Origin of the sequence: Streptomyces cyaneofuscatus (genome assembly GCF_000718135.1) — a bacterium.
Taxonomy (GTDB): domain Bacteria; phylum Actinomycetota; class Actinomycetes; order Streptomycetales; family Streptomycetaceae; genus Streptomyces; species Streptomyces cyaneofuscatus.
In genome coordinates this window covers 110574-165627 of record NZ_JOEM01000004.1, presented here as the reverse complement: position 1 = coordinate 165627, position 55054 = coordinate 110574, and the positions used below count along the sequence as shown (strand labels likewise).

At 69.9% G+C, this 55054-nt stretch carries 61 protein-coding genes and 2 tRNA genes (2 of these 63 only partly in view); 31 read left to right on the top strand and 32 right to left on the bottom strand.

The features are described 5' to 3' along the window. The 7 genes from IF17_RS0108065 to IF17_RS0108035 all read left to right on the top strand — a co-directional run. Nucleotides 1–757, top strand: partial view of a glycosyltransferase family 2 protein gene (locus IF17_RS0108065; RefSeq protein ID WP_030563617.1) — the 3' portion only. 485 nt of this gene lie to the left of the window's left edge; the window shows 757 of its 1242 coding nt (coding positions 486–1242); its start codon lies beyond the left edge, outside the window; it ends in the stop codon at nucleotides 755–757. 176 nt (nucleotides 758–933) lie between these two features. Further along, nucleotides 934–3699, top strand: coding sequence for a CDP-glycerol glycerophosphotransferase family protein (locus IF17_RS0108060; RefSeq protein ID WP_030563615.1), 2766 nt, complete (start codon nucleotides 934–936; stop codon nucleotides 3697–3699). A 230-nt stretch (nucleotides 3700–3929) separates the two neighbouring features. Next, entirely contained in the window at nucleotides 3930–5048 is a 1119-nt protein-coding gene (proB, locus tag IF17_RS0108055; RefSeq protein ID WP_030563613.1) for a glutamate 5-kinase, read from the top strand. 127 nt (nucleotides 5049–5175) lie between these two features. Then, entirely contained in the window at nucleotides 5176–5667 is a 492-nt protein-coding gene (locus tag IF17_RS0108050; RefSeq protein ID WP_030563611.1) for a hypothetical protein, read from the top strand. A 130-nt stretch (nucleotides 5668–5797) separates the two neighbouring features. Beyond that, nucleotides 5798–7081 (top strand): glutamate-5-semialdehyde dehydrogenase, encoded by a 1284-nt coding sequence (locus tag IF17_RS0108045; protein WP_030563610.1) that lies wholly within the window; start codon nucleotides 5798–5800, stop codon nucleotides 7079–7081. A gap of 146 nt (nucleotides 7082–7227) precedes the next feature. Next, nucleotides 7228–7791 carry an SCO2584 family spore wall biosynthesis protein gene (locus IF17_RS0108040; protein ID WP_030563609.1) on the top strand — a complete coding sequence of 188 codons (564 nt, stop codon included), beginning with the start codon at nucleotides 7228–7230 and terminating at the stop codon, nucleotides 7789–7791. A gap of 233 nt (nucleotides 7792–8024) precedes the next feature. Next, nucleotides 8025–9212, top strand: a complete 1188-nt coding sequence (locus IF17_RS0108035; RefSeq protein ID WP_032771797.1) for an SCO2583 family membrane protein — start codon at nucleotides 8025–8027, stop codon at nucleotides 9210–9212. Here the strand turns inward: IF17_RS0108035 and IF17_RS0108030 are convergent. Continuing rightward, nucleotides 9112–10266: a M48 family metallopeptidase gene (locus IF17_RS0108030; RefSeq protein ID WP_030563607.1), complete on the bottom strand. Its 1155-nt coding sequence runs from the start codon at nucleotides 10264–10266 to the stop codon at nucleotides 9112–9114. The two genes, IF17_RS0108035 and IF17_RS0108030, sit on opposite strands and share 101 nt — an antisense overlap. Nucleotides 10267–10378: 112 nt before the next feature. On the opposite strand from IF17_RS0108030, the gene IF17_RS1000000139220 reads away from it, so the two are divergent. The 7 genes from IF17_RS1000000139220 (at nucleotide 10379) to IF17_RS0107995 (ending at nucleotide 14628) form a co-directional block, all read left to right on the top strand. Then, a complete protein-coding gene (locus tag IF17_RS1000000139220; protein WP_032771796.1) occupies nucleotides 10379–10531 on the top strand; it encodes a hypothetical protein in 153 nt (50 codons plus the stop codon). Between the two features lie 84 nt (nucleotides 10532–10615). Further along, nucleotides 10616–10777, top strand: coding sequence for a hypothetical protein (locus IF17_RS1000000139215; RefSeq protein WP_018511513.1), 162 nt, complete (start codon nucleotides 10616–10618; stop codon nucleotides 10775–10777). A gap of 38 nt (nucleotides 10778–10815) precedes the next feature. Further along, nucleotides 10816–11433 carry a nicotinate-nucleotide adenylyltransferase gene (nadD, locus tag IF17_RS0108015; protein ID WP_030563606.1) on the top strand — a complete coding sequence of 206 codons (618 nt, stop codon included), beginning with the start codon at nucleotides 10816–10818 and terminating at the stop codon, nucleotides 11431–11433. 19 nt (nucleotides 11434–11452) lie between these two features. Continuing rightward, nucleotides 11453–13261 carry an LCP family protein gene (locus IF17_RS0108010; protein WP_030563605.1) on the top strand — a complete coding sequence of 603 codons (1809 nt, stop codon included), beginning with the start codon at nucleotides 11453–11455 and terminating at the stop codon, nucleotides 13259–13261. A 74-nt stretch (nucleotides 13262–13335) separates the two neighbouring features. After that, nucleotides 13336–13767 carry a ribosome silencing factor gene (gene rsfS, locus IF17_RS0108005; protein WP_030563602.1) on the top strand — a complete coding sequence of 144 codons (432 nt, stop codon included), beginning with the start codon at nucleotides 13336–13338 and terminating at the stop codon, nucleotides 13765–13767. After that, nucleotides 13764–14417, top strand: coding sequence for a histidine phosphatase family protein (locus tag IF17_RS0108000; RefSeq protein WP_030563600.1), 654 nt, complete (start codon nucleotides 13764–13766; stop codon nucleotides 14415–14417). Before rsfS ends, IF17_RS0108000 begins: the two co-directional genes overlap by 4 nt. A gap of 138 nt (nucleotides 14418–14555) precedes the next feature. Continuing rightward, a tRNA-Ala gene (locus IF17_RS0107995) sits at nucleotides 14556–14628 on the top strand. A gap of 47 nt (nucleotides 14629–14675) precedes the next feature. Here the strand turns inward: IF17_RS0107995 and IF17_RS0107990 are convergent. After that, nucleotides 14676–15179, bottom strand: coding sequence for a winged helix-turn-helix transcriptional regulator (locus IF17_RS0107990; protein WP_030563598.1), 504 nt, complete (start codon nucleotides 15177–15179; stop codon nucleotides 14676–14678). A 73-nt stretch (nucleotides 15180–15252) separates the two neighbouring features. Here IF17_RS0107990 and IF17_RS0107985 point away from each other — a divergent pair, with 73 nt between their 5' ends. After that, a complete protein-coding gene (locus tag IF17_RS0107985) occupies nucleotides 15253–16035 on the top strand; it encodes an oxidoreductase (RefSeq protein WP_244890440.1) in 783 nt (260 codons plus the stop codon). A gap of 55 nt (nucleotides 16036–16090) precedes the next feature. Next, complete coding sequence (locus tag IF17_RS0107980) at nucleotides 16091–16447, top strand: nuclear transport factor 2 family protein (protein WP_030563593.1); 357 nt, start codon at nucleotides 16091–16093, stop codon at nucleotides 16445–16447. A 34-nt stretch (nucleotides 16448–16481) separates the two neighbouring features. On the opposite strand, the gene IF17_RS0107975 is transcribed toward IF17_RS0107980, so the two are convergent. Next, entirely contained in the window at nucleotides 16482–16868 is a 387-nt protein-coding gene (locus tag IF17_RS0107975) for a nuclear transport factor 2 family protein (protein WP_018511521.1), read from the bottom strand. 102 nt (nucleotides 16869–16970) lie between these two features. Here IF17_RS0107975 and IF17_RS0107970 point away from each other — a divergent pair, with 102 nt between their 5' ends. The 4 genes from IF17_RS0107970 (at nucleotide 16971) to IF17_RS0107960 (ending at nucleotide 18112) form a co-directional block, all read left to right on the top strand. Next, entirely contained in the window at nucleotides 16971–17348 is a 378-nt protein-coding gene (locus IF17_RS0107970) for a winged helix-turn-helix transcriptional regulator (protein WP_030563591.1), read from the top strand. A 106-nt stretch (nucleotides 17349–17454) separates the two neighbouring features. Next, nucleotides 17455–17643 (top strand): hypothetical protein, encoded by a 189-nt coding sequence (locus IF17_RS1000000139635; RefSeq protein WP_078615826.1) that lies wholly within the window; start codon nucleotides 17455–17457, stop codon nucleotides 17641–17643. Between the two features lie 3 nt (nucleotides 17644–17646). Further along, a complete protein-coding gene (locus IF17_RS0107965) occupies nucleotides 17647–17880 on the top strand; it encodes a hypothetical protein (RefSeq protein ID WP_015608461.1) in 234 nt (77 codons plus the stop codon). 159 nt (nucleotides 17881–18039) lie between these two features. Further along, nucleotides 18040–18112 (top strand) — tRNA-Ala (locus IF17_RS0107960). 66 nt (nucleotides 18113–18178) lie between these two features. Here IF17_RS0107960 and IF17_RS0107955 read toward each other — a convergent pair. Both IF17_RS0107955 and IF17_RS0107950 read right to left on the bottom strand, forming a co-directional pair. Continuing rightward, nucleotides 18179–19756 carry an NADH-quinone oxidoreductase subunit NuoF family protein gene (locus IF17_RS0107955; RefSeq protein WP_030563588.1) on the bottom strand — a complete coding sequence of 526 codons (1578 nt, stop codon included), beginning with the start codon at nucleotides 19754–19756 and terminating at the stop codon, nucleotides 18179–18181. Beyond that, entirely contained in the window at nucleotides 19753–21369 is a 1617-nt protein-coding gene (locus IF17_RS0107950; protein WP_030563587.1) for a ferric reductase-like transmembrane domain-containing protein, read from the bottom strand. Before IF17_RS0107950 ends, IF17_RS0107955 begins: the two co-directional genes overlap by 4 nt. A gap of 411 nt (nucleotides 21370–21780) precedes the next feature. Between IF17_RS0107950 and leuS the strand changes: the two genes are divergently transcribed. The 6 genes from leuS (at nucleotide 21781) to IF17_RS0107920 (ending at nucleotide 30880) form a co-directional block, all read left to right on the top strand. Further along, a complete protein-coding gene (gene leuS / locus IF17_RS0107945) occupies nucleotides 21781–24648 on the top strand; it encodes a leucine--tRNA ligase (protein ID WP_030563584.1) in 2868 nt (955 codons plus the stop codon). Between the two features lie 150 nt (nucleotides 24649–24798). Further along, nucleotides 24799–25572: a hypothetical protein gene (locus IF17_RS0107940; RefSeq protein WP_030563582.1), complete on the top strand. Its 774-nt coding sequence runs from the start codon at nucleotides 24799–24801 to the stop codon at nucleotides 25570–25572. A gap of 100 nt (nucleotides 25573–25672) precedes the next feature. Beyond that, nucleotides 25673–26518 carry a DegV family protein gene (locus tag IF17_RS0107935; RefSeq protein ID WP_030563580.1) on the top strand — a complete coding sequence of 282 codons (846 nt, stop codon included), beginning with the start codon at nucleotides 25673–25675 and terminating at the stop codon, nucleotides 26516–26518. A gap of 590 nt (nucleotides 26519–27108) precedes the next feature. Further along, on the top strand, nucleotides 27109–27789 hold the full coding sequence (locus tag IF17_RS1000000139630) for a ComEA family DNA-binding protein (protein WP_425315159.1): 681 nt from the start codon (nucleotides 27109–27111) through the stop codon (nucleotides 27787–27789). Beyond that, nucleotides 27786–30221: a ComEC/Rec2 family competence protein gene (locus tag IF17_RS0107925; RefSeq protein ID WP_244890438.1), complete on the top strand. Its 2436-nt coding sequence runs from the start codon at nucleotides 27786–27788 to the stop codon at nucleotides 30219–30221. Before IF17_RS1000000139630 ends, IF17_RS0107925 begins: the two co-directional genes overlap by 4 nt. A 206-nt stretch (nucleotides 30222–30427) precedes the next feature. Then, entirely contained in the window at nucleotides 30428–30880 is a 453-nt protein-coding gene (locus tag IF17_RS0107920; RefSeq protein WP_030563574.1) for a hypothetical protein, read from the top strand. A gap of 68 nt (nucleotides 30881–30948) precedes the next feature. Here IF17_RS0107920 and IF17_RS0107915 read toward each other — a convergent pair whose 3' ends face one another. The 3 genes from IF17_RS0107915 to IF17_RS0107905 are packed head-to-tail and all read right to left on the bottom strand — an operon-like array spanning nucleotide 30949 to nucleotide 31825. Then, entirely contained in the window at nucleotides 30949–31224 is a 276-nt protein-coding gene (locus tag IF17_RS0107915) for a hypothetical protein (RefSeq protein ID WP_030563572.1), read from the bottom strand. Next, the gene (locus IF17_RS0107910; RefSeq protein WP_030563570.1) at nucleotides 31221–31406 is read right to left on the bottom strand and encodes a hypothetical protein; all 186 of its coding nucleotides are present in this window, start codon (nucleotides 31404–31406) and stop codon (nucleotides 31221–31223) included. Before IF17_RS0107910 ends, IF17_RS0107915 begins: the two co-directional genes overlap by 4 nt. Beyond that, a complete protein-coding gene (locus IF17_RS0107905) occupies nucleotides 31403–31825 on the bottom strand; it encodes an ATP-binding protein (protein ID WP_030563568.1) in 423 nt (140 codons plus the stop codon). The genes IF17_RS0107910 and IF17_RS0107905 overlap by 4 nt, the downstream gene beginning before the upstream one ends. 180 nt (nucleotides 31826–32005) lie before the next feature. Here IF17_RS0107905 and IF17_RS0107900 point away from each other — a divergent pair, with 180 nt between their 5' ends. Genes IF17_RS0107900 through IF17_RS0107890 form a run of 3 tightly spaced genes read left to right on the top strand, consistent with a single transcriptional unit; the run spans nucleotide 32006 to nucleotide 34106 of the window. Next, complete coding sequence (locus IF17_RS0107900; protein ID WP_030563567.1) at nucleotides 32006–33268, top strand: helix-turn-helix domain-containing protein; 1263 nt, start codon at nucleotides 32006–32008, stop codon at nucleotides 33266–33268. Further along, complete coding sequence (locus tag IF17_RS0107895) at nucleotides 33265–33792, top strand: GNAT family N-acetyltransferase (protein WP_244890437.1); 528 nt, start codon at nucleotides 33265–33267, stop codon at nucleotides 33790–33792. The genes IF17_RS0107900 and IF17_RS0107895 overlap by 4 nt, the downstream gene beginning before the upstream one ends. Before the next feature lie 56 nt (nucleotides 33793–33848). After that, nucleotides 33849–34106 (top strand): hypothetical protein, encoded by a 258-nt coding sequence (locus IF17_RS0107890; protein ID WP_030563563.1) that lies wholly within the window; start codon nucleotides 33849–33851, stop codon nucleotides 34104–34106. Between the two features lie 57 nt (nucleotides 34107–34163). On the opposite strand, the gene IF17_RS0107885 is transcribed toward IF17_RS0107890, so the two are convergent. From IF17_RS0107885 to IF17_RS0107850, 8 genes are all read right to left on the bottom strand, one after another. Continuing rightward, nucleotides 34164–35045: a peptidoglycan-binding protein gene (locus IF17_RS0107885; RefSeq protein WP_209437750.1), complete on the bottom strand. Its 882-nt coding sequence runs from the start codon at nucleotides 35043–35045 to the stop codon at nucleotides 34164–34166. Nucleotides 35046–35107: 62 nt separating this feature from the next. Then, nucleotides 35108–35428, bottom strand: coding sequence for a hypothetical protein (locus IF17_RS0107880; RefSeq protein WP_030563559.1), 321 nt, complete (start codon nucleotides 35426–35428; stop codon nucleotides 35108–35110). Between the two features lie 9 nt (nucleotides 35429–35437). Next, a complete protein-coding gene (locus tag IF17_RS0107875) occupies nucleotides 35438–35665 on the bottom strand; it encodes a DUF7620 family protein (protein WP_030563557.1) in 228 nt (75 codons plus the stop codon). Further along, nucleotides 35665–36012: a hypothetical protein gene (locus tag IF17_RS0107870; RefSeq protein WP_030563556.1), complete on the bottom strand. Its 348-nt coding sequence runs from the start codon at nucleotides 36010–36012 to the stop codon at nucleotides 35665–35667. Before IF17_RS0107870 ends, IF17_RS0107875 begins: the two co-directional genes overlap by 1 nt. A gap of 95 nt (nucleotides 36013–36107) precedes the next feature. Next, nucleotides 36108–37043 (bottom strand): hypothetical protein, encoded by a 936-nt coding sequence (locus IF17_RS0107865; protein ID WP_030563554.1) that lies wholly within the window; start codon nucleotides 37041–37043, stop codon nucleotides 36108–36110. A gap of 46 nt (nucleotides 37044–37089) precedes the next feature. Beyond that, nucleotides 37090–37833 carry a hypothetical protein gene (locus IF17_RS0107860; RefSeq protein ID WP_030563552.1) on the bottom strand — a complete coding sequence of 248 codons (744 nt, stop codon included), beginning with the start codon at nucleotides 37831–37833 and terminating at the stop codon, nucleotides 37090–37092. 76 nt (nucleotides 37834–37909) lie between these two features. Beyond that, nucleotides 37910–39952 (bottom strand): hypothetical protein, encoded by a 2043-nt coding sequence (locus IF17_RS1000000137080; protein WP_030563550.1) that lies wholly within the window; start codon nucleotides 39950–39952, stop codon nucleotides 37910–37912. 17 nt (nucleotides 39953–39969) lie between these two features. Beyond that, the gene (locus IF17_RS0107850; protein WP_209437749.1) at nucleotides 39970–40644 is read right to left on the bottom strand and encodes a hypothetical protein; all 675 of its coding nucleotides are present in this window, start codon (nucleotides 40642–40644) and stop codon (nucleotides 39970–39972) included. Here IF17_RS0107850 and IF17_RS0107845 point away from each other — a divergent pair. Further along, a complete protein-coding gene (locus tag IF17_RS0107845) occupies nucleotides 40643–41302 on the top strand; it encodes a hypothetical protein (RefSeq protein WP_209437748.1) in 660 nt (219 codons plus the stop codon). The two genes, IF17_RS0107850 and IF17_RS0107845, sit on opposite strands and share 2 nt — an antisense overlap. Nucleotides 41303–41349: 47 nt before the next feature. Here IF17_RS0107845 and IF17_RS0107840 read toward each other — a convergent pair whose 3' ends face one another. From IF17_RS0107840 to IF17_RS1000000137075, 15 genes are read right to left on the bottom strand one after another with little or no spacing between them, the layout of a single operon-like run. Next, nucleotides 41350–42351, bottom strand: coding sequence for a hypothetical protein (locus IF17_RS0107840; protein ID WP_030563545.1), 1002 nt, complete (start codon nucleotides 42349–42351; stop codon nucleotides 41350–41352). A 7-nt stretch (nucleotides 42352–42358) separates the two neighbouring features. After that, on the bottom strand, nucleotides 42359–43603 hold the full coding sequence (locus IF17_RS0107835; protein ID WP_030563543.1) for a Gp37-like protein: 1245 nt from the start codon (nucleotides 43601–43603) through the stop codon (nucleotides 42359–42361). A gap of 10 nt (nucleotides 43604–43613) precedes the next feature. Next, nucleotides 43614–44552, bottom strand: coding sequence for a phage distal tail protein (locus IF17_RS0107830; RefSeq protein WP_051883922.1), 939 nt, complete (start codon nucleotides 44550–44552; stop codon nucleotides 43614–43616). 3 nt (nucleotides 44553–44555) lie between these two features. Next, nucleotides 44556–48590, bottom strand: coding sequence for a peptidoglycan DD-metalloendopeptidase family protein (locus IF17_RS0107825; RefSeq protein ID WP_051883921.1), 4035 nt, complete (start codon nucleotides 48588–48590; stop codon nucleotides 44556–44558). A gap of 9 nt (nucleotides 48591–48599) precedes the next feature. Continuing rightward, on the bottom strand, nucleotides 48600–49019 hold the full coding sequence (locus IF17_RS0107820; RefSeq protein WP_030563537.1) for a hypothetical protein: 420 nt from the start codon (nucleotides 49017–49019) through the stop codon (nucleotides 48600–48602). A 50-nt stretch (nucleotides 49020–49069) separates the two neighbouring features. Further along, nucleotides 49070–49492: a hypothetical protein gene (locus IF17_RS0107815; RefSeq protein ID WP_030563535.1), complete on the bottom strand. Its 423-nt coding sequence runs from the start codon at nucleotides 49490–49492 to the stop codon at nucleotides 49070–49072. A gap of 50 nt (nucleotides 49493–49542) precedes the next feature. Further along, nucleotides 49543–50121, bottom strand: a complete 579-nt coding sequence (locus tag IF17_RS0107810; protein ID WP_030563533.1) for a phage tail tube protein — start codon at nucleotides 50119–50121, stop codon at nucleotides 49543–49545. Nucleotides 50122–50175: 54 nt separating this feature from the next. After that, nucleotides 50176–50583 carry a phage tail termination protein gene (locus IF17_RS0107805; RefSeq protein WP_030563531.1) on the bottom strand — a complete coding sequence of 136 codons (408 nt, stop codon included), beginning with the start codon at nucleotides 50581–50583 and terminating at the stop codon, nucleotides 50176–50178. Nucleotides 50584–50592: 9 nt separating this feature from the next. Further along, nucleotides 50593–50820, bottom strand: coding sequence for a hypothetical protein (locus tag IF17_RS0107800; protein WP_030563529.1), 228 nt, complete (start codon nucleotides 50818–50820; stop codon nucleotides 50593–50595). A gap of 22 nt (nucleotides 50821–50842) precedes the next feature. Continuing rightward, complete coding sequence (locus IF17_RS0107795) at nucleotides 50843–51139, bottom strand: HK97 gp10 family phage protein (RefSeq protein WP_051883920.1); 297 nt, start codon at nucleotides 51137–51139, stop codon at nucleotides 50843–50845. After that, nucleotides 51136–51468, bottom strand: coding sequence for a hypothetical protein (locus IF17_RS1000000138920; RefSeq protein WP_030563524.1), 333 nt, complete (start codon nucleotides 51466–51468; stop codon nucleotides 51136–51138). Before IF17_RS1000000138920 ends, IF17_RS0107795 begins: the two co-directional genes overlap by 4 nt. A 9-nt stretch (nucleotides 51469–51477) precedes the next feature. Next, complete coding sequence (locus IF17_RS01000000136210; RefSeq protein WP_032771794.1) at nucleotides 51478–51870, bottom strand: hypothetical protein; 393 nt, start codon at nucleotides 51868–51870, stop codon at nucleotides 51478–51480. An 8-nt stretch (nucleotides 51871–51878) separates the two neighbouring features. Beyond that, nucleotides 51879–52028, bottom strand: a complete 150-nt coding sequence (locus tag IF17_RS1000000138915; RefSeq protein ID WP_157851135.1) for a hypothetical protein — start codon at nucleotides 52026–52028, stop codon at nucleotides 51879–51881. A gap of 34 nt (nucleotides 52029–52062) precedes the next feature. Beyond that, on the bottom strand, nucleotides 52063–53262 hold the full coding sequence (locus IF17_RS0107775) for an SU10 major capsid protein (RefSeq protein WP_030563520.1): 1200 nt from the start codon (nucleotides 53260–53262) through the stop codon (nucleotides 52063–52065). A 14-nt stretch (nucleotides 53263–53276) separates the two neighbouring features. Further along, entirely contained in the window at nucleotides 53277–54011 is a 735-nt protein-coding gene (locus IF17_RS1000000137075; RefSeq protein ID WP_030563518.1) for a hypothetical protein, read from the bottom strand. A 109-nt stretch (nucleotides 54012–54120) separates the two neighbouring features. Here IF17_RS1000000137075 and IF17_RS0107765 point away from each other — a divergent pair, with 109 nt between their 5' ends. After that, complete coding sequence (locus IF17_RS0107765) at nucleotides 54121–54339, top strand: hypothetical protein (RefSeq protein ID WP_030563516.1); 219 nt, start codon at nucleotides 54121–54123, stop codon at nucleotides 54337–54339. Here IF17_RS0107765 and IF17_RS0107760 read toward each other — a convergent pair. Then, on the bottom strand, nucleotides 54336–55054 hold the 3' end of the coding sequence (locus IF17_RS0107760) for a phage portal protein (RefSeq protein ID WP_342342158.1). The gene runs 820 nt beyond the window's last position; the window shows 719 of its 1539 coding nt (coding positions 821–1539); the start codon falls outside the window, past its right edge; it ends in the stop codon at nucleotides 54336–54338. The genes IF17_RS0107765 and IF17_RS0107760 overlap by 4 nt on opposite strands.

Genomic DNA, 55054 nt, shown 5'->3' with positions numbered 1-55054 from the left:
CGCGCAGAAACTGTTCCGGCGCGACCTCCTCGTACGGCTCGGCATGCGCTTCGACGAGAAGCTGAAGACGGGCGAGGACGCCCTGTTCACCATGGAGGCGTACCTCCGCGGCAACGGGGTCTCCGTCGTCGCCGACTACACCTGCTACTACCTGGTGGGCCGCGAGGACGGCAACCAGATGACCAAGAAGGGCGACCACCGGCGCCGCTTCGACTCGGCCCGCGCCCTCATGGAGCTCATCGCCGGCCTGGTGCCCCCCGGTCCGCGCCGGGATTCACTGATGGTGCGTCCGTTCGTCATCACGCTGCTGCCCCAGTTCGGACCCGGACTGGTGAATCAGTCCGACGCCGTACGCCGGGAGAAGGCGGCCCTCGCCGCCCCCCTGATGGACGCCTACTGGACCCCGGAGGTCGGCCGCCGGCTCAAGGTCCACGAGCGGCTTCGGCTCACCGCCCTTGCCCGGGGGCGGCTCGACCTGCTGCTCGACATCGCGGCCTTCCTGCGGGACAAGAAGGAGCCCGAGGTGGTCCGCGAGGGCGACCGCATCCTGCTCGCGTACCCGCACTTCGCCAAGGCGGGCAAGCGATCCGTGCTGCCGAGGCGCGCCTACGAGGTGACCGTCACCGAACGGGTCGGCGGCCGGCGGATCGAGCCGCCGCAGCCCAAGCCACGTGTCTCCCTCGCCCGGCGTGTGGTCCGCAAGGCCCGCCGTACGGTGCTCGGCGCCCGGCGCGCACCCCGCGCGCACCGCGTCTGACCGGACGGGGTTCCAGGGCCCCCGCGCCGTCCGCGCGGGGGTCGAACGACCCGTTCGTGTGATTGGCGTCACGTCAATCGGGGGTGTATCCATGAGACCGCTGTTGGCGTCTCCCTCACACCCCGTCTTCCAGGGGTTCACCCTCTGTACGTCCATCCCCGGAAAGGCACTCCTCCGTGGCGTCCCCCGAAGCGATCCCTGAAGAGCTCAGCCGGCTCATGAAGTACTTCCCGGAGACCCCGGCCGAGGAGCGCCCCGCTTTCCACAGCGCGGCCAAGGACTTCCTGGACAGAGCCGCCCCCAAGATCGTCCGGCAGTTCTCGCCGATGGCCCGGGTCAAGTGGCACCTGGCGGCCAGCGGACGCGGCGAGGAACTGGCGGAACTCCTCCACTACGAACGGGAGAACCCCGGCGCCTTCTCCGTGAAGGGCCTGCGGCGGGCCCGGATCGAGCTGCCCGGCATCGAGAGCTCCTCGCTGCCGTCCTCGGTGCGCAACTTCAACCGCAGCGAACTCCCCGTACGCGGCAAGCTCCTGGACCTCGCCTGGCAGGACGGCAAGCTCCTCGTCAAGGGCTATGCCTACATCCCCAACGTCCCCTCCGCCACCGGCAGACGCTCCCTGCGCGTCGCCGTGCTGCGCCGCCAGGGCAGCAGCCGCTCCACCCTCCCGCTGCGCCTGCGCACGGTCGAGGAGCCCCGCGCCACGGCCGAGGCCAAGGGCGCCCTCCACACTTACGACTGGTCGGGCTTCGAACTCGGCATCGACCCCGGTCGGCTGCGGGTGCGCGGCCGGTGGCAGTCCGGCACCTGGCGCCTGGGCATCGGCATCCCGCGCCCCGGCGGCATGTCCGTGGGCAGCGTCACCAAGAACAGCGCGGGCGCCGCCGGACACAGCCTCACCCGCTTCCTGGACGACGGAGTCCGGCTCGTCGCCGGCTTCGACCGCAACCGCCTCAAGCTCACCGTGGACGTCGTCCCCGCCGAGATCGACGCGCAGGAGGCCGACGGCGACACCCTCACCGTCACCCTCCGCTCCCGGGTGACCGCCCCCGCCGCCGAGGTCCCCATCGCGCTGCGCATCGACCACGAGCCGAGCGGCTTCACCACCGACCTGCCGCTCCGTCAGGCCGGCACCGGCGACGACGGCTGGTTCCGCCACACCGCCGAGCTGCCCCTCGCCGCCCTCCCCGCCGACGGCATCGCCCCCGGCACCTCCCGCAAGTACCGCACGCTCATCGTCTTCGCCGACGGCACCACCCGCCGCGCCACCAACGGCGAGAGACTGCGCACCGGCGTCCACCCGCTCCCCGACGGACGCGAGCTGGCGATCCTCACCGACGGCGCCGGGAACTTCACCCCCCAACTGCGCACCGTCCAGCCGGTCGTCGACACCGTCGAGTGGAGCGCCGACGGCGAACTGGTGCTCTCCGGCACCTACACCGGCCCGGCCGAGCGCATGAAGATGGTCCTGCGCCACACCGGCCGCAACGAGGACCGCCCGCTGCCCGCCGAGTTCGCCGACGGCCGCTTCACCGCCCGTTTGCGCCCGGACACCATGCCCACCTACGAGGGCACCGTGCCGCTGCGCGCCGGACGCTGGATGCCCCGGCTGCGCCTGCGCACCGAGTGGGACCACACCCGCGACCTCCCGGTCACGCTCCGCCCCGACCTCGTCTCCCTGCTGCCGCTCTCCCACCGGGGCGAGCACTGCACGTTCACCGTGGAGCGCGTCGACTTCGACCGGATCTTCGTCGAGTCAGGACCCGTCCTCGGCCCCGAGCTGCGCGGCGCCTACCGCCAGCGCCTCATGCGCGACGTCCACACCCCCGAGCAGCGCAAGCTGCCGCTGCGCGAGGCCGTGCTCTACAACAGCTTCGGCGGCAAGCAGTTCTCCGACTCGCCCCGCGCCGTCTACGAGGAGCTCAAGCGCCGCGGCACCGAGGTCGAGCACATCGCGATGGTCCACGACCAGCAGGTCGTCCTGCCGCCCGGCGTACGCGGCGTGGAGTGGGGCAGCCAGGAGTGGTACGAGGCGCTGGCCCGCAGCCGGTACGTCGTCACCAACGGTGGCATCCGCGAGTGGTTCGTCCGCCGCGAGGGCCAGGTCGTCGTGCAGACCTGGCACGGCACCCCGCTCAAGCGCATCGGCGCCGACCTCCTCGGCACCCCGAAGGCGAACCTGGCCTACATCGCGAGCCTCCCGCAACGCTCGCGCCAGTACAGCCTGTTCATCACACCGAACGCCTTCACCACCCCGATCATGACCCACGCCTTCCGCCTCGACTGCGAGGTGCTGGAGGCGGGCTACCCGCGCAACGACGTCTTCCACGCCCCCGACCGCGCCGAACGCGCCGAGGCCGTACGGGAGAAGCTCGGGATCCCCGCGGACAAGAAGGTCGTGCTGTACGCCCCCACCTGGCGCGACGACCAGCGCTACGGCGGCCGCCGCTTCAAGCTGGACAACCGGATCGACGTCGAGGCCGCGCGGCGCGAGCTCGGCGAGGACCACGTACTGCTCTACCGCAAGCACCACAAGGTCCTCGACTCCATCCCCGGCGCCGGACAGGGCTTCGTCCACGACGTCACGTACTACCCGGACATCGCCGACCTCTACCTGATCGCCGACGTACTGATCACGGACTACTCCTCGGTGCTGTTCGACTTCGCCCACTCCGGGCGGCCGATGCTCTTCTTCACGTACGACCTGGAGCACTACCGCGACACCCTGCGCGGCTTCTACTTCGACTTCACCTCCCGCGCCCCCGGACCGCTGATCAAGACCTCCGAGGACCTGGTCGACGCCATTCGGAACATCGACGCGGTGAGCGAGGAGTACCAGGAGAAGTACGCCCGGTTCCGGGCCGACTTCTGCGAGCCCTCCGACGGGCGCGCCGCCGCCCGCGTGGTGGACCGGATGCTCGCCATCGGGGACGCGCCTTAGGCCGTGTCCACCGGGCGAAACCGGCAGGCAGCGGGGGCGGCCGCTCGCGTACTGTGCGTGCCGGGGGCTGCACGCGCGCCCCTCACCGGACACCGGGGCGATCCAGAGCGAGGAAGCACGTGGCAGAGCAGAGGCCGTCGGACCGTACGGCGGCGGACGGCACGGCGTCGGGACACGGACTTCAGGACCGTACGGTGCCGGGGCGCGGGCCGTCCGGCCGGGCGGCGGCCGTGACCGGCGCCCGCAGGATCGTCGTCAAGGTCGGCTCCTCCTCGCTCACCACCGCCTCCGGCGGCCTCGACGCCGACCGGGTCGACGCCCTCGTCGACGTCCTGGCCAAGGTCAGGGACGGCGGCGAACGCGAGGTCGTCCTCGTCTCCAGCGGTGCCATCGCCGCCGGACTCGCCCCGCTCGGCCTGGTCCGCCGGCCCAAGGACCTGGCCCGCCAGCAGGCCGCCGCCAGCGTCGGCCAAGGGCTCCTGGTGGCCCGCTACACCGCCTCCTTCGCGCGGTACGGCGTCCGCGTCGGCCAGGTGCTCCTCACCGCCGACGACACCAGCCGCCGCGCCCACTACCGCAACGCCTACAGCACCCTGGACCAGCTCCTGGAGATGGGCGCCGTCCCCGTCGTCAACGAGAACGACACCGTCGCCACCGACGAGATCCGCTTCGGCGACAACGACCGGCTCGCCGCCCTCGTCGCCCACCTCGTCCACGCCGACCTCCTCGTCCTCCTCTCCGACGTCGACGGCCTCTACGACGGCCCGCCCGGCACACCCGGCGCCTCCCGGATCGCCGAGGTCACGGGCCCCGACGACCTGGCCGGCGTCACCATCGGCAGCGCCGGCAAGGCGGGCGTGGGCACCGGCGGCATGGTCACCAAGGTCGAGGCCGCCCGCATCGCCACCGCCGCCGGCGTCCCCGTCGTCCTCACCTCCGCCAGCCGGGCCGCCGACGCCCTCGCGGGCCGCGACACCGGCACGTACTTCCACCGCACCGGCCGCCGCTCCGCCGACCGGCTCCTCTGGCTCGCCCACGCCTCCACCCCGCAGGGCGCGCTCACCCTGGACGACGGCGCCGTACGGGCCGTAGTGGAGCGCCGCACCTCGCTGCTGCCTGCCGGGATCTCCGCCGTCGAGGGCGAGTTCAGCGCCGGCGATCCGGTGGAGCTGCGCGACCTGCGCGGCACCCCGGTCGCCCGTGGGCTCGTCAACTTCGACGCGAAGGAGATCCCCCAGCTGCTCGGCCGCTCCACCCGCGACCTCGCCCGTGAACTCGGACCCGCCTACGAACGTGAGGTCGTACACAGGGACGATCTCGTCGTCCTCACGCCACGCCGTACCCCCTGAATCGGCTGAAAGTCCCGCCATCGGGCAGGGACCTTTACCAAAACCGCCCCACACCAGGCCGTGGACTGGTCCACTTTGTAGCGGGGAAACAGGGGTCCGCACAGCAACACATCACAGGAGGCCGCCGGTGAGACGAGCGCGCCCGGGGGCGTCGCCCCGAGGCACGGGCAGCCGCGCCCTGACGAGTGTCGGAGCGGGGGCTGATTTCGACCGGAACCCGCCCCTGGGAGGCACCGCCGAACAGGAGCCGGTGACGGCGGAACAGGAGGACCGCCCGCAGTCGAAGCTGTGGCACATCACCCTCAGCGTCTCGGGGACCGAGATTCCGCTGGCGGAGGTCAGACGCGGCCTGGAACAGCTCGCGCACGACCACCCCTTCCTGCTGACCAGCCGTTATGCGGGCGACCACGCGGAGATCCGCTACTGGGAAGAGGCCCGCGACCTGCACGACGCGGCCGCGGTCGCCCTGCGACTGTGGGGCGAACACCGCTCCAGCGCCCAGCTGCCCCCGTGGAAGATCGTCGGCCTCGAAGTCATCGACCGCGAGACGTACCACCAGCGCATCGCCGAGGGGTACGGACCGCCGCCCGCCGCCCCCGTCGGCGTACACCCCTACTGAACCGCCGCACGGCGAGGCGTCCGCCCCTCGGGTCGGCAGTCTCGCGGCGAGGTGTCCGTCCTTCGGGTCGGGCGTCTCGCATCACGGGATACGTGCCGTATGCCCGCAGAGCGCGCATTACTCTGCGGGCATGACCACGCTCTCGCCCTACGACAACCTGTCCCCGGTCGCGCAGACCGCCTACCGGGCCCGCGCCGCCGCCGCAGATATCGCGCCACTTCCGCGCGCTGCCAAGGACGACGCGCTGCTGGCCATCGCCGACGCCCTCGAAGTACGCACCGCCGAGATCGTCGAGGCCAACGCGCAGGACGTGGAGCGGGCCCGCGAGGCCGGTACGAGCGAGGGCATCATCGACCGGCTCACCCTCACCCCGGAGCGCATCCGCGCCATCGCCGCCGACGTACGGGACGTGGCCGCGCTGCCCGACCCGGTCGGCGAGGTCGTGCGCGGCTCGACCCTGCCCAACGGCATCGACCTGCGCCAGGTCCGCGTCCCCCTCGGTGTGGTCGGCATCATCTACGAGGCCCGCCCCAACGTCACCGTGGACGCCGCCGCCCTCTGCCTGAAGTCCGGCAACGCGGTCCTGCTGCGCGGCTCCTCCTCCGCCTACGCCTCCAACACCGCCCTGGTCCGGGTCCTGCGCGACGCGGTCGGCGGCTCGGGCCTCCCCGCCGACGCGGTGCAGCTCGTCCCCGGCGAGAGCCGCGAATCCGTACGGGAGCTGATGCGGGCCCGCGGCCTGGTCGACGTCCTCATCCCGCGCGGCGGCGCATCCCTGATCCGTACGGTCGTCGAGGAGTCCACGGTCCCCGTCATCGAGACCGGCACCGGCAACTGCCATGTCTACGTCGACGCGGAGACCGACCTGACCATGGCCGTCGACATCCTGATCAACTCCAAGGCCCAGCGCCCCAGCGTCTGCAACTCCGCCGAGACCCTCCTCGTCCACAAGGACGTCGCCGACGCCTTCCTGCCGCTCGCCCTGGACGCGCTGGCCGAGGCCGGGGTGACCGTCCACGGCGACGAGCAGGTCCTCGCCCACGCCGAGGGGACCAAGGCCGCCGTGGTCGCGGCGACGACGGAGGACTGGGAGACCGAGTACCTCTCGTACGACATCGCCGCCGCGGTCGTGGACTCCCTGGACGCGGCGGTCGCCCACATCCGCCTCTGGTCCTCCGGCCACACCGAGGCCATCGTGACCACCTCGCAGGCGGCCGCCCGCCGGTTCACCCAGCTGGTCGACTCGACCACGGTCGCCGTCAACGCCTCCACCCGCTTCACGGACGGCGGGCAGTTCGGCTTCGGCGCCGAGATCGGCATTTCCACCCAGAAGCTGCACGCCCGCGGCCCGATGGGGCTGCCGGAGCTGACCTCGACGAAGTACATCGTCACGGGCGACGGCCACACCCGGTAGCGGCGCCCCTGACCGTACGCCGGGCCGGGCACACCGCCCGGCGTACGCGCACGGGTCAAGGACCGGCCGCATGTTCCCCATCTCGCCCACCGGACGGCTTTCCGGAGCACCTGCCCAAAAGGTCCCGGCCCGGCTACGCTGATTCCGTGCCGGACGACGTGGGGGGCAAGCCGTTCCCGGACGGCTGGGAGCCCGACGACGACCGCGGGGGCGCGGACGAGGACTTCGCCTCCGTGGTGTTCGACGAGGACTTCGTCCGGGCCGCCGTCGTCCATGAACCCACCGCCGTGGAGCGCCTCCTGGCCGCCGCCGAGGCCCGCGCGCAGGCGGACGCCGCCCGGGCCCGCCGCAGCCGCCGCCCCACGGACGGCGAATACGGCTCCTACGGCCGATCCAGGGCCCATCACGACCCCCAGGACCTCGACTACGACCCCGACGGTGACGACGACGCCGGACCCGGCTCCTACGGGCCGGGCGGCTACCGCGGCGCCGCCCGCTGGCACCGCCCGGTCGCCTGGCTGCTGGCCCTGGTGATGGGCGTCGGGATGGTCGCCCTCGCCTTCTCCGCCGTCTACCGGGGCGCCTCGGCCAACCGCCAGGACCCGGCGCCGCCGCCCGTGACCAGCGGCGTGGACCAGCCCGGGGCGATTCCGCCGGCCGCCGTGGAGCACTCCCGCCCGACGGTCTCCGCCACACCCTCCGCTCCCTGAGCGGCCCCGCGCCCGTCCCCGCACCGGGTCGACGGCCCGTCCGTCACCCGTACGGCGGTGGCCCCGGCAGCCACTTCCCGCCGCTCTCCGCGTTTACGTCACCGCTGATCGACCTACTCTGAAGATGTGACCCCTCGCTTCCCGGGGGGCTTCTCGCTGCCGGACGGCCGGCGGCCGAAGCAGACCGTTGCGCGCCGAGCAAAATGGTGGTGCGGAGATGCGGGAGAGACGTCATGACAGGCCGCTCAGAACCGCCGAACGGCCCGCCCGAGAACCCCGAGGGCGGCGAGGACGAGTACCGCTCTCTCGTCTTCGACGAATCGTTCATCCGCAGTGCCCGCATGCAGGAGTTCTCGGCCCAGGAGCGGATGGGCGAGCACGCCCGCGCCGTGCGCACGCTGCCGGAGCCGGTGCCCCCGGCCGGCCACGGCTCCCGGGCCGCCATCGTGCTGGTCGTCCTCATCGCCCTGGCCTTCGCCACGGCCGTCTACATCGGCTTCCGCAACCCCTATCCGCAGCCCGTCACCCGGCGGGCCGAACCGCTGCGGACCACCGTGGTGCCGCTGGCCCCGCGCGGCTCCGTCCCCGCCGGATCACCCGAGCGGCTCTACCGGTCCGCCCCCGTCTCCGGCTTCCGGGTCGGCGCGGCGGGCATCAACTTCCCCTCCGTACGGCGCACGCAGAACTTCTCGGACAGCCAGATCACCACCGCCCTCGCCATCGTCAAGGACTACCTGGTGGAGTCCTCGCTCAACCCGGACGTCCTCACCGGCCAGATCCGCCGGCCCGTCGAGCAGCTTCTGGACCCGGACCAGCGGGGCCAGTTCGAACGGTCCATGAGCAGCCCCGCCGACGACGGGCTCCACGCCGCCACCGGCTGGCTGGTGCGCTTCGACCCGGCCCAGGTGGAGCTCGCGGACACCCAGGCCCGGGTCCAGGGAACCCTCGCCTACGCGGAGGACGGGGCGGGCACCCTGGAGGTTGTCGCGGACCACACCTTCACCTACGCCCTGCGCCCTGCCACAGGCCCCCGGAAGGAGGACGGCGCCTCGCTCTTCACCGTCCGCCGCGAGCTGACCTTCCGCTTCGACCGGGAGGACCTGCGGCTGCACCGGCTGGAGCTGCGCACCGCCCACGTACAGGCCGGGCCGCAGTCCTGCTCGTCCGGCGCGACGGGGACGCTGCGCCCGCTCCTGGCGGGGGAGCGGGCGGACGACCGGGGTCCCGCGGCCACCGACCCGTACGCCCCGGGCCGGCCCGCGGCGGCACTCTGCGGGACCCTGGCGCCGCTCGGCCCCCCTGCCGCCGCCCCCGCGGCCCCTACGCCTTCCGGGGCCCCTCCTCAGGACCCTCGGTCCCCTCAGAGCCCGCAGTCCCCCCTGGACCCGCAGTCCCTCCGGGAGTTCCGCCCCCGTCCGTAGCGGTCGGGCCCGCCCCGCCCTTGGCGGCCCCACCACCGCCGGTGAACTTGTCGCGCAGCTTGCCGCCCAGGTCCCCGGCGCCCCCGGCGATGTCACCGACCAGCTTCATCAGCGGGTCCTTGCTGGTGCGCACCGTGTCGGCGTAGTGCGAGGCCGACTCCCGGAAGGAGTCCGACACGGAGGCGTCCTTGTCCTCGTCGCGCCGGGGGTAGTGGCCGTCCATGATCCGCTGGAAGTCGCGGGTCTCCGACCACTTCTTCAGCTCGGCGGCCCGCACCGTGGTGAAGGGGTGCGTCCGGGGCAGGACATTCATGATCTTGAGGACCGAGTCCCGCAGGTCCCCGCCCTTCTCGTACTCGTCGGCCTGGGCGAGGAAGGCGTCCACGTTCATCTCGTGGAGGTGGTTGCCGCCGGCGATCTTCATCAGCCCGCGCATCGAGGCCTGGATGTCCTGGCCCACCAGCAGCCCGGCCCGGTCGGCGGAGAGCTCCGACTTGCGGAACCACTCGCGCAGCGCCGTCACTATGGCCATGATCGCCACGTTCCCCAGCGGGATCCAGGCGACCTTCACGGCCAGGTTGGTCAGGAAGAGCAGTATCGTCCGGTACACCGAGTGACCGGAGAGCGCGTGGCCCACCTCGTGGCCCACCACCGCCCGCATCTCCTCCTCGTCGAGCAGCTCGACCAGGCCGGTGGTGACCACGATGATCGGCTCGTCCAGACCGATACACATGGCGTTGGGCTGCGGATCCTGCTTGACGTACATCGGCGGGACCTTCTCCAGGTCCAGGATGTAACACGCGTCGCGCAGCATGTCGTTGAGGTGGGCGAACTGCGCTTCGCTCACCCGGACGGAGTCGGAGAGGAAGAGCAGCCGCAGGCTCCGCTCCGGGAGCAGCCCGCTGAGCGCCTTGAACACGGTGTCGAAACCGGTGAGCCGGCGCAGGGCCACCAGGGCCGAGCGGTCCGCCGGGTGCTCGTAGGCCCGGGAGGAAATCCCGGGGAATCGCCTGCGTGCCCTGCTCGGCACGTTCTCGTGACTGCTGTCGGTCATGGGTGGCCCCCTGTTCGTACGAGACGTCGCTCGTCCCCCGGACAAAAGCCAGCGTATGCGCTGGCGCTACGGTGTGCGGGGGGCTGTGGACAACTATGAGGAGCGCCCCGAAATGCCGCATACCGCCATCACTCTCGCCGCCGCGTCCAGCCATCAGGGACCGGGAGCCACCCTTCGGATCGTGCTGCTGGCCTCGATCGTCGGAGCGGCGCTGCTCGCCTGGTTCCTGCTGCGTGGTTACGGCAACAACGATGACAACGACTGAGTCGGCGTGAGCGTGCCCAGGGCGCCCGCATACGATGTGCCCGACGTCTTCCTTCCGACTCACGATCGATAGGTCCTGCCGAAGATGAGCCTCACGAGCACCGCACACGAGCTGGTCACCCTCGCCTCCGGAGGCGAGGGCGGCGGCAACCACGAAAGCCTCAACCCCTACCTCGTCGGAGGCCTGGCCTTCCTCGCGCTGATGTTCCTGCTGTGGATCACCACCCGCTTCAACCGCGACCGCTGAGTCAGAGGCGTACAGCTGTGCCAGTAGGCTCTGCACGCATGGGAGAGCAGGAAGTGCCTACCGGCCCCGGAAAGCGCCGGATCGGCGTCATGGGCGGGACGTTTGACCCGATTCATCATGGACACCTGGTGGCGGCCAGTGAAGTGGCCGCCCAGTTCCATCTCGACGAGGTCGTGTTCGTCCCGACCGGGCAGCCGTGGCAGAAGAGCCACAAGACGGTCTCCCCGGCCGAGGACCGCTACCTGATGACGGTCATCGCCACCGCGTCCAACCCGCAGTTCTCGGTCAGCCGCAGTGACATCGACCGTGGCGGACCGACGTACACCATCGATACGCTGCGGGACCTGCGCGAGGTCCACGGCGACGCGGACCTCTTCTTCATCACCGGCGCCGACGCGCTCTCCCAGATCCTCACCTGGCGCGACGCGGAGGAGCTGTTCTCGCTCTCCCACTTCATCGGCGTGACCCGGCCGGGTCATGTGCTCACGGACGACGGACTCCCCGAGGGCGGTGTTTCCCTCGTGGAGGTGCCCGCGCTGGCGATCTCGTCCACGGACTGCCGTGAGAGGGTCGCGCAGGGGGAGCCGGTCTGGTACCTGGTGCCGGACGGTGTGGTCCGCTACATCGACAAGCGCCAGCTGTACCGCGGCGACTGAGCCACGGAGAGGGGCACCGGTGAACGACCGACAGAACCCGTACGGCCACGACCCGTACTACCAGCAGCCGCAGATCATCGGCTACGACGAGTACGGGCAGCCGGTGTACCAGCAGCAAGGGCAGCAGGGCGGACAGCAGTACGACCCCTACGCCGCCCAGCAGGGACAGGGCAAGGGGCAGAGCCAGGCCCAGGACACGGGGTACGGATACGACCCGTACGGCCAGGCCCAGCAGCCCCAGGCCTATGACCCTTACGCGGGGCAGCAGCACCCCCAGCAGGACCAGGGCGGCCAAGGCACCGACCAGGGCTACGGGCAGAGCCAGAGCCAGAGCCAGGGGCAGGGCTACGGCTACGGGGGCTACACCGACTACGGCTACACCACCGGTCAGCAGCCCGCCGCCGTCGACACCGGCCAGTGGAACATCCCGCAGCAGGCAGCCGCCCCCGCACCGGAGCAGGCGCAGCAGCACGCCCCGCAGCCGGCCGCGCGGCCCACACGTGAGCAGACCCCCGAGCCGGAGCCGGCGGCCGATGCGGACCCCGCCGTTCCCGGGCAGCGCGCCCCCGCGCCGGACTACCGCACCGAACAGTTCTCGTTCATCGAGGAGCCCGACGAGGACTCCGAAGACGTCATCGACTGGCTGAAGTTCACCGAGAGCCGCAGCGAGCGGCGCGAGGAAGCGCGGCGCAAGGGCCGCAACCGGATGATCGCCCTGATCGTCGTCGCCGTGCTCGTGGTCGTCGGCGGGGTCGGGTACCTCTGGTCCGCCGACATGCTCCCCGGCCTCTCCGGCAAGGAGGAGAAGAAGTCGGTCGCCGTCGGCGCGCAGCAGCGCGACGTGATCGTGGTGCACCTGCACAACACCAAGAAGGGCGGCACGTCGACCGCACTGCTCGTCGACAACGCCACCACCAAGCAGGGCACCACCGTCCTCCTGCCGAACACCCTCGCCGTCGCCGGTGACGACGGAGCCACCACCACGCTGGGCAAGTCCGTCGACGACGACGGCAGGACCGGCACCAGGGAGTCGATCGAGACCCTTCTCGGCACCAGGATCAGCGGCACCTGGCGGCTGGACACCCCGTACCTGGAGATCCTCGTCGAGCAGGTCGGCAACATCGAGATGGACACCGACATCGATGTGCCCGACGCCAAGAAGGGCGCCGCGCCCCTGGTGAGGAAGGGGGAGGCGCAGACGCTCAGCGGCCCGATGGCCGTCGCGTACGCCACCTACCTCGCGCCCGGGGAGGCCGAGGCCAAGCAGTTGACGCGGTTCGGGGACGTCATGCGCGCGGTGCTGCGCAAGATCTCGGAGGACCCCAAGGCCGCGACCGTGACCGTGGAGACGCTGGCGCAGGTCCTGGACCCGTCGCTGCCCGAGAAGGATCTCGGCGCCTCGCTGGCCAAGCTGGCCTCGCGGGCCAAGGTCGGCGACTACAAGACGGCGATGCTGCCGGTCCAGGACGACGGCACCCTCACCGACGCGGCCACCCGGAGTGTCGTCAAGGACATCCTCGGCGGCACGGTGAAGGCTCCCGAGGAGGGCGCGCCCCTGAGGGTCGCCGTCCGCAACGCCACCGGGGACACCGGCGCCGGGGAATCCGCCCGGATCACGCTGGTCAACGGCGGTTACGCGTTCGTGGACAGCGGCAAGGCCGAGACCGCGGCCGAGTCCGTGGTGCTGTACCGCGGCGCCGGGGACAAGGAGAAGGCCACGGAGGTCGCCAAGACCCTCGGGCTGCCCGCCGGTGCCGTGAAGAAGGGCGAGCCGGCCGCGAACGCGGACGTGTCCGCCGTGCTGGGGCAGGACTACAAGAGCAAGTAATCGTCGGCGGGAGGGGTTGTCGGCGGTCCGTGAGACCCTAGAGGTTGCATCCGACCGCCGACGAAAGCCTGCATGTGACCGCCACGGACCGCTCCATCGAGCTCATCAACGCCGCCGCTCAGGCGGCCGCCGACCGGCTCGCGCACGACATCATCGCCTACGACGTCAGCGATGTGCTGTCGATCACCGACGCCTTCCTGCTGGCCTCGGCCCCCAACGACCGCCAGGTCAAGTCGATCGTCGACGAGATCGAGGAGCAGCTGCAGAAGCAGCTCGGCGCCAAGCCGGTGCGCCGTGAGGGCGACCGCGACGCCCGCTGGATCCTCCTCGACTACGTCGACATCGTCATCCACGTCCAGCACAGCGAGGAGCGCGTCTTCTACGCGCTGGAGCGCCTGTGGAAGGACTGCCCGGAGATCGCCCTCCCCGAGGACGCGATCAAGACCCGCGGCAAGGCCGAGGAGCACGCCCAGCTCAACGGCAGCACGGAAGGTGACCAGAGCTGAACGGCAGCCGCAGCGGCAGGGGCCGCAAGATCGTCCTCTGGCGTCACGGCCAGACCGCCTGGAACCTGGAGCGGCGCTTCCAGGGCTCCACGGACATCGAGCTCACCGAGGAGGGCGTCGGGCAGGCCCGCAGGGCCGCCCGGCTGCTCGCCTCGCTGAAGCCCGACGCCGTCGTCGCTTCCGACCTGGGGCGGGCGGCGGCCACGGCCGCCGAGCTCGCCGCCGTCACCGGCCTCACCGTGGCCCACGACGCCGCACTCCGTGAGACGTACGCGGGTGAATGGCAAGGCCTGACGCACGTGGAGATCGTCGAGCGGTACGGTGAGCAGTACGCCGCCTGGAAGCGCGGCGAGCCGGTGCGCAGGGGCGGCGGCGAGCTGGAGACCGAGGTCGCCGACCGGGCCGCACCGGTCGTCCTGGAGCACGCCGAGAAGCTGCCCGTCGACGGCACGCTCGTCGTGGTCAGCCACGGCGGCACGATCAGGACGACGATCGGCCGTCTCCTCGGCCTGGAGGCGCACCACTGGGAAGGGCTCGGCGGGCTGAGCAACTGCTGCTGGTCCGTCCTGGGCGAGGGCGCGCGCGGCTGGCGCCTGCTGGAGCACAACGCCGGCACGCTGCCGGAACCGGTGCTCGGCGACGACGACTAGGGCCCTTCCGGACCCTGTTCGCGGCCCGTCGCAGGGCCGTCCCCGGGCGGCCGCGGCCGGATTTCACTTTCCGGCAGGTCACAGGCTAAAGTTCTTCTTGTTCGCAGCGCGGAAACGCAGGGAAACACAGCGGACAGCGGGGCTATAGCTCAGTTGGTAGAGCGCCTGCATGGCATGCAGGAGGTCAGGAGTTCAATTCTCCTTAGCTCCACTCAAGACAGGTGAAGCCGGGCAGTTCATGATCTTCCTCGATGAGGATCACGAACCGCCCGGCTTTCCTCGTTCTCCCGCGTAGCGCGCCCGCATCTCCTCGCCCGCCGCCGGGCCCGACCGGAACGCGAAACGCGGGTCCGACACCGACAGGCCGGTGACCGGGTCGACCGTCACCGGCTCCACCTCGCGGCCGGTGACGGTGTCGACGAGCACCATCGCGCGCTCGGACGGCGCCAGCTGCTCGTTCCGCCACGCGGCCATCGCCACCAGGACCGGCCGCAGGGAGCGGCCGAAGTCGGTGAGCACGTACTCGTGCCGGACCGGACGCTCCTGGTAGACGCGCTTGGTCAGGATGCCGTTGTCGACGAGCGTCTTGAGCCGGGTGGTCAGCATGCTGGAGGACAGCCCGATGTTGGCCTCGAACTGGTCGAAGCGCGTGTATCCGTCGAAGCAGTCGTGCAGGAGCAGGACCGTCCACCACTCCCCGACGTACGACATCGCCGTCGACAGCGGGCACTCCCGGTCCTCGACCCGGACACGTGCAGGCATGCGCATTCCTCCTCGCTCGTCGTTCCGGTCAATGACTGCTAATCTAGCAGCCATGCTGACTGCGAAAATAGAAGTGACTGCATCCGACGTGGAGCGCGCCCCGTCGGTGCCGCGCGCGACGGTCACGGGCGGCACCCGGGGGACCGGTGCGGCGGTCGTTCGCCACCTGCGGGAAGCGGGCATGGACGTCACCGTTGTCGCCCGCGCGCCGGGTGAGGACGAGGCCGTACGTTTCGTCCCCGCCGACCTGGCCGACCCCGTGGCCGCCCGGGAGGCCGCCCGGCTCGTCCTCGCCGAGGGCGCGCCGGACGTGGTCGTCCACGTCGCGGGCGGGTCGCAGTCGCCGTCCGGAGGCTTCAGCGCACTGGGCGAGGCGGAGTGGGCACAGGAACTGGACCTGAACCTGCTGTCCGCGGTGCGCCTGGACCGCGAGCTGGTCCCGGCGATGATCGAGAAGGGCCGGGGCGTGATCATCCACGTGGCATCGATCCAGGCGCGCATGCCGTTGTGGGACGGCACCCTGGCGTACGCGGCGGCCAAAGCGGCTCTGCGTACCTACAGCAAGGGCCTGGCCGGGCAGCTCGCCCCGCACGGCATCCGCGTCAACACGGTCTCCCCGGGCGGCATTCGGACCGAAGCCGCGGACCAGCTCGTCGACCGTCTCGCCGAGCCGCTCGACGGGGACCGGGACGCCGCCTGGGATTCGCTGGGCGCCGCCCTGGGTGGCGTGCCGCTGGGCCGTTTCGCCACCCCGGACGAAGTCGCCGGCGTCATCGCGTTCCTGGCGTCGGACGGCGCGGCCAGCGTCCTCGGAGCCGAGATCGTCGTCGACGGCGGCACCGTACGCACCGTCTGACCGCGCCCCGCACCAGGTGCCCCCGGCCCGCCGACCCCTCGCAAAGGAGACCCTGATGAACGACACCTTCACCGCCTACGACCCCGCGACGCTGCCCGCGCCGGTGGTCGCCTACCTGGATGCGCACGACGAGAAGCGCTACGCCGACGTCGCGGCCCTGTTCGCGCCGGGCGCGACCGTCCTGGACGCCGGGAAGACCTATGAGGGCATCGAGGCGATCCGTGCCTGGAGCGAGAGGTCCTCGGCCGAGTACACCTACACCAGCACCCGAATCGGCCAGCGGACCGCCGACGGGAGCCAGGTGACCGTGCGGGTGCGGCTGGACGGGAACTTCCCCGGTGGCACGGTCGTCCTCCGCTACCGGTTCACGCTCCGTGCCGGGCTCATCGGCGACCTGGCGATCGAGGTCTAGGCGCGTGCCCGGCCAAGATCCGCCGGGCACGTGCCTAGCCCCAGAACCGGTCCTCGGCGGCCTGGTCCTCGCCGATCAGCCAGATCTCCGCGATCAGGTCGCCCTCGACGCGGAACACGTCCACCCCGTGCTGGTCGAGAGAGCCCGCGCCCTCCCGCTCGGCCGTGAACCGGACCGTCGTGGCCACCAGGTTGCCGCTCTCGGTTGCCGACTCGGTCTCCAGCGCGAACGTGCCACCGCTGAGCTCCATGAACCGGCCCAGGTGGGCCAGTACGGCCTCGGGCCCCACATGATCACCCGAGAGCTGGTTCGCGCCGGGCTGATGCCACACCACGTCCTTCGTCAGCGTGGCCGCCAGCGCCACCATGTCCCCGGCCGCCGCAGCCGCCCCGTACCGTCCCACCACGTCCATGGCCGACATGCTCTTTCTCCGCTTCTGTTCGACAGGCCTCGATAGGCTGAGGGCTCAGTGTGCCGACGGGGTGCCCGGTTACCTCAACGTCACCACGGAGGAGGGTCGCGCATGACACCGGAGTGGACCGTGTTCTCCGCCGAGTGCCCCTCACGCCGGTCGTTGGCGCGTATCGCGAACAAATGGACCGCGATGATCGTCGTCCTCCTCCACGAAGAACCCCTCCGCTTCGGCGAACTGCACCGTGCGGTCGAGGGCATCACCAAGAAGGTCCTCACCGATACGCTCCGGGCCCTGGAACGTGACGGCATGATCGACCGCGCCCTGCACCGTGACGGCCATGCCCGCTACGAGCTCACCGATCTCGGCCGCACGCTGCACGCCCCCTTGAGCGCGTTGCAGGTCTGGGCGGAGTCCCATGTCGAGGATGTTCTCGACGCACAGGACCGGTATGACGCCGCCGCCGATGCCCGGACCCTCGCGCCCTGAGGGCGGGAACCTTCCCCGGGAGGCGGCGAGCGGGCTGACCCTCTTGCGGGGCCATGGCAGAATCGGAGCGCCGGAGGGGGCGACGGACCGATCGGGAGGGAGCGCGATGCCTGCGAGTCGCGAATACGTCCCCGACCTGCCCCTTGTCGCCGCCTCGCCCCCCGGCCCCGTAACGTCCGAAGATCGATCCCGGCTCGGCTGTCCGTCCTGCGGTTCGTCCCACGTGGCCCAAGTGCTGGGCGACAACGGAGGGGTCTCCTACGTGTGCACGGCCTGCGGCCACAGCTGGAGCTGACTGATGGGTGCACACAGGCGTAAGTGCGACTGGTGCGGCAGCGGTACGCCCATTGTCAGGGACATGGACCCGATCAACCCGGAGTACCAGTACTGGTGCGAGGAATGCGCCCGGGCGCTGATCATAAAAGGCGACCCCATCGAGACCTACCGGGAGCTGGAGGGGGAGCCGATCTACGGGCGGCTCCTGGAGGAGCACTGCACCCTCAAGCGCTTCTACTCCTTCGCCACGGCGTGATCCTCCAGGAATCCTTCAGGCCTCTGACCTGCGGCTGACGGTTCAACCCTCGGGATAATCCGGGCATATGTGTGCGCACCGGAAACGATTTGGTGAAGCACCCGGGGGACCGTGTAATGTTCTCGATGTCGCCAGGGGAAACCGGGCGGCGGACAACAAGGGGCTATAGCTCAGTTGGTAGAGCGCCTGCATGGCATGCAGGAGGTCAGGAGTTCAATTCTCCTTAGCTCCACAAGTTCCAGACGAAGAAGCGGGCCACCCGGATCGGGTGGCCCGCTTCTTCGTTCGTGGTGCCTGGTCAGTCGCGTCCGCTGCCCAGGGCCCGCCGGGTGACGGCGGGCAGCGCGGGGCGCTGCTCGGCGGCCGGCTGCTCGATCCGGAGCGCCAGCGCGGGGCAGCGCCGTACGGCCCGCTGGGCGCGGCCGCGCAGATGCATCGGGACCGAGGCGTCCGCCACCGCCGGATAGCCGTCAGGGCCCAGCCTGATGAGCTCGGGGACGATGTCCGCGCAGAGGCCGTGGCCCTGGCAGAGCGTCCAGTCCACCGCCAGCTTCTCGCCGCTGGGGATCGACTCCTCCAGGTCCTGGTAGCCGGAGGCGGGCAGCGGCAGCACGCCGAGCGTCTCGCGCCCGCAGCCGCCGTCCAGGACATGGGCGGCGAGGTCGTCGGTGAACGCCGACAGCGTCGACATCAGGAACCGCGCCGAACCGTCCGGATGCTTGCACGCGCCCCGGCCCTTCACCGCCTGGGTCACCTCGCGCAGGGCCTCCAGCGCGGCGGGCCCGCCGCCGTTCAGCACGTCGGACAGCCCGCCCGCCGCCGCCGGAAGTCCCAGCTTGCACGGGCCGCACTGTCCGGCGGTCTCGGCGGCCAGCCAGTTCGCGATCCGGAGGGACTCGCCGAGCGGGCAGGTCTCCGGCCCGATCGGCAGGATCGCGCCCGCGCCGAGCGCGCCGCCGACGGTGGCCAGGGACTCGCGGGATATGACCGCGTTGTGGGAGGCGACCGCGTCGATCCAGTTGCCGTGATAGCCGCCGGTCAGGACCCCTTGGGGCAGCGGCGGCGCTCCGGCCAGCTGGAGGATGTACCGCAGCGGCACCCCGGTGGGCACCTCGATGACCATGGGCCGCGCCACGGCGCCGGAGACGGTGAGCAGGACGGTGCCGGGTTCGTTCGGCAGCCCGGTGTGCCCGTAACGGCGGGGGCCGATCCGGGCGGCGACGGCGAGCTGGGCGTACGTCTCCGCGTTCGACAGCAGCGTCGGAAACCCGCCGACCCCGGTCTCCGCCGCCCGCTCACGCCGGCCCGGGGGCATGGCGGGGCCGCCGTTGGCCGCGCGGATCACCGAGGACGCCTCGCCGGAGACCATGCGCTCCGGGGTGCGCACCACGCGGGCGCGCAACTGCTGGCCGCGCCGGTCGGAGAGGCCGCGCTCGGCCAGTGCCGCGCGTACGGAGACCTCGGTGGAGTTACGGGTGACGGCGACGACCAGCGTGCGCGCGCCGAGCGCCTCGGCGGCGAGCAGGGCGCCGTCCAGGATGAGGTGCGGGGCGCGGTTGAGCAGGACGGTGTCCTTGCGGCAGGCGGGCTCGCCCTCGCTCCCGTTGATCACGACGACGGGCCGCACCCCGCGCCGGATGGACGCCTTCGCCACGGCCCGCATCTTCTTCCCGAAGGGGAACCCGGCGCCGCCCCGCCCGCGCAGGGAGATCGCTTCGGCCAGCTCGGCCAGCCGCTCGCCGGTCATCGGTTCGAGGGGTCCGTGCACCTTCAGGTGCATGGCGAGGTCGAGCCGCTCCACCAGGTCGAAGCCGGTGGTCAGTTGCGGCAGGCCGACGACGCGGACCTCGGGAACGTCGGGGAGGGGGGCATTCACGGTCGGTCTCCTGCGGGTGCGTGCCACGGTTCTCCGGCCGGGGGCGCGGAGAACGGTCCGGCCGGCGGTTCTGCGCCGGTGCCGGGGGTGGGTGTGATGGGGACGGCTGGGGTGGGGACGGCTGTGTCGAAGGGCTCGGGCGCCGGAGCGGCCCGGTACGGGGTTTCGTAGGAGGCTCCGTAGGAAGGAGCGGGGGCACCGGGCATCGGAACGCTGCCGGTAGGGGCGTTGTCGAAGGAAATCGGGACGCTGTCGAAAGAAGACGTCGCGTCAGCTGTGCCGTACGCCGGGGTGCCGTAAGGGGACGTCGTGTAGAGCGGCGACGCGTACAGCGGCGGTTCCTGCGGGGGCGCGTAGGTGTGCTCGGCTCCTTGCGGGCCGTGGTGGGCCTGTGCGGGCGGGGCGGGGGAGGGGGCGGGCCACCTGGCGCCCGGTGGGCGGGTGGCGTCACCGGCCTGGGAGACGGCGCGGTATCCGGCCGATATCCCCGGCCCGCCCGACGCTCCGATCCCGGGACCTCCCGCCGACCCGATCCCCGGCCCGCCGGCCGGCCCCATCCCCGGCCCGCCCGCCGGTCCCATCCCGGGCCCGGCCCCCGGTCCGCCCACCGGGCCGTCGGCGAGCCGGTCGGAGCTGCGGGGCGGCGGTTCGTACGCCGGGGGCTGGACCCCGTACAGCAGTTCCGTCGGCGCCTCGTGCAGCGAGCCGGACAGCGGTACGGGTGGGGGCATCGGCGGGGGCAGCGGCGCCGACAGGGTGCGCGGGCGCACCGGAGTGCCCCGGACCTCCCGGTCCGGGGCACTCCACCCCTCGGGGTCCGCCGCGGGCGGCTCGCGGTCCCGGCCGGGCCCCCGCTCCGCGCCCGGCCGCGAGGACCCGCGCAGCACCGGGTCCGGCAGGTCGAGGTTCGCGTCCGGGCTCATCAGCGCGGTGATCCGGTCGGTGATCCGGCGCTTCGTCGGGCGGGGCAGCAGCCGCAGGCACAGGGCGCCGGCGACCGCGGTGAGGCAGAGGCTGTACATCACGACGACCCAGGTGGCGGGTGCCCGGCCCGCGTACAGGCCGTGGACCAGCGCGGCGCACCAGGCCGGATAGGCCAGGGCGTGCAGCGCACGCCACCGGCCCGCGATCCCGCCCGCCTCCCGAGGGGAACCCAGTGACTGTCCCAGCCGGGTGGCCGCGGGGGAGGGGTGGGCGAACGCGCTGCGCAGGGCGCCGGTCGCGGCCGTGACGACCATGAGCAGTCCGGCCAGCGAGCCGAAGCCGATCAGCCCCGCCGTACCCGTGACCCCGAGGCCGAAGGGTATGAGGGCGCCGATCAAGGACACATGGCCGAGGGCGATCTTCACGGTGCCGTGCAGCAGCAGGAAGCCGAGCGCGGCGATGGCCGTGGCCCGGTGGATGCCCTGGCAGATGATCCGCTGGCGGGTGGAGAGGAACAGCCGGTCGGTGGCCAGCAGGCCCCAGGCGACGGCCGCGCTGAGCGACACCAGCGACAGGACGCCGGTGGTGAAATCCAAGGTGGCGCGGAAGCTGTCGCTCCCCGCGACGGCGAGCAGAGGGACGAAAACCAGGGCGGTGACAGTCAGGCCGCCCTGTACAGGCCGACTCATTCCGGGGCTCATGCTGGGGGATACGCGGATCTTGCGATGAGAGTTCAGAGGGTTCATAGGGGCGACTCCGAATAGTTCGGCAAAGCGGTCCCGTTGCCGCATGCTAGGACGCCCCATACCAACCAGTACGGGCTTTGCTCTGTTGCCCTGATAGAAGCCGGTACGCCGAGTAACCCCGTCTCCGAGTGCTCGGCCAAGCCATGCGATGTCCGCCCACCGGCCGCTCTCCGCTACCCTCCGGGCCCGTGCGGTACCCTGACGCCATGCGTGCCGTACGCCTTCTGCTTAGCGAGCCGCGCTGAAGAATCCCGACCGGTGAGAACGCCTGGTCGGAGTCAGCGCGGCGTCCCCTCCTGTGCGAGGGGATTTTTCGTTTCCCGGCAGATGACGATCGATGGAGCTTTGAGGATCATGAGCGAGACGAATTCCGCAGCCGAGACGGCCGCGCCGCACCGCTACACGGCGGCGATGGCCGCCGACATCGAGGCACGCTGGCAGGACTTCTGGGACGCGGAGGGGACGTACGAGGCACCGAACCCCACCGGTGACCTGGCGGGCGACCCGGAGCTGGCCGCCAAGCCGAAGAAGTTCATCATGGACATGTTCCCGTACCCCTCGGGTGCGGGGCTGCACGTCGGACACCCGCTGGGCTACATCGCCACCGATGTCTACGCCCGTCACCAGCGGATGACCGGCCACAACGTGCTGCACACCCTGGGCTTCGACGCGTTCGGCCTGCCCGCCGAGCAGTACGCCGTCCAGACGGGCACCCACCCCCGCGCCTCCACCGAGGCCAACATGGAGAACATGAAGGTCCAGCTGCGCCGGCTGGGCCTGGGCCACGACAACCGCCGCTCGTTCGCGACGATCGAGGCCGAGTACTACAAGTGGACGCAGTGGATCTTCCTGCAGATCTTCAACTCCTGGTACGACACCGAGGCCGACAAGGCCCGCCCGATCGCCGAGCTGGTCGAGCAGTTCGAGAACGGCACGCGGGCGACCCCCGACGGCCGTGAGTGGAGCGCGCTGAGCGCCGCCGAGCGCGCAGACCTGCTGGGTCAGTACCGCCTGGCGTACGCCTCCGACGCGCCCGTCAACTGGTCGCCCGGCCTGGGCACCGTCCTGGCCAACGAGGAGGTCACCGCCGACGGCCGCTCCGAGCGCGGCAACTTCCCCGTCTTCAAGGCCAAGCTGCGCCAGTGGAACATGCGCATCACCGCCTACGCCGACCGGCTGCTGAACGACCTGGACGGGCTGGACTGGCCCGAGGCCATCAAGCTGCAGCAGCGCAACTGGATCGGCCGGTCCGAGGGCGCCCGCGTCGAGTTCCCGGTCGACACCGCCGGCGGCATCACCGTCTTCACCACCCGTCAGGACACTCTGTTCGGCGCCACGTACATGGTGCTGGCACCCGAGCACGAGCTGGTCGAGCGGATCATCCCGGCCGCCTGGCCCGAGGGCACCCACCCGGTGTGGACCGGCGGCCACGCGAGCCCGGCCGAGGCCGTCACCGCGTACCGCAAGCAGGCCGCAGCCAAGTCCGACGTCGAGCGGCAGGCCGAGGCCAAGGACAAGACCGGTGTCTTCACCGGCGCGTACGCGACCAACCCGGTCAGTGGCGAGAAGGTCCCCGTCTTCATCGCGGACTACGTCCTGATGGGCTACGGCACCGGCGCGATCATGGCCGTACCGGCGCACGACGCACGCGACTTCGCCTTCGCGCGCGCCTTCGAGCTGCCGATGCGCTGCGTCGTCCAGCCGTCCGACGACCGCGGCACCGACCCCTCGACCTGGGACGACGCCTTCGGCTCGTACGACGCGAAGCTGGTCAACTCCGCCAACGACGAGATCTCGCTGGACGGCCTGGGCGTCGTCGAGGCCAAGGCGAGGATCACCGAGTGGCTGCAGGAGCACGGCGTCGGCGAGGGCACCGTCAACTTCCGGCTGCGCGACTGGCTGTTCAGCCGCCAGCGCTACTGGGGCGAGCCCTTCCCGATCGTGTACGACGAGGAGGGCATCGCCCACCCGCTGCCCGAGTCGATGCTGCCGCTGGAGCTGCCGGAGGTCGAGGACTACTCGCCGCGCACCTTCGACCCGGAGGACGCCGACACCCAGCCGGAGACCCCGCTGTCGCGCAACGCCGACTGGGTCAACGTCACGCTGGACCTGGGTGACGGGCCCAGGAAATACCGCCGCGAGACCAACACCATGCCCAACTGGGCCGGTTCCTGCTGGTACGAGCTGCGCTACCTGGACCCGACCAACGACCGGCAGCTGGTCGACCCGGCGATCGAGCAGTACTGGATGGGCCCGCGCGAGGGGCAGCCCACCGGCGGCGTCGACCTGTACGTCGGCGGCGCCGAGCACGCCGTGCTGCACCTGCTGTACGCGCGCTTCTGGTCGAAGGTGCTGCACGACCTGGGCCACATCTCGTCGGCCGAGCCGTTCCACAAGCTGTACAACCAGGGCATGATCCAGGCCTTCGTCTACCGCGACGCCCGGGGCATCGCCGTCCCCGCCGCCGAGGTGGAGGAGCGCGACGGCGCCTTCTACTACGAGGGCGAAAAGGTCAGCCGCGTCCTGGGGAAGATGGGCAAGTCCCTGAAGAACGCGGTCACGCCGGACGAGATCTGCGCCGAGTACGGCGCCGACACCCTGCGCCTGTACGAGATGGCGATGGGCCCGCTGGATGTGTCGCGCCCCTGGGACACGCGTGCCGTGGTCGGCCAGTACCGGCTGCTGCAGCGGCTGTGGCGCAACGTGGTCGACGAGGAGACCGGCGAGGTCACCGTCGTCGACACGGAGCCCGGTGAGGACACCCTGAGGGCCCTGCACAAGGCCATCGACGGGGTCGGCCAGGACCTGGAGGGGATGCGGTTCAACACCGCCATCGCCAAGATCACCGAGCTGAACAACCACCTGACGAAGGCGGGCGGCCCGCTGTCGCGGTCCGTGGCCGAGCGGCTGGTCCTGCTGATCGCCCCGCTGGCCCCGCACATCGCGGAGGAGCTGTGGCGCCGCCTGGGCCACACCGACTCCGTCGTCCACCAGGACTTCCCGGTGGCCGACCCGGCGTACGTCGTGGACGAGACCGTCACCTGCGTCGTCCAGATCAAGGGCAAGGTCCGGGCCCGCCTGGAGATCTCGCCCTCCATCACGGACGAGGAGCTGGAGGCGCTGGCCCTGGCGGACGCGGCGGTCGTCGCGGCGCTGGGAGGAGCCGGGATCCGCAAGGTGATCGTGCGCGCGCCGAAGCTGGTGAACATCGTCCCCGCGTGACGGCCGCTGTATGTAGGCGCTGTACGTAGTTAGGGCCATCCCCTACGGGCAGGTTGGGGGTTCCGAAGGAACCCTCGGCCTGCCCGTTCCGTTTACGGTGGAGGGGAGCGACCGCTACCGGCAGCCGCATCGAGACACCGAGGGGCATTCATGGAAGCCGCGATCACGATCCTGGCGCTGCTCTTCGTCGCGTTCATCGCGCTGGGCGTCTATGCGACCGTGAAGGCTGTCGGCGCGGCCAAGCGCGGCGTGGACCGCACGATCACCCAGGCCCGCCGCACGGTGGAGGACACCACGCTCCGGGCCAAGAGCTTCGGCCAGACCGGCGTCGCGGGCGAGCTGGCCCAGCTCCGGCTCGCCCTGCGCACCTCGATGCGCGCCACCCAGGACGCCCTGCATGCCGGGGTGGCGGAGGACTCCTCGCTCGCGGAGTCGGTGGGCCTCTTCCGGCGGCTGAGCGCGCATGGCCTGGAGCTGGACGAGGAGCTGAAGCGGCTGGAGCGCGAGCCGGACCGGGCGACGGTCGCCGGCCTGCTGCCGCAGCTGAGGGAGCGCACCGAACGGATCACGCACTCGGCGGACTCGCTGCGCTGGGCGGCCCGGGACCACGCGCGGCAGTTCGCCGACGACGACCTGGACGCGCTGAACGCGCAGATCGACATCGAGGCGGGAGCCCTGCGGCACTGGACCGTGGAGGAGCGGCCGGGGACCTCGCAAGGGCCGGAAGCCGGGGCGGCGCGAGGGCGCGACGCCGGGGTGGAGTGGCCCGAGCCGGCCGCCGGGAGCGGTAACAGCAGTACGGCGGACGAGTCCTGGGGCGGACCGGCCCGCGAGGAGGCCCCGCAGGCGATCACCGCGCCGGACCCGCACCTGCGGACGAAGTACCCGTGGCAGAAGTCGGCCAGGCCGGAGACGACCAACTGACGGTCGCGCGGTGACAGGACGCGTTCCGAAGTGACCACGAATGATCGCTGGGCCGGGGCCGGGCTCCCGCACTCCCACCTCGGCAGGTAACCTCCGGCTCATGTCCCGCCATGTCGCTATCGTCACTGATTCAACGGCCTACCTGCCGCGCCGGACGATGGAACGGCACGGCATCACCGCGGTGCCGCTGACCGTCGTCCTGGGCGATCAGGCGCTGGAGGAGGGCACGGAGATCTCGGCCCGCTCGCTCGCCCTGGCCCTGCAGAAACGCCACTCCGTGACCACCTCCCGCCCCAGCCCCGAGGTCTTCGCCGCGACCTACCGGGCGGCGGCCGACGGCGGGGCCGACGCCGTGGTCTCCCTGCACCTGTCGGCGGAGTTCTCGGGCACGTACGACGCCGCGCTGCTCGCGGCGAAGGACGCCCCGATCCCGGTACGTGTGGTGGACACGGGCATGGTCGCCATGGCCCTGGGCTTCTGCGCGCTCGCGGCCGCGGAGAGCGCGGAGGCGGGCGGCAGTCCGGACGAGATCGTGGCGGCGGCGGAGAAGCGGGCTGCCGGAACATCCGCGTATTTCTATGTCGACACCCTCGACTACCTCCGCAGGGGCGGCCGCATCGGCACGGCCCAGGCGCTGCTGGGATCCGCGCTCGCGGTGAAGCCGATCCTCCAGCTCGACGGCGGCCGGATCGAGATGCTGGAGAAGGTGCGGACGGCGTCCAAGGCCATCGCCCGCCTGGAGGAGATCGTCGCCGAGCGGGCCGGTCAGGCGGCGGTGGACATCGCCGTCCACCACCTCGCCGCGCCGGAGCGCGCGGAGCGCCTGGCCGAGCGGCTGCGGGAACGGGTGCCGGGGCTGGCCGACCTCCATGTCAGCGAGGTGGGCGCGGTGATCGGGGCGCACACGGGGCCGGGGCTGCTGGGTGTGGTGATCTCGCCGCGGTGACAGCACGGAACCCCTCGGACGGGTGACCGGGATATCCACAACTGACCGGTTGTCCACAGGAATCGGGGCTGCTCAGCGGGTTCGGGCGGGTGTGCCTAACGTCGTGAGGCATGGCCCTTCGAACTTCTCGGGTGTCGATCCCCGACCACGCGTCTGCCGCAGCTGACCACTTGTCCGCCGCCGCCCCGCCTGCGGCCTCTCCGTCTTCGGTGCTGTCTGCCGAACGTGCCCCGGCGGGCGGGCGCCGGGTGCGGCGCGGTCCCGGCAGCCGTCCGAGCGGCCGGGCGGGGGTCCGTCCTGGTGCCCGCCCTGGCAGGTCCGGGTCCGCGCGTGGCCGTGCCGCCCTGGCCGCGGCGGCCGCGAGGCGCCGGGCGGACGCGCTGATGGCGGGTGGGCCGGGTGCGGGGGTGGCTGCTGAGCCGAGTCCGGGTTCGGCTCCTGAGTCCGGTCCGGGTGGGGTTCCTGAGTCCGGTCCCCGTACGTACCCGCTGTCCGATGACCGCGCGGGGGAAGGCGTTCAGGGCCAGGCAGCTGGTCCCTCACAGGTCGGGCGTCTGGTGTCGGGGCTCTGGGACCGGGTGCCCCTGTGGGTGCGGATCAGATGGAGGCTGGCGCCCCGGACGCTTGCGGCGCTGGCCCTGGTGCTGGTGGCCGCCGTCGGCCTCGCCGCCTTCCACTTCTGGTCCGTGCGTCCGCAGGGAGTGCGTGCGCCCGAGACGGTGGAGGCGGGGGCCGCGGCGGTGGCCGGGGATCCGTTACGGGCCGGAGGCGCGGACCCGGTGCCCCGGCCGGTCGCGGGCGCACCGCCTTCCCCTCCTCCCGAACCGGCCGGGGAGATCGTCGTGGATGTCAGCGGCAAGGTGCACCGCCCGGGCGTCCAGCGCCTCCCGGCCGGTTCCAGGGTGGCGGACGCGCTCCGGGCGGCGGGCGGGGTGCGCGCCGGGACCGATGTGACGGGGCTCAACCGGGCGCGCGTGCTCATGGACGGCGAGCAGGTAGCGGTGGGGCTGCCCCAGGCCCCGGCCGCCCTCGGCGCGACCGGCGGGGCGGCGGGCGCACCGGGGACGGCCGGTCCTGCGGCACCGCTGAGCCTGAGCGTGGCGACCAAGGAGCAGCTCGAAACCCTGCCGGGGGTCGGGCCCGTGCTGGCCCAGCACATCATCGACCACCGCACGGAGAACGGCGGATTCCGGTCCGTGGACGAACTCCGGCAGGTCAACGGCATCGGTGACCGCCGGTTCGCCGACCTCCGTCCGCTCGTGCAGCCATGAACGGCCCCGAGGCGGGTGTGGCCGACCGGGACGGCTCCGCCACCCCGAGCGGTGTGCCGGGGACGGCCCGGGCCCGGGAGGAGGGTCCGACGGATCTGAGGCTCGTCCCGCCGGCGCTGGCGGTCTGGGCGGCCGCCGCTCTCGCGCTGGGGCTGCCGGGACGCTGGGTGGCCGCAGGGACGGCGGTCTGCGCCGCCGTGGCGCTCGCGCTTCTGGCGGCCGCGTCCGCCGCCGGAAGCAGGCGGGCTGCCGTGCCCTCCGGATCCGGACGGGCCGCCTCCTCGGCCGGAGGGAGCCGGGCCGCCCCACCTGCTGGGCGCAAGCGGGCCGTCGCGGCGGGAGCTGTGCTGCTCTGTGCGGCGGCGGGCGGGGCCACGGCCGGACTGCACGGCGCCGACGTGCGGCGAGGGCCCGTCCCCGGGCTGGCGCAGGAGCATGCGCGGGTCGACGCCGAGGTGCGGGTCACCTCGGACCCCCGGCCGACCCGCCCCGGCGTGCGGGGCAGCCACAGCACCCCGCCCATGCTCCTGCTCGACGCGGACATCACCGAGGTGGCCGCGCCCGACGGCCATCGCACCCGGGTCCGTACGCCGGTGCTCCTCATGGTCTCGCCCGGGGACGACCGGGCGAGGTGGCAGGAGCTCCTGCCGTCCACCCGGCTCCGCGTCGGCGGCCGCCTCTCACCCCCCGCCCACGAGGGCGAACGCCTGGCCGCCGTCCTGCGGGTGGACACCGAAGGGCCGCCCCGGATCACCGGGTCCCCGACGGCCGTCCAGCGCGCGGCGGGGGAGCTGCGCTCCGGGCTGCGGGAGGCGACGGACGGCCTCGACGCCGACCCCCGGGCGCTGCTGCCGGGGCTGGTGGTCGGAGACACCTCCAGGGTCCCGCCCGAGCTCCACGACGCCTTCAAGGCCACCGATCTGACGCACTTGTTGGCTGTGTCCGGGGCTAACCTGTCGATCCTGCTCTTCCTCCTCATCGGCCCGCCCGGATCCGCGCTGAACAGCGAAAGGCGAGGCCTGGCACCGAAGTTGGGCATCTCCCTGCGGGGGACCGCGCTGATCGGCGGCGGGCTGACGCTCATCTTCATCGTCGTCTGCCGTCCCGAGCCGAGCGTCCTGCGCGCGGCGGCCTGCGGTCTGATCACGCTGCTCGCCATCGGGACCGGCCGCCGCAGGTCCCTGATCCCGGCCCTGGCGGCGGCCGTGGTGCTCCTGGTGCTGTACGACCCCTGGCTGGCCCGGAGCTACGGGTTCCTGCTGTCGGTCCTGGCCACGGGGGCCCTGCTGACGCTCGCGCCGCGGTGGAGCGCGGCGCTCCAGCGGCGGGGGATGCCGGTCCGGTTCGCCGAGGTGCTGGCGGCGGCAGCGGCGGCGCAGGCGGTGTGCGCGCCCGTGGTGGTGGTCCTGGCCTCGCGGGTGAGCCTGGTGGCGATTCCGTGCAACCTGCTGGCGGAGTTCGCGGTGGCGCCCGCGATGGTGTTCGGGTTCGCGGCGCTGGCCGTCGCCCCGGTCGCCCCGCCGGTGGCCGAGCTGCTGGCCCGGGTCGCGGGCTGGCCGGCCGGGTGGATCGCGTCGGTGGCCCGTACCGGGGCGGACCTTCCGGGGGCGGAGGCCCCGTGGCCCGGGGGGTGGGCCGGCGCCGCTCTCCTCGCGCTCCTCACGGTCCTGGCCGTGCTGCTCGCCCCTCGGCTCATCCGTCGTCCCTGGCTCTGCCTTGCCGCCGCGCTGCTCCTGGTCCTGGTGGTGCTGCGGCCGGTCCCGTTGACCCGGATCATGACCGGGTGGCCGCCGCCCGGCTGGGCGTTCGCGCTGTGCGACGTGGGGCAGGGCGACGCGATGGTGCTCGCGGCCGGGGAGGGGACGGGTGTGGTCGTCGACGCCGGACCCGACCCCCGCTCGGTCGACCGCTGCCTGCGCGATCTCGGGGTCACCCGCGTCCCGCTCGTGATCCTCACCCACTTCCACGCCGACCACGTGAGGGGGCTGCCCGGCGTGCTGCGGGGCAGGGCCGTGGGCGCGGTCCAGACGACGAGCCTCGACGAGCCGCCCGAGCAGGCCGCGTTCGTCCGGCGTACGGCGGCCGCGGCCCGGGTCGCGACGGTGCGGGCGGTAGCCGGCGAGCGACGCCGGGCGGGGCCGCTGGACTGGCGGGTCCTCTGGCCGCGCGACGGCCCTGGGGGAGCAGGGGGAGCCGGGCGAGCCGGGGCGGTGAAGGGGGCGGGCGGGCCGAACGACTCCAGCGTGACCCTGCACGTACGGGCCGCGGGCGGGCTGACGCTGCTGCTCCTCGGCGACCTCGAACCACCGGCCCAGCGGGGGTTGCTGCCCAGCGCGGCGGGGCTGCCCCGGGTGGACGTCCTCAAGGTGGCCCACCAGAAATTTCTTCGACCCTACCCACTTGAGGGTTTCCGGAGAGCTGGCCCCGGCTGATCGTGGTCGCCCGGGGAGGGCTTGTGGGCGCGGAGCCGGGCCGAGGACGGGGCGCAGGATTCCTACTGGATATTCTCCAAGATTTCTTGGTTTGGGTAAATCGGAGATGGCGCCTCTTCTAGCATCGGACCGTGACTTTAAATTCTCCGGCGGGACTCCCGCCCCTTCCCTCTGAACCTCCGAAGAGATCCGGACTCTGGCGTTCGATGTCCATGCGGAAGAGGGTCTCCCTCGTCGCGCTGTGCATGGCCCTCGCTGGCGCTGGGATCGCTGTATCCACAGCTCAAGGCGGTACTGAGAGTGCCTCCTCCTCTACCACCAGCGACCCCGAGACGACCGAGAGCGATGCTGTTCAGGCGTGTGCGGATAGCTGGAATAACCACAATGGAAACAAGGGCAATATCGCCTCCATTGCTACAGCGGCACAGGGGGAAAACCCGACGGCGTATGTCCACGTCGGGTTCAGTTCGGTATTCCCGGACAGGTGCCTGATCGCGGTCGCTAACCCGTCCACCCTGTATGCCCAGCAATACCTTCAGGACGGTCCGACCGGGTGGCCCATCGTCCCCGCCTGGACGGGTTCGGCAAGCGACCTCGACGCCTCGACCCTCCAGTGGAACGCCAGGATGGCCACGAGCGGGACGGTCATCGTCCTGTGACGAGAGGCCCCAGCCGAGGCGCATCGGCTGGGGCCTCTCTCCTCACGGGTAGGGGGGAGCCATCTGGGTCAGGTGGCCTCTACCTCGCGAGGGTCTCGGGGGAGCTGGACTATCCGGGGCCGGACGTCCATCCGCTCCATGGAGCGCTCGTGCATGACGAGCAGCTCTTGTACGCACTCGCGGCAGGCGTACAGAGGGGTCTCGCCCTCGTCGCTTCGGATCTCGCCGAAGCGGGTCACCTGAGTCCCCTTCCGGGGGCACCGGAAGCACGAACCCATCTCGTACTCGTAGGCCGCGATCAGGACGCCGAGACGGTCCGTGGAGGTGCGCTCGGGGAAGGTCATGATGTCCGGCGCGGCTCGATCATGGTCAGCTTCTGCGGATCCTCGGCCGTCCAGTGCGGGCCGCCGCCCGCGATGGGCCGGAGGACGAACTCGGAGCCCTTCCGAACATCCGTGACGATCGCACTTCTGCCGGTGCACGCGTCGTGCACGGTGTCGCCAACCCAGGCGCTTCCGTTCTTCATGCTGCGTTCCACACCTCAATCTCGCCCCACACCTGCTTGCCCCACGGGTACAGCTCGGTCCCCCACTGCTCGGTGAGGGCATCGACGATCAGTAGTCCTCTGCCCCTGATCTGCTCGCCGTTCGAGTCGGTGCGCATCGTCGGCAGCTCCTTGGACCGGTCGACCACTCCGAGACGGACGCGGTCCTCCGAAGTGCGGGAGACGATGACGCGGATCGAGGGGAGCCGGCCGTGGTCGGCTGCGTTGGACACCAACTCCGTGATGATCAGGGCGGCGTCGTCGACCAGCTCATCCAGTCCCCACGTCGCCAGAGCGATGCGGACGAGCCTGCGGGCGACGGCGGCGCTCTCGGGCTCGCGGGGGAGGGTCTCGGAGTACCCGGGGTGTCCTGTCGGGCGTGGTGTGGCGGTCACTGGCATCGGGACCTCGATGAAGTGGGTGAACTGCCCGAGGTGTCCCGGGGCAGCGTCGGCCTCGATTCAGTCAACGACGCCCGGTCTGAGCGGAGGAGGAAAAGTCCGCCCGCTGTGCATCGGGCCTGACCGGAAATTTCTGCGGGAACACCTCTATCGATGGGGCTTGGTCACTACCGTGGTCACGTGGAGGGGAACGAGAGCCTCAGCAGTGCGATGCAGGAGCAGGGCCTGACGCAGGTCGAGTTAGCCGACGCGGTGAACGTCCGGCTCATCTGCTCCGGGTACGAGGGCACGGTCAGCGACCGAACCGTCCGCAACTGGGTAACCGGTAAGACGCGGTGGCCCCACCCCCGGCAGCGCGAGGCGTTAGAGGCAGTATTCGGCCGTACCGCCGGGGACTTGGGCTTCAGCCCACCGGCGAGAAGACGACGCTCCTCGAACCCTCCGGAGGACCCTGTGGACCGCAGGAACTTCCTCACCTCTTCCACCGGTGCAGTCGCCGCCGTGGTCCCCTTCGTCGGCGCTCGGCCGCAGGTGGGCACCTCCGACGTCATTCGGCTGCGCTCGGGCTTGGATGCCCTGATGGAGCTGGACCGCAGCCGAGGCGGCCACGAGGACTTAGAGCGAGCTGCGTTGGCCGGAGCTGCCGACGCTCTGGAGAAGCAGAAGCTCGGGGCCACCCAACGCATCAGGCAGAGGCTCTTCTCCGTCGCCGCCGACTACACCGCCACGGCGGCCTGGAGCGCTATCGATGCCCGGCAGATGGACCGTGCCTCTCAGCTTCTCGGACGAGCCCTCTATTTGGCCGGTATGGCCAAGGACCCTGTCGCCGAGATGAGGGTGTGGAACTCGTACGCGATGCTCGCCCACCACCGGGATGAGTACGCAGAGGCTGTCGACGCGGCTTATGCGGCCCAGGGGACGACCATCGCCCGGCGACTTCCGTTCTTCGCCTCCCTCGCTCACGCCCGCACGGCCATCGGCCACTCCAACCTCGGGGACCGCCAAGCCGCTCTGCGCTCTCTGGGACACGCCCAGGAGGCCCTGGGGAAGGCCGAGGGAGGAGAGCCCCTGCCGTCGTGGATCGCCTTCTACGGGCCGGCTGAGCTGATGGCCATGACCGCCATCGTCCGGGACCGGATCGGGGACGCCGCCGAGTCCGAGGCCGCTTCGCACCAGGCACTGGGGACCATCCCGAAGCAGTTCAAGAGGAACCGGGCTTTGGCCACCGCACGGCTCGCGTTGGCCCAGCTTCACCAGCGCGATATCGATCAGGCGTGCTCCACGGCCGCCACGGTGTTCACGTTGATGTCGGGGCACCCGATCCCAGGGCGCATGCGGTCCCTGCTCGGCGACTACTACCGGGACTTGATCACTCTTGCGCCTGATGCCTCGATCGCCCGAGAGTGGGGCGACCGCTACCGAACCGAATGGAGCCGACTGTGAGCGCCGCTGAGCTGGAGATCCGCCACTTCGGGCATGAGGACCTGCCGCAGATCCGGCAGACCATCATCGACCTGCACGCAGCAGCGGCTGGGCCCGACCGGGACGACGACTTCAAGAAGAAGTTCCCGTGGTTCGTGGACCACTGGGGCGGCAACGCGGACTTCGCCTGCGTGATCGCGTACGACGGCGACGACGCGGTGGGCTTCGCCTACGGAGCGCCCGCAGTCGAAGGCCGCGAGTGGTGGCGCGAAAGCCTGGAGACCCCGCCGGAGAAGTCCCGGACCTTCTCCTACTCGGAGCTGGCTGTTCACCCTGAGAAGCGGAAGCAGGGAGTGGCGGACGCTCTCTCACGTGCGCTCCTGGAGGAGCGGCCCGAGGACCTCGCCGTCCTCTTGGTGGACGTCAAGCACCCTCGCGTACAGGCTCTGTACGAGGACTGGGGCTTCCGCAAGGTGGGGGAGCGGCAGCCCTTTCCGGACTCCCCGGTCTACGCGGTGATGCTCGCTGAACTGCCCCTCGTATAGGGGCGTTCCAGCTATTCTGGGTTCTCCGAATTGAGCAGTATGACCCGGAGGTCTGTATGGCCGGTCAGTCCCACGAGCCGCACTTCAGGGCCGATCCGATCAGGCTTCCCGATGGCCGGGAGATCCACGTCTCAGCCTTTCCCGACGGCAGTATCGGCTTCCGTATCGGCGGACAGCCCTATGTCCTGACCGAGGCGCACCTCAACCGAGGTCACCCGACGTCAATGGCGTATCTGAGGATCTCGCCCGGCAAGCAGGGCAGCAGCGCTTCGTACAACTACACGGAGTGGCTGGAGAGCAAGAACGGCGGCTAGACGCACGAAGCGCCCCCTCCCGACTGTTGCCGGGAGGGGGCGCTTCGTTGGGAGGGATCAGGACCAAGGCACCTGAAGTTCCGACCAGGAGGCCGGTCCGGGAGGCCACTTGGCGGCTGAGCCGGTGTACCCCAGCTTCCGCTGGAACTTCTCGTACGAGTCGATGTCGGCCTGACCCAGCTTCGGGCCGGGCCCCTCCTTGTAGAGGCCGCAGCCCTCCGCCACGAGCCGCTGGCCCATGGCGGTGAAGATCGAGCTGGACTTGCCCAGGGCGGGCTTCGAGCCGTTCATGAAGAAGGACGTGCCCGGGAGGGGGACCAATGCAGGCTTCACCGTGTTGACGGTGAAATCAGCCCAGGTGCCGGGGTCCGTGTGGTCGTTCTCCGGGACCTGACTGTGCCCATACCAGCCGCTCCGCGTCCGCCAGATCTGCTCGTCCCGCTTCGAGACGAAGCCCGCGGGCTTCCCCATCGGCCAGGAGCTGGCGACGCCCCAGGACGCCACCCAGTCGTGCAGCTCGTCCCAGCCCTTGCAGGGCGTGTCCACGAGGGACTCGTAAGCCTTGCCCTTCACGCGACACCAGGGGAAGAAGAGCGCCTCCACCTGAATCACGACCGAGCCGGCCCGGTTGGTCCGGGTGCCCCCGGCGCGGTCCGACAAGGACAGGGAGCGGGAGTTCGCGGGGAAGAACTGGACGACCTTGCCGGTGAACGGATCCCACAGCAGGTGGGGAGCGACGGCCCGGCCGGAGACGTTGTCCCCGAAGTACGAGCGGAGATTGGCGTAGGGCACCAGGTCCTGGGGCTTCGCCTTGGTGGCGTTCCGGTCCCAGGTGATGTGGGCGATGACCTTTGCGGGGCCCCCGTCGGTGGGGGCGGTGTTGCCGATCGAGAATCTCTCGGCACCGGGCATCCAGAGGTCGGACACGGTGGTCTCCATGGGCGTGAGCGGGCATGAGAAAGCCCCCTGCGACCGATGGTCGAGGGGCGAGGAGAGGCGGTTCAGATGGTCGTGGACGGATCCTTGGGGTGGTCTCGCAGGTACCGGAGGTAGGAGAAGAAGCGGACCAGGAGAAGCGCGTCTATCGCGGCGAGCAGGCCGAGGGACAGCAGGATGTCCCACCACGCGTGCTCTGGCCGGGCGCCGCGGATCCCCAGGAGCACGAGGGAGCGCGCGTACCAGAGGCCCACGATGATGACCCACCACGAGGCGTTGATCTCGACCTTGCGGAAGAAGCGCCGGGGCCGGTGCATGGCCAGGAAGCCGATCGAGGCGGCCAGGCCGGTGATCAGCAGGGCGTACAGGGTGACGGTGTAGAGCACGGGGCCTCCTTACGAACGGCTGTCGTTGAGCCGGCCGAGGACGATGCCCTCGATGAAGTCGCTGTAGGCGTTGGCCCTGTTGTGGGCCTTGAGCTGCTCCTTCACCCGGCGGCTCTCGTGGAACTGCGCCTCGGACTCGGGGCTCCGGGACTGTGCCTCGTGGAGGGACTTCTCGGCGGCCCTCTTCGCGGTCTCTGACTCGGGAGACTCGTGACTACGTCGGGTGAAGGGCCACATCAGGCACTCCTGGGGGCGGTCTGGGGCCGGTGTCCGAACTCTTCGAGGAGACGGACCATGGCCTGCCCCTGTTCGGTGGCGACCTCGGCGCTGGCCTGGGCGGCTGCGAGCTGTTGCCGAGTGGCCTGGTGCGCGTCCCGTTCGGTCTCGTAGGCCGCCCGCCATCCGTCCTTGTCGGCGATGAGGTTGTTCATCGCCCACTTCGGTACGAGCACGCCGAGGATCAGCAGGACCACGATCAGGCCGACCACGCCGTACTGGAGGAGCTGGCCGATCATCTTGCCGATGTCAGGTCCTGCGCCTGCGCCTTCAGCGGCGGCTATGGCCCAGAGCATGTTGTGGGCCAAGGGGACCTCCTTGCGTGAGTGTGCGCAGGAAGATCCGGCGCGGGTCTAGACATGCGAAGGCCCCGGCTGTAGCGCCGGGGCCTTCGAGATGTGGATCAGCCTGCCTGGGGCTCGCCCATTGCTAGATCTTCCGGGGGCGAGGTCCGGCCGTGAGTGACGGTCATAGAGTTCATGAGGTCGGGGACGTGGGCCTCGCGCAACACCGTCAGCTCGTCTGAACCGCTCACCTCGAAGGAGCACAGGTAGCAGCCGAAGCCAGTTGCCTTGAATGTCGTTGCACCAGGCGTAAACGCAACTGGTTCGAATGCCAGGAGACCCTCCCCGCCGCAGGCGGGACAGGTGCCGCTCGCGGACTTGAGGACAACGACGCCGTGGTCCCTGATCTGCAACTCCCGGATCCAGTGCTCTTCTGCCCGAGGCTGAGGCGACTTCAGGAGCTGCTCCTTAATTTCCGGGGGGAGGCCTATGAACCTGTCCTCGAACGCGTGCCGGGCCTGGGCGATACGGAGGTGCACGTCGCGGAAGACCTGGTCCTCCTGCTCGTTCACTGCGTCCTGGACGGCCTTCGTCCAACGCTCCCAGAACCCGGCCAGTGGTGTGCCGAGATCGCCAAGCATTGTCTCGATAGTCCGGGCTAGGGGGGAGATCATCCCCTTGGCCAAGGTGCTGTCAGGCGTTGCGTGGGCCGCGCCATTACGCATCTCGATCAGCAGGTCAAGCTGAGGATCCTGCTGGGGAAGCACACCGATCCTCCGCAGGCGCGCGATGGCCTCCTTGGCCCCGGCGGTGCGGACCTTTTCGGCGGGCAACTGGAGATGGTTGCCGAGGTACAACATCATGTCCGCATTGCGTATCTCTGCGATGTAGAGGGGGTTCTTGGATACCAGAACCGCCTTAGCGAGCTTCTCGACCGCGACACCGGCGTGGAGTGCGAACTCGTCGTGCTCTGAGCGGCCGTGATCATCCATTGCCCTATGGGCTGCCTTCTTCGCGCCCTCAAAGAAGCTCTCGAAGGAGAGGGAATCATCCATGAAGGGGACGGTAACGGCGCTCGGATCACGGGGCGATCGATTTCACCTATCCGGGCATGGTGTTGAGGTCGAGACTTTCGGGCAGCGCCAGGGCGGTCATCAGCTCCGGCGGGATCGCAGCTACGAGCGGCCACTTGATGGGGCCCTCCGGAGGCCACATGGGGCGCAGTGAGGGCAGAGCCTCGAAGGGGGTCAGTTTGTATCCGTCGGCCACATCGGGGGCGCGGATTATCTGCACCACCATGCAGCCGATCTTCAAGGTGCCTATCCAGGCGACGCCTCCCAGTTCCGTGGTGCCGTACCCCTGACACAGTGTGTCCACCAGCGGTTCTGAGTCGTCTGGCGGGTAGTTCATGAACCCAAGACGCCCGAGCATGGACTCTGTTGGCTGACGACGGGTGTGGAGCGCGGCGAAGTCTCCTGCTGGGATGACAGCGCGCACCTCGGGGCGATGCGTGTACTGGAACATGAGCAGCGTCTTCAGCGCCCAGGCGGCCAGCGCCCGCTGGGCCCGAGCGTCGAGAACGCAGGGTTTGCCTTGGATCAGGGCAGGCAGAAAATGCCTGACACCTTCCTCAAGCTGGTTCATCCAGCCGCTGTTGCAACCCGAGCAGACCACCTTGACCTGATCGTTCAGAGGCGGAGCATCGTGCCGCTGGAAGCCCCCGCCACTCAGCCGGATGTATCTGAACCTACGGACGGACGGATCTAGCGCCACCTTCAGCCAGCGCGGGAGGACGTGCTCTTTGGTCAGCGGAGTCCCCCCGCAGAAGACACACACCTTGGCCATGTCAGGACCATAGATGGCGCCGGGTGCCACAGGAGGCGAGTTTTCGCACCTGGTGAGTGGCGAACATCAGGTTCAGCTAGGCCACGCGGTCCAGGCACAGGTGCGAGTTGGCCCGCACGATGGTGGCCGTGGCGTCGGAGGCGTTCTGGGCCCAGCGGAACTGGATGGTGCCCGCCGTCCCGGAGGTGACCACCGTGGCCCAGATCTGGAAGCCGACCTGAGTCGTGCCGCCGGGAGCCGAGTAGACGTCCAGGTCAGCGGCGAGGCCTGATGCCCCCGTCTGATCGACCCAACGCAGGACGGTGCCGCTCGGCACGCTCCACGAGAACTTGATGTCGCCCGTGGTGCCGCCGGAGAACACGCACATCAGGAACAGGGTGTACGTGGCGTTTGCCGCAACGGGAAGAATCAGATGGGAGTCGTTGACCAGCGTGGTGGAGGACGTGACCGACTGGTCGGCCGTCTTCCGGACGGTCCTGCTGCTGCCCGCCCCGCTCGCGGAGAAGGCGCCGTTCACCTGGACGTTGCCGTTGATGACGAGACCTGCTGAGGGCACGCCGATGCTCGTGAGATTGGAGACCGACCCCGGTTCGCCCTCGAAGGAGATTCCCTCGTTGGAGAGCCGAAGGTGAGTCGGGTCGACGATGCTCGTGGACTCGACGAAGACGTCTCCGCCGCGCAGGCGGATCCCGTTCGTCTCGGCCGTGGTCGTGTTGATGGTCAGACCGTTCGCGGTCTCGTCGTACTGGATACCGCCGGACCCCAGCAGGACCTTGCCCTTGGTGCTGTGGGACGTGGTCGAGAGCGTGAGGTTCCCGCTGGAGGTCGTGCTCCCCTGAACGGTCGCGCTCTGGGTCGTGCCGGTGACCGTCAAGCTTCCGGTGACTGTGCCGCCGGTGAGCGGGAGAAACTTTCCGTCGGCGTACGAGCGGTCGCCGTGCGGGTCGCTCGCGGCGACGTGGAGCCCGATGACGGAGGCCGGGCCGTCGCCCGCAGAGACGTCCCCGGGCCCCGTACCGACGTTCAGGACCGCCGCTCCGCCCAGACCGAGGTTGACCCGAGCACTGGGGATGTTCCCGAGGTCGGAGAGGTTGGACGCCTTCTGAGCTGCGCCAGTGATCCTCGCGTCGTCCCCGGCTGCGACCGTGCCTGCTGTGCTGCCGAAGGCCGCGGTGGCCGAGGGAGCGAGGCCAAGGTTCGTCCGGGCCGTCGAAGCGCTCGCCAGGTCCGAGAGGTTCGCACTCTTCTGTGCGGCTCCCGTGAGCCGGCCGTCGTCTCCGGCCGCCACGGTGCCCGCTGAGGTGCCTGTGTTCTTGGTGGCGGAGTCGCCGAGACCGAGGTTCGTACGGGCGGTACCCGGGGTTGTGACATCCGAGAGGTTCGAGGCGGCCACGAGGGCCCCGAGGCCGGAGGCCGTCAGGCTGACCGCCCCGACCTGGCCGTTGACCGAGGCCACAGGTACGTCGACTCCATCGACCGCTGCGTCCACGTACGCCTTGGTGGCGGCCTGGAACGGGTCGGTCGGATCGGCGGCCAGCGTCAGAGGGCCGGACAAGGTGCCGCCGGAGACCGGCAGCGCGCCTATGTCGGCCGCACCGATCAGGAGAACGCCGGAGGCCCCGTTGACCGAGAGAACTCCTCCGACGATCTCCGGGACGGTGTCCAGCGGGATCTTTCCGCCGTCGTCGAGCGGGGCATAGAGCCCCACCAGATTCACGTCCCCGGTCTGCCCGTCCACCGACGTGACGAAATTCGAGACCTGGTCCGCAGGGAGAACGGGGGCGACCGCGACCAGGTCGATGCCGGGAGCCGGAGTGCTCTGCGGTACCGAGATGGAGAAGGTCCGCCACGTCCTGCCGTTGAGGTGTTCGGTGACGTTCCAGGTGAAGCCGCTCGGCGTGACATCCGGGTCATCCGTGGCCGGGATCTCGATGCTGAAGGCACCCGTCCCGTCCAGCGTCGCCACGAGTGCGGTCGACAGGATCAGGACGTCCGCGCCGGGGTCCTTCACGTACTTCAGCGACGGCTCGAAGGTGACTGTGCCCTGGGCCGGGGCCCCGGCGAAGTCGATGTACCGGCCGAAGACGGGCACCGTGGAGTAGTTGGCGGGCAGCGCCATGGGGCTGCTCCCTTCGGTCAGGCCACGCCGACCCAGTACGCGTTCGCGTCCGGGGTGGCTGAGCCGATGCTGAGATTGGTGGGCAGCGAGGTCTGGCCGGTGGCGCCGATGCAGTACCGGTAGCCGCCGGAGGCGAGGTTCGCGTTGCCCGATGTGCGGACCGAGCCGAGGTTCGAGCCCGAGACGAAGCCGGGGCGCACCGAGCCGTTGGCCACGAACGCCACGTAGTAGGCCCCGGCCGAGGCGCTGTACGGGCTCGTGAGGGTCATCGCCAGCGTGTTGTTCGTGGTGGTCCACGAGCTGCTCTGGGAAGCCGTGACGCCCACCCTGGTGCCGCTGGTGGTGTAGACCCCGGCGAAGTTCTGATTGGCCGTGAGCCCTGAGCCGGCTGCCACCGTGTGGAGGACGACCTTCGAGATCGTGGCGGCCTTCCGGAGGTAGACCTTCACCAGGTAGACCGACCCGCCCACGGGAGCCGAGGAGTTCACAGCGGCCGACGGGTCGAAGGACCACGAGATCAGGCCCTGGTCGGCCGGGCCCGCCTGGTTGCCCCACTGGTCCTCGAAGGCCAGGTAGGTGCTCGTGAGATCGGGGATCTGCGCGGTGGGGACCTTGGTCCCGGAGTCGAGCGAGGCGACTCCGTTGACGGCACCGCGAGCTGTGGTGGCGAGGGCTCCGACGTTGGCAGCCATGAGGACGACCACGCCCGTCTGCCCGTTGACCGAGGAGATCGCTCCTCCGCCTCCGCCCGCCACGGAGTCCACGTACTGCTTCGTGGCGGCGTGGAGAGCGTTCACGGGGTTCCCGGGCAGGCTCAGCGGACCCGACATGCTGTCGCCGGTCTTGGAGACCTTCAGAGCCGCCTGTGCGTCCGCGTACGCCTTCGAGGAGTTGAGGGTGGCCGTGTTCCCCGGAGGCGATCTGGAAGTCCGTGTACGCCTTGTTCACGGCCTCGCCGGAGACGGTGGGGGCACCGCTGGTGATGATCGGCCCCAGCATCGTGCCGCCGAGGAGGTCCAGCTTGTTCACCGTGAGGCCGTCGATCTGGTCTCCCAGGTCGACGGCCATCATGAGGAAACGCCGCGAGTACCCGAAGTCGACGTAGACCGTGCTGACGGCGTCAGGGCCGTAGAAGCCCAGGGCCGCTTCGGTGTCGGCGGTGACCTGAGTGATCGGGGTGCCGCTCAGATCGGTCAGGTCGGTGACCTGGTTCCCGCCCACGAGGGCGTCCCATACGGTGCCGACGGCTGCCGCGCGGAGCCGGACTTCGTCGCCGACCTTCTCCATGGCCAGGTCGGCGGCCGAAAGGCCGAAGAGGTGACGACTCATGTTCCTGCCTTTCGATCATGAAAAGACCCCGACGGCACATGGCCTCGGGGCGCGCGGGCGAGCAGAGGTCAGGCGATCTCGTAGGTGCCGGAGATCGTCAAGAAGTCGCCGGTCCGGAAGTCAATCGGGGAGTTCGTCAGCATGTTGCTGGTCGTGCCCGATGGCGTGTTCAGCCGAATCCGGGAGATCTTGGCTGTGCCCATCGACGGCAGAATCAGGGCTATGCCGTTCCGGGCTCCCTCGCCGTGAGCCGAGTCCGATTCCAGGTGAACCGAGAACAACGACCGCGTGGCCCCCTGAGCGGCCACGGGCAGTGTCACGTTCAACGGTTCGGGGTTCGCACCAGGATTGCCCGCCGGTATGAGCTGGATGGTCACGTGGCACGTCTTGCCGAAGACCTTGTACCGCCCGATGTTCTGTGAGCTGGAGCCCCAGTTGATCGTGCTGGCCCCTGCTGTCCATATCGGTGTGTAGGAACTCCAGGACGGTGCGCTCGCGGTGCCGACGTACAGCCAGGTGACGCCGTCTCCCAGGAGGATGTCGTTGCCCTCGACCAGGATCTGTCCCTTGCGGGACGGGCGGCGTGCTCCAGGAGTCCCGACGGCCACCGGATGCCCCGAGCCCCACCGACGGTCCACGACGGCCCCAGCGGCGACGACAGAGGCTCCGGCGCCCACGGTGGTCTCCGCGAGGGGGATCTCCACCACGCCCGTGCCAGGGCTGCTCGTGAGGCCGGGAGCACTCGTACCGCCCGTCTTGTAGACGGGGGTGATCGAGTCCGCCGACGCGTCGTACCGCAGGACCACGAGGTCCTTACGGGCCGAGGCGCCACCGGAGTTCGAGGTGACCGCGATGGGGTACGTCGTGTCGTTCTCGAAGGTCGCCCCGTTCACGAACGCCGAACCGGCCGCGATGGACAGGCTGCTCGAACCGTTCGCGGTGACCTTCAGCGCGGTGCTGGTGAGGTCGTCGGTGTGGACGCCGTCGTTCGCCCAGCGGCTGGCGGTCAGCGCGTACTGGGCCTCGGTGGCCAGCGGTGAAGAGCTGAAGGGGTACGAGGTGATGGCCACGCCGACCTCACTTTCGGGTGGTGAGCTTCTTGACCATGTCGGCGATCGTGTTGAGCCGCTTGGTGGACCCGGGGGTCTTGTACGAGACGGTGGCCTCGGTGCCCACGGTGATCTCCGTGGTCAAGCCGTCGCTCGCGTTGAAGGTCAGATCGACCTCACGAACCTGCTCCTGCACGGCAGGGGTGTAGGGCACGACGACCTGGACCTGATCGCCGAGGAAGAAGTCCTTACCGAAGGTCAACTGAGGCGTGTCCTGGGGCCTCATGTCGACCGAGATCGAGGTCGCGCCGGTGTACAGCGCGTCCTGCCCCTTCTCGTCGAGCTGGGCCTGAGCATCCGGGGCAGCAGGGTCGATCTCCCCGACGTCCACGAACCCCTCCACCCGGTAGCCGGGGAAGACGGGTTGAGTGTCGACACGGCTGTACCCGAACAGCGCCTTGGCCACGACGGCCGCGTTGTCGGAGCCGGCCACCGTCTCCCGGCCCGCGCCGAGGATCGCGTATGTCGTCGTGGGGGCCTGCGCCTGGTACGCGGTGGAGATCAGGTTGTCGCGCCCCGTGGAGAACGTCGCCGTGGTCCGGCGGTCCGAGGTCGCGAAGACCTGGAACTCGATCCCTGCGGAGGCGTCCTTCTGCCGTACCCGGAAGCCGAGGTACCCCGGCGGGGAGCCGATGGGGGCACCGCGGGCTATCTCCGCCAAGGCGTCCAAGACGGTCTCGAAGCGGTACTTGAAGGAGTGGCCGGTCTTCCCCCGGTTCGCCGACGTCTCCACCGTCAGGCCGCTCTTGCGGCGCTCCGTGATGGCACCCGGCCCCAGGTTCAGGTTCACCAGGTTCTTCATCAGGGTCTCGGTGTAGGCCGTGGAGGTGCTGACCGAGTAGTACGAGGCGGTCTGGGAGTTGATCGCGTGAGCAGGGTCCGGATAGACGAGGGCGTTCGCGAGGTACTGCGTATCGTCCGGGCCGGCCAGCGTGAGCTTCGCCGTCCCGTCCTCGTTGTCCGCGTAAGCGAAGGTGTGGACGGGGCCCGACAGGAGCGTGGTCCCGTAGAGCTTGAAAACCAGCCCTCCGTTCGGGTTCGAGCCCGGGGACAGCAGGGAGGCGTTCCGGGACGTCGCCGAGATGTCCAGGGTCCAGTTGCTCACCGCGTTGTAGCGCAGGACCAGGTGGACCTGAGTGAAGTCGTCGACCTGGCCGATGATCTGGTGGCTGGCGTTCCTGACGTAGACCTGGAGGTCGCGGGGGCCGTTCACGCCCACCTCCTCAGAACGCCGTGAGGTAACGCGAGGTGTACGAGAGCTGGACCGAGCTGACCCCGCTCGTGCCCGTGACCGTCAGCCCCACGTCGTTGCTGCCGGGCCTGAGCGGCCACAGGACGGGCGATGAGCCGAGGTTCGGCCACAGGTTGGTCGAGCCGTTCAGACGGGCGTCCTTGACCCCTTCACGGGTGTCGATGACCGCCGTGTCCGAGCTGGAGAGCGTCCGGGAGAGGGTGAAGCTCTCGCCCGTAGTGGAGTTCGAAATCGTGGCGGCCGTCGCCGGGCCCTTGATGGTCCACACCGGGTAGGTGGCGACCTCGCCGAGGTTGATCACCTTCACCGCGCCGAGGACCTGGGAGTCGCGGACCTGGAGAGGGATGAACGGCAGGAAGGTGCTGGCCCCGCCACCCACCGAGAAGGTCAGGGTTCTGTCCTCGCCGAGCCAGAAGGGCGACGGGGCGGTGAAGACCAGGACCGCCGTCATCCAGTGACGGCCCGTCCTGTCGTCGTCCTCCTGGCCCTGGAAGCCGTCGGAGTAGTACGCAGAGATGTGCCGGGCCGAGCCGTCGTCCTCCGCAAAGGTCAACGTGCCCGGCCCGTACGCGGGATTCAGGTCCTGCACGAGCCGTCGGTACCGGGCCAGGCATGAGGGCCTGTCCAGACCCCAGAGGTGCAGGGGGATCGTGATCTGACGCTGGGACGCCCGAACTCCTCGGACCACCGTGCCGTCGAAGGCCGGGGACTGATCGGAGTAGAAGGTGTAGTCCGGCAAGCCGGTACCCGCCACGCCCGGCATGACGAAGACGCCGGAGTTCGGGTCGTCGAAGTCCGAGAGGGAGGTGACCCGCCCCGAGGAGGACGTCCAGGACACCGAAGTGGCCCGGACGTCCGGTACTCGGGGACCGGTGGGGAGGCTGTTCGAGCCGCCGACGAGCAGCGCCACGGCTCACCTCCCCAGGAGATCCATGCGGTACAGGACATCCGCCACCTGCTTCTCGGCCGTGGGCTGCGGAGGGTTGTTCACCGTGATGTTGTGACCTCCGGCGTGGCCCCGCTTCGCCTGCTCGGCGAGCGTGACCATGGACTGCCACTGCTGCGGGTTGAGGATCGCCTCCGGCTCCCCGGTCTGGTTGACCACGGTGGAGACGCCCGTGGGGAGCCATCCGCCGTTGTCGTATCCGCCGGGGCGGTCGTACGCCTTGGATAGCGATCCGTACGCGGCCAGCGCGTACTTCATCGAGCTGTACACGTTGGCCAGCGGGTCGATCGAGGTCCCGTACATGAACGGGCCCTTGTTCCGGTACTTCCCGGCGTATGCCTGGAAGGTGGGCCGGATGACCTGCATCAGACCGACGGACGGATACCCCGCCGCCGCGTTGGAGTCCCACAGGTTGACGGCCTTGGGGTTGCCGCCGCTCTCCTGGTTCATCCGCCTCAGCGTGGTGTTCACCAAGGACTGGGGCTGACCGACCTCGCCGAGCGCCTGCCGGACCACGCCGGACCACTGAGCGACACCGGCACTCGGCTTGTACGAGACTGACCCGCCGCCCGTGAGGTACGGCATCGGGTCGACCGACTTGCCGTTGACCCGGGCCTCCAGGTGGAGGTGCGGGCCGGTGACGTTGCCGGTCGCTCCGACCTTGCCGATCGCTGAGCCGGCCGCCAGATTCTCTTTGGCCTTGGCCACGGTCTGGCTCATGTGCGCGTACAGCGACTGGAGGCCGCCCCCGTGGTCCACGGTCAGGTGGTTTCCGTACGGCCCGCCTGTACCGACCGAGGAGACCCGCCCGGCCGCCACGGACTTGATGGCGGTTCCTACGGCAGCCGGGAAGTCCAGGCCCGTGTGTCGGCCCGAGGACCACATGGAGCCCCTGACCCCGAACCTGGTCCCGTACGGCGCGTTCACGGGCTTCATCCACGAGCCGGAACCCCCGGAATCGGCCTCCTTGCCCCGGATGAAGTCGACGATCCTGTCTGCCAGGGTGACGGGGATCGCCTTGACCGCGTCGGTCCACTTCGCGTTCTTCAGAGAGGGGACACTCAGCGTGCCGAGCAGGGCCTTGAGCGCCTTCTCGGCGAGATCGGCCAGACCGCCTCGGGCCCAGTCGACTCCCTTGCCGACGATGTCCTTGACCTTGTCGGCCACCGGGTTGCCCGTGAGAGCGTCCCAGGCGTCACCGAAGATGCCTCCACCGAAGAACGCCTGGTGGGGGATGCCTCCGGCGAGGACCGAGCGGACTCCCTGCACGCCGCCCTGACGAGCTGCGGCGTTCAGGGTCTCGACTCCGCTGCGGCCCATGACCTGAGTGACCTCGGGACGCATGATCGCCTCGCCGCCCGACAGGTCGAGCACGCCCCCGGTGGGTGAGACGAAGCGGTGGACGTCCCGTCCTGGTGTGTAGCCGGGGAGGACGCCACCCGAGGCGAAGCCCTTGGGGAGCTTCATCTCGTTGATCTTCCCGATGCCCGGGAGCTTGGCGGCTGTGTTGTTCCAGACCTTGACGATGCCGTCGTTGAAGACCGTCTGGATCATGAACTTCACGGGCTTCTTGGCGATGTCCTGGAGCTTGTTCCAGACCGTCCTGATCCCGCTGATCGCGTTGGCGAAGAAGCCGATGACGTTGTCCTTGAAGTCCCGGACCTTCCCCTCGACCGTCTTGCGCATCGAGGTGGCCGTCCCGGAGACGCCGGACCACAGACCGTCCCACTTCTCGCCGACCCAGCGCTTGGCGTCGCCGAACCTGTCGCGGACGCCCCGGGAGAAGCCCGCCACCTTGTCGCCCACCGTGGTCGCACCAGTCGTGGCGCGGCCAATGGTGTTCTCCCAGACCTCGTTCCAGATCTCCTTGATCCACGCCTTGCCGGTGTTGAACCAGTCGCGGAGCTTCTTGATCAGGTCCGGGATGATCGAGCGGCCAACCAGCCTGTCGTACAGCCACTGGAATTTCTCGGCGATCCACTCCGTGACGTGCTTGACGGAGTCGATGAAGGGCTGGAGCTTGCGCCCCATGTCTTTGATGTAGTCGACGAGGTCCTGGATGGCCGGGAGGGCGAACTTCTGGATCGCCCAGGAGGCCAGCCGGACCAGCAGCTCCACGAGCTGGAGGATCGGCGGAAGCAGGGGCAGGATCGCCGGGAGCAGTGCAATGATCAACTGCGTGGTCAGCAGCATGATCTGAGGAAGCAGCGGGGCGATGGCGAGCAGCAGGTCCCCGATGGCCGTGGCCACGCCCACGAGGGGCGGGATCAACTCGGGGATGACCGGGAGCAGCAGATTCAGGAGCTTCAGGAACTGGTCGGCGTACTGCGTGACCAGCTCCGTCAGGACCGTCCCGAGCCCTTCCAGGATCGGCGTCAGGATCTGACCCAGGGCGTCGGCCAGGAGGACGACGACCGGGGCGAGTTTCTCGATCAGCCCGCCGATGATCTCGAAGATCGGGCCGAGAGGCTTGAGCGCGATGGCGATCAGCTCCCCGATCACCGCGATCAGGGGAGAGACAGCGACCAGGATCTTGCCGAGGACCCCCGCGAGGATCACCAGGACCGGGCCCAGCGCGTCGATGACGGGCTTCAGGGCGGCCCCGAGGGCCACCACCAGCGTCTCGATCGGGGGACCGAGCTGCTGGAAGATCTGCCCGACGAACTTGAGGGCCGTCCCGAGCAGGGGAGCCACTGTGACGGCGATGACCCCCATCACGGAGAACAGCGCCTTCAGGCCACCCTGTACCTCGGGGCTCGAAGTGATCTTCGAGATCTCCTCGGTGATGGTCTTGAGGACTCCGATCGTCCCGCCGCCGGTGTCCTCCCCGGCCATGAAGATGTCGCCGAGGATGTCCAGGACATTCCCGCCGACCTCCATGAGGTCGCCAAGGAGATCGACGGCGGTGTTGATCGCCTTCTCAGCAGCGCCCGACTCGAACGCCTTGGTGAGCTTCGCCGAGACGCCGTCGACCGCCCCGGCAGCGCCCTCGGTGAGGCGCTGGAAGGCGGGCTGAGCGGCAACGGCCAACTGTCCGAACCCCGTGACCAACTGGCCCGGGATACGGCTCAGGGGAGACAGGGACTGGGTGGCCCCGTCGAAGATCTGCTTGAGCGTGCCCGTACGGGCCAGGTTGTCGACAGCGGTCAGAGCGTTCTTGGCAACCCGGTTCAGGAGGCCCGCCGTGCCCTCAAGGCCGCCCCGAAGGATCGGGAGAACGCGCGAGCCGACGTCCGTCAGCCGACTGCCTATGCCGCCGAGAAGGCGGTCCTGCACACCGAGCCGCAACGAGTCCCAAGCGGGCTTGAGAGCCGTCACGCCTTTGACCAAGGACCTCGCATGAGGCGAGAGCTTGGCCATCGCCTCGGCGTACGCCTCTGGCGTCGTCGGGTTGAACGCCTGGCTGAGGGCGTCAGAGAGCCCAGCGGTGCCGACTCTGATGGCGCCGATGACCGAGCCGACAGCGGCGACCGCCGGGAGCGCGAGGGCAGCCGCAGGAGCGATGGCGGCAACCGCGCTGACGACCGCTCCGACCGCAGGAGCGGCGGAGCCGAGGAGCGCAACCTTCGAGGCGAGTCCCGCCACCATGCCCAGGGCCGAGCCGGCCGCCGAGGTGAGGCGGCTGATCGTGCTGGCCGCTCCTCGGTCGACATCGACCCGGACGTTGCTCGTGCGGTCCTGAGCGAGAGCGTCCAAGCGGGCCCGAGCGGCCGTCTCTCCCTGGAGGCTGACGTTGATTTCGGCCGTCTGCGGACGGACGAGGTTTGCCACCTGGGCCCGGTACGTCGCAATGGACGCCCGGTCGATCTGGATCTGAACCGGTAGGACGACCGGGCGCGTCAGCGTCGCCACCTGAGCGCGATAGCTGGCGATCGATGCCCGGTCGATCTCGATCGGGACCGCGAATGAGCGGGCTTCCGCCCTCAGCCGGGCGGCCAGCTCCTGGCCGAAGCGGCTGACGTCGGGAGAGACGCGCAGCGATACGGAACCGACAGACGACACGACCGCCCCCTACTCAGTGGTGGTCGTGCCTCCCGTCCCCGGGAGCTGTTCGATGCCGCTGGGCAGGAGGCCGCGGTGGTCTGCCGGTGCTCCGTCGATCCAGCCGGTCTGGTCGATATCGCGGCTTTCGAGAGCCCCGCTGGACCAGAGTTCGAGGAGGGCTTCCGCTTCGGCGTTGGCGTCCTCGCGCTCGGCCGCAGCGGAGGAGGCGTACTCCGGGCGCGGGTACGGGTTCATGCTCGGCGGCTGCTTGTTCGTTACGCCCACGTAGGCCACCCCGTAGTGGGCCTGGAGCATGTCGGCGATGAAGGCGAGGAGGTATGTGTCGTCTCCCCAGCGCTGGCCGTCGGTGATGCCTCGGAGCTTGGCCTTGTACATCGAGTGGGACGGCAGGCCGTTCATCAGGACCTGGAGCTGCCTCATGGACATCTCACCGGTGTAGATCTTCCCGAGCTGTGCGCCCCAGCCGTACTCGCTGATCAGCGACGATTCGAGCGCTTCTGAGTGCTCCTCGACGTGCGCGAGGAGCGCCGCCGTTCCCCCCGGTTCTTCAGCTCCACCCCGACCTTGGGAAGGCCCTTCTCCAGGATCGTGTCCATGTCGCCGGTCGGGATGTCCAGGAAGTTCTGGGCGGTCTCCTCATCACCGAGGACCCCCAGGGCCCAGGCGGCAAGGTCGCCGCTGTCCAGCGCGAGAGCGGTCCTGGTCGACCACTTGGACTTGTGCGGGATCTCGAAGACGTCGCCCTCGTACCGGAAGCGGAAGGACTGCTGGAGTACTTCGGACTTCAGACGGTCGGACGGAGTGAAGTCGAAGTCCAGGTCGTCACCCTCTTCCCGCCCCTCGTCGAAGTCCGGCTCGTCGTAATCGTCGTCGCGGTGGCGAGGCTCGCGCTCGGTCATGGCTGTGCTCCTGAAGCGGAAGGGGTCTGGTGCTGGGACTACGGGCCGGCTCACGCCGGGACGACGAGGCCGCCCATCATGTAGCGGACGGAGGTGCCGTCAGACGAGGTCAGGGCGGTGAAGGTCAGCGGGTAGTTGACCGTCTCCGACCCCTTGTAGACCTTGTTGCCGCGCTCGGTGACCTCGACCCGGGGCACGATGATCCGCGTGGCGATACCGCCGTCCACGATGTCCAGGAGCAGAGCCCGGACGTCGGGCTGCGTGTTCTGGCCGATGGTGAACGAGGTGTACGCCGCGTCCCCAGTGCCGGTGGTCGTCATGTCGTCGGTCGGCACCGAGTGGAACAGGCTGATGACGTGCGCGTTGTCCGACTGCATGAAGGCGAGCTGGAACGTGGTGGTTTTGGACGTGAGCTGGGTTCGGACGGGGGAGTCGTATCCCCACGCCTTGAACTCCGAGCGCGCCTGGTTGGTGGCCTCGGTGAGGCCGTCCTCGGTGACCTTGCCGAGGTCGAACCAGTCCTCCGCGTCGGGCACTGCGGTCAGGGTCGTGGGAGCGACAGCGCCGACAGCGCCGATGTACGCCTTGCCCGCGTATCCGACCCGGACGCCGCCATTTTGATCAGGCATGAAGGATCCCTCCTTGAAGGGTGTTGGTCCGGGTCAGTCCCGGGAGAGGGCCGGTCACGCGGGGCGTACGCAGAGCCCGACGGTGAAGCCGACGCGGTAGACCTTGGGGTTCTCGTCCGGGCGTCTACCGGGCCCGGAGATCTCGGAGCTGAACGTGACCAGCCCGCCGTCCCGTTGATCGCCGACCATGGCCTCCAGGGCCCCGCGAGCGCGGTTGACCAGGGAGTGCGAGAGGGCGGCGTCCGTGGACCACACGTCCACGTCGATCGAGGGCTCGTCCAGCGCCTTGCGTACGCGCCAGACGCCGCCGATCCGGGAGACCCGGACGATCGGGAGCAGCTCCTCGAAGTGCTCGGCGTCCGGGGCCGTGGAGCAGACGAAGGCGTCCTCACCGAAGTACTCGGCCAGGAAGTTCATCGCCATCAGCTCCGCGTCGGGGAAGACCGTGATGCTGATGGCCATGGCCGCCTCCTACTTCGCGGGAGCCTTCGCCTCGGCGGCCTTGCGGGACTGCTCGGTCTTCAGGGGCTTGCTCTCGCCCTCGGGGGCCGGCTGGGTCATGCCCACCACGCGACGGACGAAGCCGTCGTTGACGCGGGTCTGGGCCTCCTGCTCGGAGCAGGTGTAGACCTCGCCCACCTCGTGGGCGATTCCCTGCCAGTCCTTGTGCGGGAAGGAGACCTTCACCTGGACAGACATGTGTGTTCCTCTTCTCGAATGCTCAGGGCTGACCGCTGCTCCGCAGGGAGTCCAGGGTCCGGCCGAGGATGTGTTGGCCCGGCATGTGCCGAGTGCCGAACTCCAGGTCGTCCGCGTAGTCGACATCGGCCACGATCTCCGCGCCGTCGGCTTCCTCCACGACGTGGATGGAGTCCCGGTACCGCCCGGTGTCCACCGGAGCGATCGAACGGGCGAAGTCCTGTCCCTGCTCCGCACGATCGACGACGGCCTTGCGGACCGCCGGGTCGCGCGAGAGGGCGTCGATCGCCGCCTGGTCGAGCTGGAACTCCACGATCACCCCCGGAGGCGTGTCGCGGTGAGCTGGATGTGGTCCAGAGGGGCGAGGCCCGACCAGGGGAGCGGATCGCCGGTGACCTCCAGGGTCATGCCGTTCCACTCCAGGCGGTCCTTGAAGCTGACCGCCGTGCCGGGAGGGAGCCGCACGACAAAAGTGGAGGCCACCTGGTCGCGAGCGTCACGGTTCTCCGAGGAGGCAGCAGGTTCCACCTGGCCTTGGACGGTGACCCGCTCGGCTCCGGTCCAGTCAGCCTCGGACGACCCCCGGGGGTTCACGCCCGTCGGCTTCGTCACCACCGTGACCGCGTGCGGAGCGAAGAGGAGTACCACGGCGCCCCCTCAGCGTGTACGGGGATAGATGGAGAGGAGCCCTCCGGTCCTCAGCACGCCGATGGCGTTCTCCGAGTACCTCGGGGTCCTGCCGGGTCCCGAGGAGCCGTGCAGAGCACGCGCGATGCTCAGGCCGCCCTGAGACATGGACGAGACGTTGGCGTTGGCCCCCGTCTCGTCTCCCGTCTCCTTGAGGTACTGCGCTTGGTAGATCACGGCCTTAGCGAAGACCCTGCTGAGCATGAGCCCCACGGGGTCGCCGTCCTCGTCCGTGTCGTACACCACACCCACCAGCAGCTCGTCGATCTGATCGGAAGCGGTGTCCAGCAGACGACGGGCGTTGGCGGGCAGAGGCTCGGGGTCCAGGAACGCGGCGAACTCCTCCTCCGTCACGTACGCCATGGCCCCTCCTACTGCTTCTTGGGCGTGGCCTTGGCCGGCTCAGTAGGGACGGGCTCGGTGTGGTCGATGCGGTGCCAACCGTCAGCACCCTGCTCGACCAGTGTCTCCAGGTGCTTCTCCTCGGGACTGCCCGGCTCCGGCTGGACTCGCTCGGCCACGTGAGAGCCTGCTCCGCGCTGGTAGATCGCCACGTCAGATCACCAGACCCGTCATGACGGCGTGGGCGCGCTCCAGCCCGTACTTCAAGCCGATCTCGCCGTAGAGCTGGCGCTCGTCGGAGGCGCCGGTCTTGGCGAGCGGCTCGTCGAAGAACACGCCCTTGCCGGGGATGTTCAGGAAGACCGGAGTCAACTGCTCCAGCGACAGCGCCGCGATGGTGTCCTGCGGCATGTGCCGGTCCATCATCACGTTGAGGGTGCCGAAGTCCGTCACGACAGTGGTGACGTTGACGCCGCCGACGTTCCGGCTGGTCTCCTGGTACTGGCCGTACTGCGAGGCCAGCGCCTTGGTGATCGCGCGCTTCTGGATGCTGCCGCACAGCAGGGTGCCGGTGAACTGCTCGCTGATGCCGCCATTGTCGTAGGCGAGCTGGAGCAGGTCGTTGACGTGATCGCCGGACAGGGGCGTCGACCACGGCTTGGTGAAGGCGATGCCCGTTGCGGTGCCCAGCGTGAGGGCGCTGCCACCGTTGGTGGTGGACACCTTGAAGGTGTTCGCGTCGATCTGGTCGACGAAGTACGTACGGCCCGAGATGATGTTCGTCGCCGCACCGACCGCCGTGAAGACGATCTTGTTGCCGTCGACCAGACCGTGACCGGTCGAGGTGATCGTGTCCGTCGCCGAGGTCGCGCCGGTCACCGAAGTGCCCTTCGCGATCCGGTTCGTGGTGATCGCCTGGAGCAGGCCGCGGGTCTGCCGCGCGGTCGCGTTCGTCGTCGGGTTGACGTACGACCCGTTGATGAACGAATAGTTCACGTCCAACGCGATCGACTTGAGGGCCTGGGTGGTCTGCCAGTCCAGCTCGTTGGTGACCGCGTTCGACCCGTTCACGCCGTTGAAGGGCGCGGACTGCGGGGTCGCCATCTGTCCCACGGCGGCCTGCTTGGTGTACGAGACGCTGACCTTCTCCTGGTGGATCTGGCACACGTTCCGCACGTTCCCGCGTGCCCGCTCCTCGGCGGTCGGCGCGGTCGCGCCCTCCACCTTGGTGCGCTGCGCCGGGTCGCGCAGGTCGTACGTGGACCACTCGAACTCGGTCGACGTCGTCTGACCGCCGCCGGTGAGTCCGCCGATGGCCGACAGCAGCGGGGTGTCGTCGGGTGTGATCGCGAAGAGTTCGCCCGCGTAGTTGGGCAGGTTGAAGGTGGTGCCCATTCCGGTGATACCGGCCATGGTGCCTCCTTAGATCATGTGGTCTGTGCGGACTTGAGCCGCTTGAGTCGGACGACTTCGGCGAAGTTCCGGGACTTCGTGGCGTCCTCGATCTGCTTGTCGAGAGAGGCCGCCTGGTCGCCGGAGCCGCCTCCGCCGCCCATGTCCCCTCCAGAGCGCCCGGCGCCCTTGGGGGCGAGCTTGGTGAGCTTCTTCACGGCGGCCGTGATGGCGGCGGCGTCGACTTTGCCGTCCTTGTCGACGAACCTCGCGGTGTCGATCAGTTCGGCTGCCTCACCCAGGTCGACTCCGGCGCGAGTAGCGACGGCTTCGAAGCGGGCGGCGGCGAGTTCCTTGCCGTGCTCGATGGCGGCGGCCGTGCGGCCCCGCTTCTCGGCTTCGGCGACGGCCTTCTCCTGGTCGTTCATCTGGGACGCCTTGAGCGCGGCCAGCTCGTCGGCGGCGTCGCTGTTGTCCTTGGCGCGCTTCTCCCACTTGCCGGACTCGGTCTTCCAGTCGGGCTCGGTGCCCGAACCAGTGCCGCCCTGACCTTCGGTGCCGCTCTGCTGACCGGAGTTGCTGCCAGACGTACCGCCATCCCCGGTGCCGCCCTGATTGCCCTCACCGGCGCTGTTCTCGCCAGATCCGGAGCCGCCTTCGCCCTCGCCGCTGCCACCCGCGATGGGGTAGATCGGCGAGCCGTCACGGCGCTGACCGAGGACTGTTCCCGGCGCATGGGCCGCGAGCGGGTGCTTGAAAGGGACCTGCATGTTGATCTCCCGTGCGGGATTGTCCGGCGGTCGCCGTGCGGCGGATGCCGGAAGGTAGTTATGGTCCGATTGGCGAGCAATGGGCGAAGCGCAGACATAGGATCGATTCATGGCTGATGAGATCGACGCGAAGGAACTGTTGGAGCGCATTCGCCGCGCTCGCGACTGGGCCACTCAGGAGGCCGAGTACGCGATGAACTACGGGAGCACGGGTGAGGACTCCAACCTGGAGGCGCTCGCTGCCAGCATCCGAGGTTCTGCACTTCGAGCTGTTCAGGAAACACTCGACAAGATCCTGGAGCCCCAGCAGACGGCCGACGATGCCTAGCGTGCGGCCCTGGTCTGCTCGCGCGGGCTTCCAGCATTCGGTGCGCCCTCTTCGGATCCGGTGAGGGCCGGATCGGGAGTGGCGCCGCGACTGGCCTCGTCAAGGATCGCGTCGACCTCCTGACGCACCCGGATGTCGTCCCATTCGGGGTGGAGCATCCGCACGAGCGTCTCGCGGGAAGCCGCCTCTGCCCGGTTCAGCAACTCGGCGGTGGTGGCCAGCTCCGTCGGGCCCTCGGTGATGCCGTCCTGAAGCTCCACCTGGGGCTTCTCCAGGTCGAGCCCGAAGACGCGGAATCGGAACCCGGTCAGGACCCCAAGGTATGCATTGCTGATGTCCGCGATGCCGGGCATCCAGTAAAGGCCCTTCCGGCCCGCAGTGCCCAGGGAGCGTCTGTTGCGGGCCTTCACCTCGGTCGCGGTGACGGGCTGCCCGTCGGACTCGCCGAACGAGCCGGCGGAGTATCCGGCCTGTCGTACGGCCTGCTCCATCAGGGCCTGGCACGTGTCGCGGTGCTCGGCGACCCGGATCTCGAACTGGATGACCTCGATCGGGCTGGTGGTATGCGCAAGCATGTTCAGCCCGGTGTATATGCGACGTTCCTCGTTCCAGGAGGCGCCCTGACCAGGACCGAAGGACTCCAGCATCGATTGCGGCACGACTATGCGGCCCTTGCCGTTCTGGATATCCCTCATCCACGAGCTGTACGTCTCGT

Excerpts from the sequence above, each read along its gene's own strand:
- IF17_RS0107940 (WP_030563582.1), top strand. The coding sequence starts at position 24,799 with ATGGAAGCCGCGATCACGATCCTGGCGCTGCTCTTCGTCGCGTTCATC.
- IF17_RS1000000137080 (WP_030563550.1), bottom strand. The coding sequence starts at position 39,952 with ATGGCGCTGCCCGCCAACTACTCCACGGTGCCCGTCTTCGGCCGGTAC.
- IF17_RS0107980 (WP_030563593.1), top strand. The coding sequence starts at position 16,091 with ATGAACGACACCTTCACCGCCTACGACCCCGCGACGCTGCCCGCGCCG.
- IF17_RS0107860 (WP_030563552.1), bottom strand. The coding sequence starts at position 37,833 with ATGGCCAAGGTGTGTGTCTTCTGCGGGGGGACTCCGCTGACCAAAGAG.
- IF17_RS0108035 (WP_032771797.1), top strand. The coding sequence starts at position 8,025 with ATGACAGGCCGCTCAGAACCGCCGAACGGCCCGCCCGAGAACCCCGAG.
- IF17_RS1000000139635 (WP_078615826.1), top strand. The coding sequence starts at position 17,455 with ATGCCTGCGAGTCGCGAATACGTCCCCGACCTGCCCCTTGTCGCCGCC.
- IF17_RS0107915 (WP_030563572.1), bottom strand. The coding sequence starts at position 31,224 with ATGACCTTCCCCGAGCGCACCTCCACGGACCGTCTCGGCGTCCTGATC.
- IF17_RS0107875 (WP_030563557.1), bottom strand. The coding sequence starts at position 35,665 with ATGTGGCCCTTCACCCGACGTAGTCACGAGTCTCCCGAGTCAGAGACC.
- IF17_RS0107990 (WP_030563598.1), bottom strand. The coding sequence starts at position 15,179 with ATGCCTGCACGTGTCCGGGTCGAGGACCGGGAGTGCCCGCTGTCGACG.
- IF17_RS0107965 (WP_015608461.1), top strand. The coding sequence starts at position 17,647 with ATGGGTGCACACAGGCGTAAGTGCGACTGGTGCGGCAGCGGTACGCCC.
- IF17_RS0107970 (WP_030563591.1), top strand. The coding sequence starts at position 16,971 with ATGACACCGGAGTGGACCGTGTTCTCCGCCGAGTGCCCCTCACGCCGG.
- IF17_RS0108030 (WP_030563607.1), bottom strand. The coding sequence starts at position 10,266 with ATGACCGACAGCAGTCACGAGAACGTGCCGAGCAGGGCACGCAGGCGA.
- IF17_RS1000000139215 (WP_018511513.1), top strand. The coding sequence starts at position 10,616 with ATGAGCCTCACGAGCACCGCACACGAGCTGGTCACCCTCGCCTCCGGA.
- IF17_RS0107805 (WP_030563531.1), bottom strand. The coding sequence starts at position 50,583 with ATGGCCATCAGCATCACGGTCTTCCCCGACGCGGAGCTGATGGCGATG.
- IF17_RS0107950 (WP_030563587.1), bottom strand. The coding sequence starts at position 21,369 with ATGAGTCGGCCTGTACAGGGCGGCCTGACTGTCACCGCCCTGGTTTTC.
- IF17_RS0108045 (WP_030563610.1), top strand. The coding sequence starts at position 5,798 with ATGACCACGCTCTCGCCCTACGACAACCTGTCCCCGGTCGCGCAGACC.
- IF17_RS0107890 (WP_030563563.1), top strand. The coding sequence starts at position 33,849 with ATGGCCGGTCAGTCCCACGAGCCGCACTTCAGGGCCGATCCGATCAGG.
- IF17_RS0107775 (WP_030563520.1), bottom strand. The coding sequence starts at position 53,262 with ATGGCCGGTATCACCGGAATGGGCACCACCTTCAACCTGCCCAACTAC.
- IF17_RS0107885 (WP_209437750.1), bottom strand. The coding sequence starts at position 35,045 with ATGGAGACCACCGTGTCCGACCTCTGGATGCCCGGTGCCGAGAGATTC.
- IF17_RS1000000137075 (WP_030563518.1), bottom strand. The coding sequence starts at position 54,011 with ATGCAGGTCCCTTTCAAGCACCCGCTCGCGGCCCATGCGCCGGGAACA.
- IF17_RS01000000136210 (WP_032771794.1), bottom strand. The coding sequence starts at position 51,870 with ATGGCGTACGTGACGGAGGAGGAGTTCGCCGCGTTCCTGGACCCCGAG.
- IF17_RS0107910 (WP_030563570.1), bottom strand. The coding sequence starts at position 31,406 with ATGAAGAACGGAAGCGCCTGGGTTGGCGACACCGTGCACGACGCGTGC.
- leuS (WP_030563584.1), top strand. The coding sequence starts at position 21,781 with ATGAGCGAGACGAATTCCGCAGCCGAGACGGCCGCGCCGCACCGCTAC.
- IF17_RS0107975 (WP_018511521.1), bottom strand. The coding sequence starts at position 16,868 with ATGTCGGCCATGGACGTGGTGGGACGGTACGGGGCGGCTGCGGCGGCC.
- IF17_RS0107935 (WP_030563580.1), top strand. The coding sequence starts at position 25,673 with ATGTCCCGCCATGTCGCTATCGTCACTGATTCAACGGCCTACCTGCCG.
- IF17_RS0107810 (WP_030563533.1), bottom strand. The coding sequence starts at position 50,121 with ATGCCTGATCAAAATGGCGGCGTCCGGGTCGGATACGCGGGCAAGGCG.
- IF17_RS0107815 (WP_030563535.1), bottom strand. The coding sequence starts at position 49,492 with ATGACCGAGCGCGAGCCTCGCCACCGCGACGACGATTACGACGAGCCG.
- IF17_RS0107905 (WP_030563568.1), bottom strand. The coding sequence starts at position 31,825 with ATGCCAGTGACCGCCACACCACGCCCGACAGGACACCCCGGGTACTCC.
- IF17_RS0107925 (WP_244890438.1), top strand. The coding sequence starts at position 27,786 with ATGAACGGCCCCGAGGCGGGTGTGGCCGACCGGGACGGCTCCGCCACC.
- IF17_RS1000000139220 (WP_032771796.1), top strand. The coding sequence starts at position 10,379 with ATGCCGCATACCGCCATCACTCTCGCCGCCGCGTCCAGCCATCAGGGA.
- IF17_RS0107850 (WP_209437749.1), bottom strand. The coding sequence starts at position 40,644 with ATGGCTGCCAACGTCGGAGCCCTCGCCACCACAGCTCGCGGTGCCGTC.
- IF17_RS0107920 (WP_030563574.1), top strand. The coding sequence starts at position 30,428 with ATGTCCATGCGGAAGAGGGTCTCCCTCGTCGCGCTGTGCATGGCCCTC.
- IF17_RS0107820 (WP_030563537.1), bottom strand. The coding sequence starts at position 49,019 with ATGTCCATGAGGCAGCTCCAGGTCCTGATGAACGGCCTGCCGTCCCAC.
- IF17_RS0107800 (WP_030563529.1), bottom strand. The coding sequence starts at position 50,820 with ATGTCTGTCCAGGTGAAGGTCTCCTTCCCGCACAAGGACTGGCAGGGA.
- IF17_RS0107845 (WP_209437748.1), top strand. The coding sequence starts at position 40,643 with ATGAGGACGACCACGCCCGTCTGCCCGTTGACCGAGGAGATCGCTCCT.
- nadD (WP_030563606.1), top strand. The coding sequence starts at position 10,816 with ATGGGAGAGCAGGAAGTGCCTACCGGCCCCGGAAAGCGCCGGATCGGC.
- IF17_RS0107865 (WP_030563554.1), bottom strand. The coding sequence starts at position 37,043 with ATGGATGATTCCCTCTCCTTCGAGAGCTTCTTTGAGGGCGCGAAGAAG.
- IF17_RS0107765 (WP_030563516.1), top strand. The coding sequence starts at position 54,121 with ATGGCTGATGAGATCGACGCGAAGGAACTGTTGGAGCGCATTCGCCGC.